This is a genomic window from Streptococcus pantholopis (genome assembly GCF_001642085.1).
GTDB lineage: Bacteria > Bacillota > Bacilli > Lactobacillales > Streptococcaceae > Streptococcus > Streptococcus pantholopis.
Window position 1 is genome coordinate 922,499 of the sequence record NZ_CP014699.1, and the last position, 57,671, is coordinate 980,169.

The 57,671-nt window shown below is 41.1% G+C and carries 50 protein-coding genes and 2 pseudogenes (2 of these 52 running past the window's edge); 40 read left to right on the top strand and 12 right to left on the bottom strand.

The window, feature by feature from the left end; translation table 11 throughout:
* The 4 genes from A0O21_RS04300 to A0O21_RS04315 form a co-directional block, all read left to right on the top strand.
* On the top strand, window positions 1-182 hold the 3' portion of the coding sequence (locus tag A0O21_RS04300; protein WP_067061851.1) for an NAD kinase. It extends 661 nt beyond the left edge of the window; only the last 182 of its 843 coding nucleotides appear in the window; its start codon lies off the left edge, out of view; the stop codon is at window positions 180-182.
* Window positions 179-1,072: an RluA family pseudouridine synthase gene (locus A0O21_RS04305; protein ID WP_067061854.1), complete on the top strand. Its 894-nt coding sequence runs from the start codon at window positions 179-181 to the stop codon at window positions 1,070-1,072. Before A0O21_RS04300 ends, A0O21_RS04305 begins: the two co-directional genes overlap by 4 nt.
* A 14-nt stretch (window positions 1,073-1,086) precedes the next feature.
* Window positions 1,087-2,076, top strand: a complete 990-nt coding sequence (pta, locus tag A0O21_RS04310; protein WP_067061857.1) for a phosphate acetyltransferase — start codon at window positions 1,087-1,089, stop codon at window positions 2,074-2,076.
* 564 nt (window positions 2,077-2,640) lie between these two features.
* Complete coding sequence (locus A0O21_RS04315) at window positions 2,641-3,396, top strand: SDR family oxidoreductase (protein WP_067061861.1); 756 nt, start codon at window positions 2,641-2,643, stop codon at window positions 3,394-3,396.
* 144 nt (window positions 3,397-3,540) lie between these two features.
* Here the strand turns inward: A0O21_RS04315 and A0O21_RS04320 are convergent, their stop codons facing one another.
* On the bottom strand, window positions 3,541-4,257 hold the full coding sequence (locus tag A0O21_RS04320) for a hypothetical protein (protein WP_067065124.1): 717 nt from the start codon (window positions 4,255-4,257) through the stop codon (window positions 3,541-3,543).
* A 232-nt stretch (window positions 4,258-4,489) separates the two neighbouring features.
* On the opposite strand from A0O21_RS04320, the gene A0O21_RS04325 reads away from it, so the two are divergent.
* Together A0O21_RS04325 and A0O21_RS04330 are read left to right on the top strand one after the other, a co-directional pair.
* A complete protein-coding gene (locus tag A0O21_RS04325) occupies window positions 4,490-5,332 on the top strand; it encodes a Cof-type HAD-IIB family hydrolase (protein ID WP_067061865.1) in 843 nt (280 codons plus the stop codon).
* 37 nt (window positions 5,333-5,369) lie between these two features.
* Window positions 5,370-6,788: a glycoside hydrolase family 1 protein gene (locus A0O21_RS04330; RefSeq protein WP_067061869.1), complete on the top strand. Its 1,419-nt coding sequence runs from the start codon at window positions 5,370-5,372 to the stop codon at window positions 6,786-6,788.
* 164 nt (window positions 6,789-6,952) lie between these two features.
* Here the strand turns inward: A0O21_RS04330 and A0O21_RS04335 are convergent, their stop codons facing one another.
* Window positions 6,953-7,891 carry an FAD:protein FMN transferase gene (locus tag A0O21_RS04335; protein ID WP_067061871.1) on the bottom strand — a complete coding sequence of 313 codons (939 nt, stop codon included), beginning with the start codon at window positions 7,889-7,891 and terminating at the stop codon, window positions 6,953-6,955.
* A 396-nt stretch (window positions 7,892-8,287) separates the two neighbouring features.
* Window positions 8,288-8,470: a 4-oxalocrotonate tautomerase gene (locus A0O21_RS04340; RefSeq protein ID WP_067061874.1), complete on the bottom strand. Its 183-nt coding sequence runs from the start codon at window positions 8,468-8,470 to the stop codon at window positions 8,288-8,290.
* A gap of 484 nt (window positions 8,471-8,954) precedes the next feature.
* On the opposite strand from A0O21_RS04340, the gene A0O21_RS04345 reads away from it, so the two are divergent.
* The 13 genes from A0O21_RS04345 to mgtE all read left to right on the top strand — a co-directional run bounded on the left by A0O21_RS04345 (window position 8,955) and on the right by mgtE (window position 22,931).
* Window positions 8,955-9,542, top strand: coding sequence for a thymidine kinase (locus A0O21_RS04345; protein WP_067061877.1), 588 nt, complete (start codon window positions 8,955-8,957; stop codon window positions 9,540-9,542).
* 70 nt (window positions 9,543-9,612) lie between these two features.
* A complete protein-coding gene (prfA, locus tag A0O21_RS04350) occupies window positions 9,613-10,695 on the top strand; it encodes a peptide chain release factor 1 (RefSeq protein ID WP_067061879.1) in 1,083 nt (360 codons plus the stop codon).
* The gene (prmC, locus tag A0O21_RS04355) at window positions 10,692-11,522 is read left to right on the top strand and encodes a peptide chain release factor N(5)-glutamine methyltransferase (RefSeq protein ID WP_067061882.1); all 831 of its coding nucleotides are present in this window, start codon (window positions 10,692-10,694) and stop codon (window positions 11,520-11,522) included. Before prfA ends, prmC begins: the two co-directional genes overlap by 4 nt.
* The gene (locus A0O21_RS04360) at window positions 11,512-12,108 is read left to right on the top strand and encodes an L-threonylcarbamoyladenylate synthase (protein WP_173644628.1); all 597 of its coding nucleotides are present in this window, start codon (window positions 11,512-11,514) and stop codon (window positions 12,106-12,108) included. Before prmC ends, A0O21_RS04360 begins: the two co-directional genes overlap by 11 nt.
* Window positions 12,109-12,141: 33 nt before the next feature.
* On the top strand, window positions 12,142-13,767 hold the full coding sequence (locus tag A0O21_RS10625; protein ID WP_082854408.1) for a T7SS effector LXG polymorphic toxin: 1,626 nt from the start codon (window positions 12,142-12,144) through the stop codon (window positions 13,765-13,767).
* A 7-nt stretch (window positions 13,768-13,774) separates the two neighbouring features.
* Entirely contained in the window at window positions 13,775-14,155 is a 381-nt protein-coding gene (locus A0O21_RS04370) for a hypothetical protein (RefSeq protein WP_067061885.1), read from the top strand.
* A 135-nt stretch (window positions 14,156-14,290) separates the two neighbouring features.
* The gene (locus A0O21_RS04375; RefSeq protein ID WP_067061887.1) at window positions 14,291-14,842 is read left to right on the top strand and encodes a hypothetical protein; all 552 of its coding nucleotides are present in this window, start codon (window positions 14,291-14,293) and stop codon (window positions 14,840-14,842) included.
* A gap of 65 nt (window positions 14,843-14,907) precedes the next feature.
* Window positions 14,908-16,179, top strand: a complete 1,272-nt coding sequence (glyA, locus tag A0O21_RS04380; protein WP_067061890.1) for a serine hydroxymethyltransferase — start codon at window positions 14,908-14,910, stop codon at window positions 16,177-16,179.
* A gap of 4 nt (window positions 16,180-16,183) precedes the next feature.
* Window positions 16,184-17,158: a nucleoid-associated protein gene (locus A0O21_RS04385; RefSeq protein ID WP_067061893.1), complete on the top strand. Its 975-nt coding sequence runs from the start codon at window positions 16,184-16,186 to the stop codon at window positions 17,156-17,158.
* A gap of 5 nt (window positions 17,159-17,163) precedes the next feature.
* Window positions 17,164-17,766, top strand: coding sequence for a lysozyme family protein (locus tag A0O21_RS04390; RefSeq protein WP_067061896.1), 603 nt, complete (start codon window positions 17,164-17,166; stop codon window positions 17,764-17,766).
* A gap of 11 nt (window positions 17,767-17,777) precedes the next feature.
* Window positions 17,778-19,496: an ABC transporter ATP-binding protein gene (locus tag A0O21_RS04395; protein WP_067061899.1), complete on the top strand. Its 1,719-nt coding sequence runs from the start codon at window positions 17,778-17,780 to the stop codon at window positions 19,494-19,496.
* A 212-nt stretch (window positions 19,497-19,708) separates the two neighbouring features.
* The gene (locus tag A0O21_RS04400) at window positions 19,709-21,445 is read left to right on the top strand and encodes an ABC transporter ATP-binding protein (protein WP_067061902.1); all 1,737 of its coding nucleotides are present in this window, start codon (window positions 19,709-19,711) and stop codon (window positions 21,443-21,445) included.
* Window positions 21,446-21,611: 166 nt separating this feature from the next.
* Complete coding sequence (gene mgtE / locus A0O21_RS04405; protein ID WP_067061905.1) at window positions 21,612-22,931, top strand: magnesium transporter; 1,320 nt, start codon at window positions 21,612-21,614, stop codon at window positions 22,929-22,931.
* Between the two features lie 79 nt (window positions 22,932-23,010).
* Here mgtE and A0O21_RS04410 read toward each other — a convergent pair.
* The 5 genes and pseudogenes from A0O21_RS04410 to A0O21_RS04430 form a co-directional block, all read right to left on the bottom strand.
* A pseudogene (locus tag A0O21_RS04410) lies at window positions 23,011-23,225 on the bottom strand (LLM class flavin-dependent oxidoreductase); the annotation flags it as partial.
* A gap of 33 nt (window positions 23,226-23,258) precedes the next feature.
* The gene (locus A0O21_RS04415) at window positions 23,259-24,974 is read right to left on the bottom strand and encodes a phospho-sugar mutase (protein ID WP_067061911.1); all 1,716 of its coding nucleotides are present in this window, start codon (window positions 24,972-24,974) and stop codon (window positions 23,259-23,261) included.
* Between the two features lie 168 nt (window positions 24,975-25,142).
* Window positions 25,143-25,712: an ECF transporter S component gene (locus A0O21_RS04420; protein WP_067061914.1), complete on the bottom strand. Its 570-nt coding sequence runs from the start codon at window positions 25,710-25,712 to the stop codon at window positions 25,143-25,145.
* Entirely contained in the window at window positions 25,705-26,250 is a 546-nt protein-coding gene (gene coaC / locus A0O21_RS04425; RefSeq protein ID WP_067061916.1) for a phosphopantothenoylcysteine decarboxylase, read from the bottom strand. Before coaC ends, A0O21_RS04420 begins: the two co-directional genes overlap by 8 nt.
* Window positions 26,243-26,929, bottom strand: coding sequence for a phosphopantothenate--cysteine ligase (locus A0O21_RS04430; protein ID WP_067065131.1), 687 nt, complete (start codon window positions 26,927-26,929; stop codon window positions 26,243-26,245). Before A0O21_RS04430 ends, coaC begins: the two co-directional genes overlap by 8 nt.
* Window positions 26,930-27,128: 199 nt before the next feature.
* Here A0O21_RS04430 and A0O21_RS04435 point away from each other — a divergent pair, with 199 nt between their 5' ends.
* The 7 genes from A0O21_RS04435 (at window position 27,129) to A0O21_RS04470 (ending at window position 36,677) form a co-directional block, all read left to right on the top strand.
* The gene (locus A0O21_RS04435; RefSeq protein WP_067065134.1) at window positions 27,129-28,574 is read left to right on the top strand and encodes a carbohydrate-binding domain-containing protein; all 1,446 of its coding nucleotides are present in this window, start codon (window positions 27,129-27,131) and stop codon (window positions 28,572-28,574) included.
* 227 nt (window positions 28,575-28,801) lie between these two features.
* A complete protein-coding gene (locus tag A0O21_RS04440) occupies window positions 28,802-29,290 on the top strand; it encodes a hypothetical protein (protein WP_067061919.1) in 489 nt (162 codons plus the stop codon).
* Between the two features lie 231 nt (window positions 29,291-29,521).
* A complete protein-coding gene (locus A0O21_RS04445) occupies window positions 29,522-31,192 on the top strand; it encodes a formate--tetrahydrofolate ligase (protein WP_067061922.1) in 1,671 nt (556 codons plus the stop codon).
* A 551-nt stretch (window positions 31,193-31,743) separates the two neighbouring features.
* Window positions 31,744-33,294 carry a cardiolipin synthase gene (gene cls / locus A0O21_RS04455; protein ID WP_067061927.1) on the top strand — a complete coding sequence of 517 codons (1,551 nt, stop codon included), beginning with the start codon at window positions 31,744-31,746 and terminating at the stop codon, window positions 33,292-33,294.
* Window positions 33,295-33,656: 362 nt separating this feature from the next.
* Complete coding sequence (locus A0O21_RS04460) at window positions 33,657-34,733, top strand: aspartate-semialdehyde dehydrogenase (RefSeq protein WP_067061930.1); 1,077 nt, start codon at window positions 33,657-33,659, stop codon at window positions 34,731-34,733.
* Window positions 34,734-35,067: 334 nt separating this feature from the next.
* Window positions 35,068-35,994: a 4-hydroxy-tetrahydrodipicolinate synthase gene (gene dapA / locus A0O21_RS04465; protein WP_067061932.1), complete on the top strand. Its 927-nt coding sequence runs from the start codon at window positions 35,068-35,070 to the stop codon at window positions 35,992-35,994.
* Between the two features lie 344 nt (window positions 35,995-36,338).
* The gene (locus A0O21_RS04470; protein ID WP_067061935.1) at window positions 36,339-36,677 is read left to right on the top strand and encodes an ATP cone domain-containing protein; all 339 of its coding nucleotides are present in this window, start codon (window positions 36,339-36,341) and stop codon (window positions 36,675-36,677) included.
* An 87-nt stretch (window positions 36,678-36,764) separates the two neighbouring features.
* Here the strand turns inward: A0O21_RS04470 and A0O21_RS04475 are convergent, their stop codons facing one another.
* The gene (locus A0O21_RS04475) at window positions 36,765-38,045 is read right to left on the bottom strand and encodes an aminotransferase-like domain-containing protein (protein WP_082854410.1); all 1,281 of its coding nucleotides are present in this window, start codon (window positions 38,043-38,045) and stop codon (window positions 36,765-36,767) included.
* A gap of 368 nt (window positions 38,046-38,413) precedes the next feature.
* Between A0O21_RS04475 and ylqF the strand changes: the two genes are divergently transcribed.
* From ylqF to trmFO, 8 genes and pseudogenes are all read left to right on the top strand, one after another.
* Window positions 38,414-39,268, top strand: a complete 855-nt coding sequence (ylqF, locus tag A0O21_RS04480) for a ribosome biogenesis GTPase YlqF (protein ID WP_067061944.1) — start codon at window positions 38,414-38,416, stop codon at window positions 39,266-39,268.
* Window positions 39,255-40,034 (top strand): ribonuclease HII, encoded by a 780-nt coding sequence (locus tag A0O21_RS04485; RefSeq protein ID WP_067061947.1) that lies wholly within the window; start codon window positions 39,255-39,257, stop codon window positions 40,032-40,034. Before ylqF ends, A0O21_RS04485 begins: the two co-directional genes overlap by 14 nt.
* Window positions 40,031-41,017: a YdcF family protein gene (locus tag A0O21_RS04490; RefSeq protein WP_067061950.1), complete on the top strand. Its 987-nt coding sequence runs from the start codon at window positions 40,031-40,033 to the stop codon at window positions 41,015-41,017. The genes A0O21_RS04485 and A0O21_RS04490 overlap by 4 nt, the downstream gene beginning before the upstream one ends.
* 120 nt (window positions 41,018-41,137) lie before the next feature.
* On the top strand, window positions 41,138-42,130 hold the full coding sequence (locus A0O21_RS04495; RefSeq protein WP_067061952.1) for an ROK family protein: 993 nt from the start codon (window positions 41,138-41,140) through the stop codon (window positions 42,128-42,130).
* A gap of 184 nt (window positions 42,131-42,314) precedes the next feature.
* Window positions 42,315-42,533 (top strand): annotated as a pseudogene (locus tag A0O21_RS04500) (iron chelate uptake ABC transporter family permease subunit); the annotation flags it as partial.
* A gap of 470 nt (window positions 42,534-43,003) precedes the next feature.
* Window positions 43,004-43,846: a DNA-processing protein DprA gene (gene dprA, locus A0O21_RS04505; RefSeq protein ID WP_067061958.1), complete on the top strand. Its 843-nt coding sequence runs from the start codon at window positions 43,004-43,006 to the stop codon at window positions 43,844-43,846.
* Between the two features lie 92 nt (window positions 43,847-43,938).
* On the top strand, window positions 43,939-46,062 hold the full coding sequence (topA, locus tag A0O21_RS04510) for a type I DNA topoisomerase (protein WP_067061962.1): 2,124 nt from the start codon (window positions 43,939-43,941) through the stop codon (window positions 46,060-46,062).
* A 262-nt stretch (window positions 46,063-46,324) separates the two neighbouring features.
* The gene (gene trmFO / locus A0O21_RS04515; protein ID WP_067061965.1) at window positions 46,325-47,659 is read left to right on the top strand and encodes a methylenetetrahydrofolate--tRNA-(uracil(54)-C(5))-methyltransferase (FADH(2)-oxidizing) TrmFO; all 1,335 of its coding nucleotides are present in this window, start codon (window positions 46,325-46,327) and stop codon (window positions 47,657-47,659) included.
* Between the two features lie 493 nt (window positions 47,660-48,152).
* Here trmFO and A0O21_RS04520 read toward each other — a convergent pair whose 3' ends face one another.
* The gene (locus A0O21_RS04520) at window positions 48,153-48,638 is read right to left on the bottom strand and encodes a PASTA domain-containing protein (protein ID WP_067061968.1); all 486 of its coding nucleotides are present in this window, start codon (window positions 48,636-48,638) and stop codon (window positions 48,153-48,155) included.
* Window positions 48,639-49,061: 423 nt separating this feature from the next.
* Between A0O21_RS04520 and A0O21_RS04525 the strand changes: the two genes are divergently transcribed.
* The 6 genes from A0O21_RS04525 to A0O21_RS04550 all read left to right on the top strand — a co-directional run bounded on the left by A0O21_RS04525 (window position 49,062) and on the right by A0O21_RS04550 (window position 55,705).
* On the top strand, window positions 49,062-49,814 hold the full coding sequence (locus tag A0O21_RS04525; RefSeq protein WP_067061970.1) for an ABC transporter ATP-binding protein: 753 nt from the start codon (window positions 49,062-49,064) through the stop codon (window positions 49,812-49,814).
* A gap of 2 nt (window positions 49,815-49,816) precedes the next feature.
* Complete coding sequence (locus A0O21_RS04530) at window positions 49,817-51,844, top strand: ABC transporter permease (RefSeq protein ID WP_067061972.1); 2,028 nt, start codon at window positions 49,817-49,819, stop codon at window positions 51,842-51,844.
* A 176-nt stretch (window positions 51,845-52,020) separates the two neighbouring features.
* Window positions 52,021-52,689, top strand: coding sequence for a response regulator transcription factor (locus A0O21_RS04535; RefSeq protein WP_067061976.1), 669 nt, complete (start codon window positions 52,021-52,023; stop codon window positions 52,687-52,689).
* Window positions 52,686-53,651, top strand: coding sequence for a sensor histidine kinase (locus tag A0O21_RS04540; protein WP_067061979.1), 966 nt, complete (start codon window positions 52,686-52,688; stop codon window positions 53,649-53,651). Before A0O21_RS04535 ends, A0O21_RS04540 begins: the two co-directional genes overlap by 4 nt.
* A gap of 288 nt (window positions 53,652-53,939) precedes the next feature.
* Window positions 53,940-55,355, top strand: coding sequence for a Y-family DNA polymerase (locus A0O21_RS04545; RefSeq protein WP_067061982.1), 1,416 nt, complete (start codon window positions 53,940-53,942; stop codon window positions 55,353-55,355).
* Window positions 55,352-55,705, top strand: coding sequence for a hypothetical protein (locus A0O21_RS04550; protein ID WP_067061985.1), 354 nt, complete (start codon window positions 55,352-55,354; stop codon window positions 55,703-55,705). Before A0O21_RS04545 ends, A0O21_RS04550 begins: the two co-directional genes overlap by 4 nt.
* 83 nt (window positions 55,706-55,788) lie before the next feature.
* On the opposite strand, the gene xerS is transcribed toward A0O21_RS04550, so the two are convergent.
* Window positions 55,789-56,859, bottom strand: a complete 1,071-nt coding sequence (xerS, locus tag A0O21_RS04555) for a tyrosine recombinase XerS (RefSeq protein WP_067061987.1) — start codon at window positions 56,857-56,859, stop codon at window positions 55,789-55,791.
* 496 nt (window positions 56,860-57,355) lie between these two features.
* Window positions 57,356-57,671, bottom strand: the 3' end of a protein-coding gene (locus A0O21_RS04560; RefSeq protein ID WP_067061990.1) for a bifunctional 4-hydroxy-2-oxoglutarate aldolase/2-dehydro-3-deoxy-phosphogluconate aldolase. 362 nt of this gene lie beyond the right edge of the window; only the last 316 of its 678 coding nucleotides appear in the window; its start codon lies off the right edge, out of view; the stop codon is at window positions 57,356-57,358.

The window sequence follows — 57,671 nt, forward strand, 5'->3', positions numbered from 1 at the left end:
TTATCCCTAAGCGCCTGGGCAGCTATACCATATCTGTTGACAATAGTACACTGCATTGTAAAAATGTAGCTAAAATTGAATACTGCATTAATTCTGAAAAAATCAGTTTTGTAGCGACGCCGAGCCATACCAGTTTCTGGGAACGGGTCAAAGATGCCTTTATAGGAGATTTGGATTCATGAGATTCGAATTCATCGCAGACAGAGACTGTCAGGTGAAAGCTTTTTTAAAAGGACAGGGGATTTCGAAAAGCCTGCTGGCCAAGGTGAAATTTAAAGGAGGCCGGATTCGGGTAAACGGTCATGAACAAAATGCGGTTTATTTACTGAAAACTGGCGATAGGGTAATGGTTGATATTCCTGATGAAAAACCGTCTGACAGTCTAATACCTGTCAAACATGACCTGACTATCGTTTATGAGGATGATCATTTTTTAATTATCAATAAGCCCTATGCTTATCCCAGTATTCCCAGCGTTCTGCACTCCAATACAATAGCAAATTTTGTTAAATATTATTATATGGCACAGGACTATCCTAACAAACAGGTTCATATTGTAACGCGCCTTGATAAGGATACAAGCGGTTTAATGCTGCTGGCTAAACATGGCTATGCTCATGCCAGAATGGATAAAGAACTGCAAAATAAAGCAGTTGAAAAGCGTTATTATGCCTTGGTTTCTGGTTCAGGCAATCTGCCGTCAGAAGGTGATATCATAGCTCCTATTGCCAGAAGAGACGATAGTATGATTACCCGGCATGTCCATCAATCGGGCAAGTATGCCCACACAAGCTATAAAGTGTTAAAAAAATATGGGGATGTCTATCTTATCGATATTCGTCTGCACACAGGGCGGACCCACCAGATTCGAGTGCATCTTGCCCATATCGGATTTCCGCTTTTGGGAGATGATTTATATGGCGGGCGGATGGACTGCGGAATAGGCCGTCAGGCGCTTCACTGCTATTATCTGTCTTTTAGGGATCCTTTCACCGGCAGGCTGAACTCTCAGCAGGCAGACTTGACAGATGATTTTGATAGCGTTATCATAGATTTACAAGAAAATAAATAGAGGTTTATAACAATATGAGTATCCGATCATTATTTGGCAGTTTACGTGAGAAAGTTGTTGGCAAAAATATCAAAATTGTTTTCCCTGAAGGCGATGATGAGCGTGTTGTCCGTGCGGCAGCCCGCTTAAAATTTGAAGGTCTGGTTGAACCGATTATTTTAGGGGATGCCGACAAGGTTCACAATCTGCTGGCGCAGCTTGGCTTTGCTGATCCGCATTATACTATCATCAATCCCGAAGATTATGAAGGTTTTGAAGAAATGAAGCAGGAATTTTTAGCGATTCGTAAGGGAAAAGTAGGGGCTGAAGAAGCTGATAAGCTGCTGAGAGATGTTAATTACTTTGGCGTTATGCTGGTTAAGATGGGGCTGGCAGACGGCATGGTTTCAGGGGCGATTCATTCTACAGCAGACACAGTGCGTCCGGCTTTGCAGATTATAAAAACAAAACCCGGTGTTTCCCGGACGTCAGGCGTTTTCCTGATGAACCGTGACAATACGGATCAGCGTCTAATTTTTGCAGACTGTGCTATTAATATTGATCCTAATGCTCAGGAATTAGCAGAGATTGCTGTTAATACAGCAGATACAGCTAAGATTTTCGATATCGATCCAAAGATTGCGATGCTCAGTTTTTCAAGCAAGGGCAGCGCTAGAGGACCGCAAGTAGAGAAAGTTCAGGAAGCTGTACGCCTCTCAAAAGACCTTCAGCCTGATATTTGTATAGATGGCGATTTGCAGTTTGATGCAGCTTTTGTTCCTGCAACAGCTGAAATTAAAGCTCCCGGTAGTCCAGTTGCGGGACATGCTAATGTCTTTATTTTCCCTGATTTGCAGTCCGGCAATATTGGTTATAAAATTGCCCAGCGTTTAGGTATGTTTGAAGCCATCGGACCGATTCTTCAAGGATTGAATAAGCCGGTCAATGACCTTTCTCGCGGGTCAAGTGCTGAAGATATTTATAAGCTTGCAATTATTACAGCAGCTCAAACCTTGGAGGATTAAGACAATTTGCCCGAGACAGTGAATTTGATCAAGCGTAATAGGTCAAAGAAAGAGGGCACGATTAAAAAAACGAGAAGGTGCTCCCTTACTCGTTTTTTGTGTATTAGACCAAGAACTGCTGATCTCTAAAAGCACATGCTGACCAGAGAACAGGCGGGCTTTGTATCTTATGAATTGAACACGCCCTAAGAGCTGTGCAGTGAAATTATCCAGTGGATGATTTCAGCCCGAACCTAGAAAAGGGAAAGTGAGGGGACTGGAAATCTGTATCGTTACCCAGTTACCGCTAGGCCGTAAACGTCTGAAAGCTTTGTCGCCTTAACAGTCGACTGCCCCCTTCTAGTCGTTCTGGCAGAGGTGCGCCTACGAAATCAAAGATTTCTGGCTTACCGTCATTTTTGCTTTGCTCTTTTAACGGGCTTTGTATCTTATTGAATTGAACACGCCCTAAGAGCTGTGCAAAAAAGATAGCCTTCCCTTGAGTCTTTAGTGACTCGGCGGTCAGGCTCCTATTTTTGCTTTGCTCTTTTAACGGGCTTTGTATCTTGTAAGATGGAGGAGCTTATGGTAAAAACAGCTTTAGTGACAGGAGCATCTGCTGGTTTTGGCAAGGCTATTGCTGAAAAACTGACAGCAGATGGCTATAAGGTTATCGGCGCAGCCAGAAGATGGGACAGGCTGCAGGTTTTGAGAGATGAGCTGGGGAAAGACTGCTTTTTTCCTTTGCAGATGGACGTCAGCAAAACGCAAGAGATTGACCAGGCTCTGGCCAGCTTGCCTCAGGACTGGCAAGCTGTCGATTTACTCGTTAATAATGCCGGTCTGGCTCTAGGCTTAGACAAGGCCTATGAAGCAGATTTTAAGGACTGGCAGACTATGATTCAAACGAATATCATTGGTTTGACCTATTTGACTCATCAGATCCTTCCGCAGATGGTAGAAAGAAATGCTGGTTTAATTATCAATTTAGGTTCAACAGCCGGGACTGTCCCCTACCCGGGCGGAAATATTTATGGGGCGAGCAAGGCCTTTGTCAAACAATTTTCCTTAAATCTTAGAGCTGACCTTTTTGGAACACAGGTTCGCGTAACAAATATTGAGCCAGGCCTATGTGAAGGAACTGAATTTTCCAATGTCCGTTTCAAAGGCGACAACCAGCGTGTTGAACAGCTTTATCAAGGCGCACACGCTATTCGTCCGCAAGATATTGCTGAGACCGTAGCTTGGATTAGCCGGCAGCCAGAGCATCTCAATATTAATCGCATCGAGATAATGCCTGTATCTCAGTCTTTTGGCCCTCAGCCGGTTCATCGGGACTGATATTGGTCATTGATAAAGCCAAACTGCTGATACGGGCAGTGTTCTTAGCAGTTTTGGACACCATTTTTGATGATCTGAATCGAAGCAGTCAGTAGCTGCATATATTAAGCAGTTAAAGCTGAGCGGCAGACTGTCTCAGCTTTTTTAGCTATCAGGCCAGACTTCAGTGACGGAAGGTCCTGAAGTCGTATCAGACCATCCGACCAGCGCCTGACCGGTCTCTTTGAGGTAAGCTGAGAGAACCGGTTTAAAATTGTGAACGCTCTCCAAGGTTCCTATGAGCTGATTTTGACGGTCATATAATTTTTGGTAGGACTGGATTAGAATCTGGTCAAAAACACTTTCTGCAACAGGGAAATGGAGACTGCTTATTTCTTCATCATTTAGTTCTTGGATAAGTGCCTCATCCAGTTTTTTTGGACTGTCAACATCTGAAAGAGGCAGAGAGCTCTCGGGCTTATGGTTAGAATAGACCAGACGGTGGCTTTGGTCAAAGAAACTAATCCGATAAGGCAGATAGCTTAGAATGTCTGGCTGAATTTTCTGGTAAAACTCAGTCAGATAGCGAGTCAGCGATAAGACTGTCTTAGGATTGGTGAAACAGGTCCTATCCACAAAAAAGGTCTGCTGGTTTTCTGCTGCCTTTGTGGTAAATTTGAGTGTTGGCAGTGGGCAGTCGATTTCAGAAAAGGTAAAGACCCCATCATACTGACTGTTTTTATGTGAAACGTGTGCGGAAGCATTATCTAATTCTAAACGAAATAAATAACTAAAGCCCTCAGCCAGTTCAGTGAAAAAAGTTTCAGCGGTTTGTCTGTTGTTTTCTGGGATAAGTGCAAGAATTTTCTTAATATTAGCCATTGTTTTATCATAGCGGTTTCTGTACAAAAAAGCAAGACAGAATACTTGGGAGAGATACTGCTCAAACCATTCCAGCTTAACTTTTGTACCTCTTTTGCTTACTCGGCTGGGGCATTGGAAATTTAGCGATAGTGCTAAAACCGTAGGATTGTATTATTTTGCAAGAGGATAGGCCTATCATTGAGCCTTGCAAAGAAGTATAATAGAAGTATCACATAGTTGGGAGACTGGTATGGCCAAAAAAGTTATTTTTCTGGATGTCGATGGAACATTAGTTGATTACCATAATCGTATTCCCGAATCTGCCGTCACTGCTATCCGTAAAGCGCGTGAAAAAGGGCATCATGTCTATGTTTGTACAGGCAGAAGCCGTGCGGAAATGCAGCCTGAGATTTGGGAGATAGGCATTGATGGAATGATAGGCGGTAATGGTTCTTACGTTGAACACCATGGTCAAGTCATTATGCATCAGCTGATTTCAAAAGAAGAGGCCAAAGCCATTGTTGACTGGTTACATGGACGCGGTCTGGAGTTCTACTTGGAATCAAATAATGGTCTCTTTGCTTCTGAAAACTTCAAAGAAGCTGCCCGTCCGGTCATGCGGCAATATGCGCTTCGTAAAGGGAAAGCAGAAGCAGAAGTTGAACATATGGAAGCAGAGGACGCGCTTCACGGTTTAATCTATGGCGGTGAACTCTACCGTGATGATTTGAATAAAGTGAGTTTTATTCTTAACACTTATCAAGACTATTTGGATTCAGCAGAAGCCTTTCCTCATCTCAAAGCTGGAACATGGGGCGGCCGAGGTGAAACAGCTCTATTTGGCGACCTTGGCGTTAAGGATATTACCAAAGCGCATGCTATCGATGTTCTTTTGGGGCACCTGCATGCTGATAAAAAGAACACCATTGCTTTTGGCGATGCCAAGGTTGACATTCCAATGCTGGAATACTGTGAAATCGGTGTTTCTATGGGAAATGGCGGGCCAGAAATCCTTGCTATGGCAGACATGGTAACAGACGATGTTGAAGAAAACGGACTCTACAATGCTTTTGCTTCTTTAGATTTATTATAAATCATAAAAATTATTAATATCAATAGAAGGAGATATTATGCTTCATAAAACATTAAAACCCTTTCCCAAAGACTTTTTGTGGGGCGCTTCCACATCAGCATATCAAGTTGAAGGCGCTGCTTTAGAGGATGGCAAAGGTCCGTCCTGCCAAGATGTGAAAGAGATTCCTGAAGGAACAGCCGATTTGTCGGTTTCAGTTGACCATTATCACCATTATAAAGAAGACATCGCTCTAATGGCAGAAATGGGCTTCAAATCTTATCGTTTTTCGATTTCCTGGACACGGGTTTTGCCAAATGGAACAGGTGAGGTCAATCCAAAAGGGATTGAATTCTACAATAATTTGATTGATGAATGCTTGAAATACGATATTGAGCCAATTGTGACCATGTTCCACTTCGATATGCCGGCGGCGCTTGATGAACGCGGGTCTTGGTCAAGGCATGATTCTGTTGATTGGTTTGCAGAATATGCGTGTGTTTTATTTGAAAACTTTGGTGACCGCGTCAAATACTGGTTGACAATCAATGAGCAAAATATGCTAACATTGGTTGGCCCAGTCATTGGGACCCTTCATGTACCGGAAGGGACAGCCAATCTCACTAAGGAAATTTACCAACAAAATCACCACCAATTAGTTGCTCAGGCCAAAGCTATGCAGCTCTGTCATGAAATGCTTCCTGATGCTAAAATTGGTCCAGCTCCAAATATTTCTTTGGTTTATCCAGCTTCTTCAAAACCAGAAGATGTTATTGCCGCTCAGAACTTCAATGCTCTGCGTAATTGGCTTTATCTAGATGCTTATGTTTTTGGTGAATATAACAATTTAGCTTGGGCATATTTGGAAGAAAATGATGCTCTGCCAACAGTTACTGACGAAGATCGTACTATCATGAAAGCAGCTAAACCTGACTTTATCGGCTTCAACTATTACAATACGGCGACCGTTGAAGCTTCTGACGGCAGCGAAGCAGCGGGTGTCAATGGTGACCAGCAATCTCATCAAACTTTCCCAGGTTTTGCTAAAAGTGTTGATAATCCCAATCTTGTTAAAACTGAATTTGGCTGGGAAATTGACCCTGTCGGTTTCCGTGCGACCGTTCGTGAAATGTACAGCCGTTATCGTTTACCGCTTTTAGTCACTGAAAACGGTCTTGGTGCTTATGACACTTTAACTGAAGACGGCAAGATTCACGATAATTACCGCATTGAATATCTTCGCCAGCATATTGCGCAAATTCAACTGGCTATTTCTGACGGTGTTGATATGCTTGGCTATAATCCATGGTCAGCAGTTGACCTTATTTCAACACACGAAGGTATCCGTAAACGTTATGGTTTTATCTATGTTGACCGTACAGATGAAGAAGTGGGCAGTCTTAAGCGTTACCGCAAAGATTCTTTTTTCTGGTACCAAAAAGTTATTGCTACTAACGGTCAGGATCTAAAGGACTGACAGGACAGAAAAAATTTAGATTCTTAAAGTAACAATTCAAAAAATCATGGCAGATTTCTGCCATGATTTTTTGAATGATACAAAGCCGATTCATGCTGTCAGCTTTGTTTCTGCTTGAAGCCGCATCAGCTGCCGCCTTTTACTGCAGGATTGACTGAGATACTTTATCTGTACAAAGGCTGAAATCGATTTTTTAGCCCAGATGACAGAAAAATCCGATTATCTTTAGTGACGGCAAGTCCTTCAATATGAGATGTTTCATTAATCGTTTGAAGAACCTCAATTAACGGCAGTCCAAATAAGCGTGTTGTCCAGATTTCACAGTCCACAGACTGTCTGGCAATAATGGTCAGACTGGCCATGTCTGTTTCAATAGGGTAACCGGTTCGGCGGTCAAAAATATGATGATAATCATTTTCACCAATTTTCAAATGCCGTTCATAAATCCCTGAAGTGACAACAGACTTATTTTTGATCGTTACAATTCCAAGATTGCTGCCGCGAGGCTGTTTGGGATTTTGGATGCCGATGTGCCAAGAACCATCGGAACGCCTGCTGTTTTGGCCGTGAACCAGTACATTGCCGCCGAGGTTAATAAGAGCTGAGACGATACCATCTTCAGCCAGATAGGTGATTATTTTATCTGCTATATAACCTTTGGCTAATGCACCTAAATCTATTTTCATTCCTTTTTCGGTTAAAAAAACGCTTTGCTTTTCTCTGTTAAGCAAAATTTTCTTAGGGGACGTTAAAGGCAGACAGGCTTGAATCTCTGCTGCTGAGGGTTTTCGGGCATCAGAAAAACCGATATGCCATAAGTCAACAAGCGGGCCTAAAGCAATATTTAGATTAGACGGGTTTGCTGTACTATGCTTTTTGCCCAGAGCAATCAGTTCAAAAAGTTCAGGATGCACAATCAATGGTTTGATTCCGGCATTTCGGTTCACAGCCATTAATTCTGAACGCTCGTCATTGGCACTAAAACGCTGATTATAGATGTCCAGCAGCTGACAGACTTTTATAATTTGTTCTCGAGCTCTAGGAGAGTCAATCTGGATATCGATCTGTGTCCCCATCATTTTTAAACTATGACTGACTTGCATTATCCCTCCCAACCAAGATACAAAGCCCGTTAAAAACGCAAAAGGAAAATAGGGGACTGACTGACGAATCGTCAGATTCTAAGTCAGAACATCTTTTTCCCGCAGCGTTTAGGGCGTGTTCAGTTCAATAAGATACAAAGCCCGTAAAAAGAGCAAAGCAAAAATGACGGTAAGCCAGAAATCTTTGATTTCGTAGGCGCCCCCCTGCCAGAACGACTAGAAAGGCGTAACAAAACTTAAAGTCATCTCACATCTACGCCAGTCGCTTAGCAGCACTTTGTTCTCTTTTTCAAAGCTTTAACCTGCCTTGCGGAGGTGGAACGGCGAACCCCATAATTAGGGTTACATCCCACTTCCAAACATCTCAATCTTTGGCATGAATCTATTAAGATGCTTTTATTTCCTTTTTATTTCTCCGTGCGGATAATAGCTACCTTCCGGAAGATCATTGATAAAGACATGAATAGCCTCTTTGGGCGCTTTGGCAACACGGGCAACAACTTCAGTGACTTCACGAGCAAGTTCAATTTTCTGAGCCTCAGTTCGGCCTTCAAACAAATCGATTTTTACAAACGGCATAAATAGACCTCCAATTAAGATACAAAGCCCGTAAAAAGAGCAAAGCAAAAATGACGGTAAGTCCGAAATCTATGATTTCGCAGACGCCCCTCTGCCAGAACGACTAGAAAGGTGCGGTCGACTGTTAAGGCGACAAAGCTTTCAGACGTTTACGGCTGACGGTAAGTCCGAAATCTATGATTTCGCAGACGCATCCCTGTCAGGACGATAAAGTTTTTTGGGGTTCAGGCTGGCATCATCCACTGGATGATGCCGCTCTACAGCTCTTAGGGCGTGTTTAGTTTAACTCACTTTAATTAAAACGACACAACAGTTTTTGATTGACTGTTTTCTTCTTGTTTTCTACTTTATTATAGCACAAAAACGCTGGGACTGTCTTTAGAGCGTTAGGTCAGAGATAGGAAAACTGATAAATCTGATGCTAAATCCTCTCTTTTATGTTAAAATAAATAGGATATTAAATAGAAGGCAGGAAAAGTTAGGCTTGGCGCAGTTATATTATAAATACGGGACTATGAATTCGGGTAAAACGATTGAAATTTTAAAAGTTGCTCATAATTACGAGGAGCAGGGCAAACCTGTTGTTATTATGACATCAGCACTTGATACCCGAGATGGTTTCGGCTTTGTTTCCAGCCGTATCGGTATGCGAAGAAAAGCTATGCCTATTACTGCGGATACAGATATTTTTGCTTATATAGCCAATCTTGCCCAGCCTCCTTACTGTGTTCTGATTGATGAATGCCAGTTTTTAAGCAAAAACAATGTCTATGATCTGGCCCGCGTAGTAGATGAGCTGGATATACCTGTTATGGCTTTCGGTTTGAAAAATGATTTTCAGAACGAATTATTTGAAGGATCCAAATATTTGCTCCTTCTGGCTGATAAAATTGAGGAAATCAAGACAATCTGTCAGTTCTGCTCGAAAAAAGCCACTATGGTTCTGAGGATTGAAAACGGCCGGCCGGTCTATGACGGAGAACAGATTCAGATAGGCGGGAGTGAAAGTTATATACCTGTCTGCCGCAAGCACTATTTTCATCCGGAAATTGCGGCTGACATTAAAGAGTGAGCGGGCAGATCTTGCTGTAAAGCATCTTTTTATAAAATTATTAGGCTAAATAAAGTGAGGATAAATAAGAATGACCATTTATGAACAGTTGCAGGCTGTTGAAGATCGTTATGAGGAATTAGGCGAGCTGCTCAGCGATCCTGATGTGGTTGCCGATACTAAGCGTTTCATGGCTCTGTCCCGGGAAGAAGCGGACAGCAGAGATACTGTAGCGGTCTACCGTGATTATAAGCGAACTTTAAAGGATATCGCTGATGCTCAGGAAATGATAAAAGAAGCGGCCGGGGATCCTGATTTGCTGGATATGGCCAAGGAAGAACTGACCGAAGCTAAAGCAGCAAAAGAAGATTATGAGGAAAAGCTGAAATTTTTGCTTTTGCCTAAAGATCCAAATGATAATAAAAATATCATTCTTGAAATTCGGGGAGCCGCCGGCGGTGATGAAGCAGCTCTTTTTGCCGGCGACTTACTTAATATGTACCAGAAATACGCCGAGAGCCAAGGCTGGAAATTTGAAGTAATGGAACTGTCAGTCAATGGTGTAGGCGGAATTAAGGAAGTTATTGCGATGATTTCCGGCCAAGCAGTTTATTCCAAATTGAAATATGAATCAGGGGCTCACCGTGTTCAAAGGGTACCGGTAACAGAAAGCCAAGGGCGTGTTCACACCTCAACAGCTACTGTACTGGTCATGCCTGAAGTAGAAGAAGTCGAGTATGACATCGATCCTAAAGATCTTCGCATTGATATCTACCATGCTTCCGGCGCAGGCGGTCAAAATGTTAATAAGGTGGCTACGGCGGTGCGGATAGTCCATCTTCCCACTAATATTAAAGTTGAAATGCAGGAAGAACGAACACAGCAAAAAAACCGGGATAAAGCAATGAAAATTATCAGAGCTAGGGTGGCTGACCACTTTGCGCAGATTGCTCAAAATGAACAGGATGCAGAGAGAAAGTCAACTATCGGTACCGGCGACCGTTCAGAGCGCATTCGGACTTATAATTTTCCGCAAAACCGTGTAACCGACCATCGTATCGGCCTGACCCTGCAAAAGCTGGACAGCATCTTATCCGGCAAACTGGACGAGGTCATTGATGCCTTGGTTCTCTTTGATCAGACGCAAAAATTAGAGGCCGTCCAGCAAAAATGAATTATGCACAGCTTTTCAGACATTATCAGAAACGATTGGCAGCCCTTGGCGAAGAAGAAGAAGCCTTGCTCTATGTGTTTAAGGAATTAAAAGATTGGTCCAATTTAGATATAGCCCTTAACCAAAATCAAGCTGTTTCTCCTGAGGATGCTGCACTTCTCAAGGATATATACCAGAAGCTGTCGGCTCATATACCGCCCCAGTACATTACAGGAAGAGCTTATTTTGGCAACCTCTGCTTAGCTGTAGATAAGCGCGTGCTGATTCCCAGACCGGAAACAGAGGAATTAACGGCCTTGATTTTATCAGAAAATACTCAGCAGCCGCTTTCTGTTTTAGATATCGGAACCGGAAGCGGGGCTATCGCATTGAGTTTAAAATCAGCCCGGCCGGCTTGGAAGGTCATGGCATCGGATATTTCGCCTGATGCTTTAGCTCTAGCAAAAAGGAATGCTGACTTTTATCATTTGGCCTTAGATTTTGCTGAGTCTGATGTTTTTAGCGCCATTTCAGCTTCTTTTGATATCATTGTTTCGAACCCCCCTTATATTGCTGAATCGGACCGAAAGGAAGTGGCGGCCAATGTTTTGCTGTCTGAGCCGCACAGCGCTTTATTTGCAGAAGAAGACGGTTTGGCACTTTACCGCCGTATCATACGCGGTGCAGGCAGCCACTTAAGTGAAGCTGGGAAGCTCTATCTGGAGATTGGCTGCAAGCAAGGGGAAAAAGTCAGAGAGCTTCTGACAGGCGCTTTTCCGCAAAAGCGCGTGAGAATTTTACAGGATAGTTTTGGAAAAGATAGGATGGCTGCGTTGGATGATGGATGACATAAAAAAAGTACTGAAAGAGGGTGGCGCTGTTATTTTGCCGACAGAAACGGTCTATGGTCTCTTTGCTCAGGCTTTGAATCAAGAAGCTGTACGCTGGGTCTATCAGCTAAAAAAAAGGCCGCTGTCTAAAGCGATGAATTTGAATGTTGCAAGTTTAAAAGAGATTTTGGCTTATTCCCAAAATCAGCCTCCCTATCTGGAAAAACTCTATCGGGCTTTTTTACCTGGTCCTCTGACTATTATCCTAGAAGCTAATGCCAAGGTACCGCCTTGGATTAATTCTGGCGGCAGGTCTGTCGGTTTCCGTGTTCCCAGACATGCTGAGACGCTGGAGATTATTCGCGAGACAGGTCCCCTGATTGGCCCGTCAGCTAATTTGTCAGGAGATGAAAGCGGCAAAGCTTTTAGCCAGATTAGCCATAATTTTAATCAGCAGCTCATCGGCCTAGCAGATGATAGTGCTATCAGCGGTCTTGATTCGACTGTTCTTGATTTATCAGACGGTCCCGCTAAGATCCTGCGTCAGGGCGCCCTTACCCAGGCTGACCTCCTGGCTGCTGTACCGGAAATACCGTTTAAATGACTAAAAATTCATATGATAATAAGGAGACACTAGATGGGGATTAAAATGAGTTTGGGGAGTTCAGACACCCAAGCGAGTTCGACCAGCAGCGCTTCGGCCAGCCGTATAGACGCCTACCAAACCGCGATAGGGAGTTTGGAGAGTTTTATGGGTGCCGGTAATTTACAGGGAGAGGCCTACAGCAGTGCCAAAGCTTATGCCAGCAATGTTTTAATCCCCTTATTTCGCGGGGCGATTCTGCTGTCAGAAGGGGTCAGTACCGCCGTTAATCGCCTGCCCTCGGATTATCGAAATGAGGTGGCAGATGAGAGTCTGGATTCAGAAGTTCTGGAACAAGAGATAGCGATCTATCAGGCAGCCTATAATCGCTCCAGTGAGTGGCTTTCCAATGAGATGGCCAAAGAGGTTCTGAGTGAAAGCAGTATACTGCAGGCTCAGCAGTCGATGGCGCGCAACCTGTCAAAGGTTCAGGAGCTTCAGGAGAAGCTGGAGAAACTGATTGCCTTTGATGGGAAGTCGCCCAGTCTTTTCAGTGAGGTCGATGGCTTATACGCTGCAGTCTCTCAAGGGTTAACTCAGGTTAAGGAAGGTTTTTCGTCTTTTTCAGGGAGCTTTAGTCTGCCGCCTAAGTCAGAGATGGCTTGGGCAGCCACGATTAACAGTGCTTGGGAGCAGCGAGAAGTGACCGATGTCAAGGCGCTCTTTAAAGACATTGAAGCTCAGTTTAAGGAGACGAAAGGCTATGCCCCGTCTGAGATGGTTTCCAAAGCATTTAAGAAAAAAGTGAATGCCTTGTCTTTAGAGGAGTTAGAGGCAGCCTACGGGGGAATGTTAAAGTCCAGACAGTCAGCATCCCAGACTGGTTACGGTTATTCAGTTAAGAGCCGGAAGCAGATGCTTGAAAATGATTATGTTTATCTGCGCTACCAAAGTCTGCTGTCAGCAGCGGCTATTGAGCGGGCCCAATCACAGGCCTCGCAGTCTTATGATGTGGTCAGTCTTTATGAGCATATTAAGGAAACGGGAAAACATTTTGACGGGAGTCCGGCGAGCGCTTTAGAAATCAAGATAGCCAACTCGGGAGTCGTGCCTTATATTTCCAAAAGTGTTCATGCCTTGCAATGGGGAGCATCCATCGCCACAGCTTACGCTGGCTATCAGTCCTATTACGGCAAGCCTATTTATGGGGTGGATACGAACTTAGATGCTTCATTCAAATATAAAGTAAGCGAGGTTGGACAAAAAGTAGTTTTCCCTATAGATAATTCTCCAACTAAGGAAGCACAAAGTTTTCAGGGAAAAGGTAAATACCCTGGTATAGATAGTTACACTGATATAAAACTAAAAAAAGGGATAGTTTTATTTAGAGGTGAGCCAAATGGGACAGAATACTTTACCACGGAGCAAGCGATTGCTAAATCAGATTTTAACGCAACAAAATTATTTGAAGGCTTACAGGTAGAAGAACATCCTATCTTTGGATATAGAAACAAAATGGGAGCCTATATAGTTAATGAAGAAATTGATGCTGCTTATGGTATTGTAAGGGCGAATTCACAATTTGGTGATGGTAAACTTCCTCAAGTATATATACCCAATGTAAATCAATTAATTGAGAAAGGGATTTTAGATGAAGTAGGGTCGATAAAATTGAAATGAGGTTAAAATGATTAATACAGAGAATGGGACAGTAATATTTGATGATAATTTTCAATTGAAAAAAGGAATGACATTTGATGATTTTAAAAATAGTCGATATTATAATAATCAGAATTATAAACGGCTGTTTTATATTTATGATTTAAAATTATCTCGTCAAAGTTTCATTGTCGGCTTATTTTTCCGGGAAAATAAACTTTATTCCATTTCACTTATTTTAGATGATAGGACAATTAATCAAAATGAAGAGGAATATAGGAAGCAATTACACGACAGGTTCTTGAAGGAAAATAAAATTAATTCTATAAAAAATTATAGATGGGGAACCCTATCGTCAAACTATGACAGGAGGAGTAACATTAGTAGTATTGATATTGTATATACCTAAAATGAGATATATATTCTCCTGAGAACTTATGATAGATTTTCGATTTCCTAATCCCCTTGGTTGAGGGGGCTAAGGTCCTCTCCCAAGCCTTAGCTGATGATGTGGTCAAGTTTCCCACCAACTATAGGAGTATGGTTGGGAATCAAGATTAATGCCTTGTCTTTAGAGGAGTTAGAGGCAGCCCACGGGGGAATGCTAAAGTCCAGACAGTCAGCGTCCCAGACTGGTTACGGTTATTCAGTTAAGAGCCGGAAGCAGATGCTTGAAAATGATTATGTTTATCTGCGCTACCAAAGTCTGCTAGCAGCAGCGGCTATTGAGCGGACCCAATCACAGGCCTCGCAGTCTTATGATGTAGTCAGTCTTTATGAGCATATTAAGGAAACGGGAAAACATTTTGACGGGAGTCCGGCGAGCGCTTTAGAAATCAAGATAGCCAACTCGGGAGTCGTGCCCTATATTTCCAAAGGTGTTCATGCCTTGCAATGGGGAGCATCCATCGCCACAGCTTACGCTGGCTATCAGTCCTATTACGGCAAGCCTATTTATGGGGTGGATACGGATTTGTTTGGCCAATCGAAAACGATTGGGAGCTTTAGAGTGCTTAATGGCAAGGTTGATGGTAAGATACCGGTTAAAGTTTGTAGTAGTGATAGGTTTTCTCACTTTAATTATAGTCCAAAATAAAGAGCACTGCACCTTTTTCATTCAGTGTTGTGCCTTGAGTGAAACGAAAGGAATGAATTATAAACATGAATTTTGATAAGGAAAATAACCAAGCATATGATAAGGAACTGTGGGAAGCTGTTCAGGCAGAAGAAGTGCGTCAGCAAAATAATATTGAGCTGATTGCTTCAGAAAATATTGTCTCACAGGCTGTTATGGCAGCGCAAGGATCTGTTTTAACCAATAAATATGCTGAAGGTTATCCAGGAAGACGTTATTATGGCGGAACGGACTGTGTTGATATTGTGGAGAATTTGGCTATAGAACGTGCTAAGGCGCTGTTTGGGGCCGGATTTGCCAATGTCCAGCCGCACTCAGGCAGTCAGGCAAATGCGGCAGCCTATATGGCTTTATTGCAGCCTGGTGATACGGTTCTTGGAATGGACTTAGCTGCCGGCGGGCATTTGACCCACGGTTCACCTGTCAGTTTTTCCGGAAAAACTTATCATTTTGTAGCTTATACTGTTAATCCGGAGACGGAAGAAATTGATTATGAAGAACTGCTGGCTATTGCAGAAAAAACGCAGCCCAAGATGATTGTAGCAGGGGCTTCGGCTTACTCTCGTATTATAGATTTTCAAAAATTTAGGGAGGTGGCAGACCGTGTCGGCGCATATTTAATGGTTGATATGGCCCATATTGCCGGTTTGGTCGCTTCAGGACACCATCCCAGTCCTATTCCTTATGCTCATGTGACAACCAGCACGACCCACAAAACCTTGCGCGGCCCGCGCGGCGGATTGATTTTAACCGATGATCCGGAGATTGCTAAGAAAATCAATTCTGCTGTTTTTCCGGGGCTTCAGGGCGGTCCGTTAATGCACATTATTGCTGCTAAGGCGGTGGCTTTTAAAGAAGCTTTGGATCCTGCTTTTAAGCGCTATGGTGAATCTGTCATCGAAAATGCTCAGGCTATGGCTGCTGTTTTTCAGGCACATGATGATTTTCATGTCATTTCAGGGGGGACAGACAACCATGTTTTCTTAGTCGATGTGACAAAAGTTGTTGAAAATGGCAAAGCAGCACAGAATATTCTTGAACGTGTTAATATTACCTTGAATAAGAACTCCATTCCATTTGAAAAGCTGTCTCCTTTTAAAACATCTGGAATCCGTATCGGTTCTCCGGCTATTACCAGCCGCGGTATGGGTGTCAGCGAGTCACGCCGCATTGCTGAGCTTATGATTGAAACACTGGAAAATCATGAGAATGAGGCTGTTTTGAAGGCTGTGCGCCAAGAAATCAAGGGCATAACTGATGCCTTCCCTTTGTATGGAATAAGCAAATGTATGGAATAAGCAAATGATGGACCTTTATATTAAAGAGCTTGTTATTCACCAGTTCACACCTGACGATACAGACCTTCTTTTAGCTGATAAGCCGCTGGATATCAGCCCTTTGCTTGATACTTATTTCAGCAAAAAATTGGCCAAAGTTTTTTCCGATGAGGCTAAGCGCGGCCGCTTGACAGAGGACAATCCCTTCTTTAAACTGCTGACTGATGATTTTTTAGAGTCATCTGTTAAGATTGCACAATCCTGGCGCCAAGCTTTTCTTATTTCAGAAAATCAAAAAACCTGTGATTTGGTTTTCATTCGTTTTGAAAAAGAGGGGACTGAGCACTTTGCTTTTCTGCGTCTGACTTTAAAAGAAAGCCTGACACATCTGACTGGCCAGTCAGACTCACCTATTGCCTTGACGCAAAATACACTGCCCGGGGCCGGTCAGACTCCTGATGAGGCCTTAGTGCTCAACCAGAAGACAGGACGTTATTATTTGATTGAGAAACGTATCAAGCACGATGGCAGTTTTGTTCATTACTTTTCAGAACAGCTCCTGCAGGTTCAGCCGGAAGCCTCAGTTAAAAAATCTCTTAAAGTAGTTGAGCAAACAGCTAAAAAAGTGGCTGATGATTTTCGGCAGGATGACTTTGCTTTTCAGTCTAAAATGAAGACAGCTATTTATAATCATTTGGAAGAGCAGGAGCTAGAGCCGGAAAAATTAGCTAATCAGCTTTTCGAAGATAACCTGACTGCCCGGCTGACCTTTGTTGATAATCTAAAGGAGCAAATTCCTGAGCCCATCAAACTGGCTGATATTGATTATTCCAAACAAAGTAAAAAACTTTCCAGTCAGAAATTATCTCTGTCTAACGGCATTGAGCTGATTGTTCCAAATCAAATCTACCAAGATGCTGACAGTGTTGAATTTATACAAAATCAGGACGGAACTTACTCTATACTGATTAAGAACATAGAAGATATCCAAAACAAATAAATATTATGTTTAAAACGATACGACGTCTTATTCTCCTTCTCTTTCTTATTTTTTGTGCCTATCACTTTTATGTGATTCACCGCAATGTACACCGGGTTTTAGGCTATCAGGAAATGGTAGAAACGACATTGGCAGAAAATGATACCGATGCTAATGTAGAGTTGGTTTTGGCTATGATTTATACAGAAACCAAGGGAGGAGAAGATGATGTTATGCAGTCCAGTGAAAGCTCTGACGGCATAACCAATTCTATTAAAGACAGCAAAACCAGTATACAGCAAGGTGTCACTTTGCTTTCTGAGAACATTGAACTGGCTAAGGAAGCAAAAGTTGATTCCTGGACAGCAGTGCAGGCCTATAATTTTGGCACAGCTTATATTGATTATATCGCTAAACATGGCGGAAAAAATACTATTGAGCTGGCAAAGGCTTATTCACGCGATGTTGTTGCTCCGAGTTTAGGCAATACAAGCGGCGAAACTTATTTTTATCACCACCCTTTAGCCTTAATCTCCGGAGGTCAGCTGTATAAAAATGGGGGCAATATCTATTATTCCCGTGAAGTCCGTTTCAATCTTTATCTTATCAGAATAATGAGCTGGTTCTAGAAAAGGGTTTTATGAAAATGCTGCGTATTTATTTCAAGGGCTACCTTAAGGAAACAATCTTAGGGCCCCTTTTTAAATTATTAGAAGCTGCTTTTGAACTGTCTGTTCCACTGATTATAGCTGAAATTGTTGATCATATTATCCCTGCTGAGGATAAAAAACAGCTCTATATTATGCTTTTTGTCTTATTTCTTTTTGCCTGTGTCGGTATCATTGTCTCTATCACCGCACAGTATTTTTCTGCGAAAGCAGCAGTCGGTTTTACCAAACAGATGACCGATGATCTCTTTGATAAGGTCATGAGCCTAAGTCAGAAAGAAAGGGACGAGATTGGAACAGACAGTCTGATTACTCGTTTGACCAGTGATAGTTTTCAAATTCAAACGGGCATCAATCAATTCCTTCGTTTATTTTTGCGGGCACCGATTATTGTATGCGGAGCAGTCATCATGTCCTTTATTATCAGCCCCAGAATAGCTCCTTATTTTGCCGGAATGGTTGTTCTGCTGACTATTCTTGTTTCTCTGCTATCTGGTTTGCTGGGGCCTGTTTATGCTAAAATCAGACAGACTACTGACAAATTGGTCAGTCTGACACGTCAGCAAATGCAGGGGGTCCGTGTCATCAGAGCGTTTAATCAAACAGAAAATGAAGAAAAAGCCTTCGCAGCACTTAATGGTGACTACACGAAACTGCAGCTTCGAGCCGGCCGTTTATCCAGCATGGTGACACCACTCACTTTCTTGACTGTCAATATTGCCTTGCTTTTAGTCATTTACCAAGGCGGCTGGTCTATTCAAAATGGACTTCTGTCCCAAGGACAGCTGATTGCTCTGATTAATTATCTTTTGCAGATTTTAGCCGAACTGCTGAAAACAACCTTGCTGGTTGCTTCTTTAAATCAGGGATTTATCAGCGCCGGCCGTATTAGGAATGTATTAAATGCGGTTTCTGAAACTGTCAATGCACCGCTGGAGCAGAAATCAAGTGATGGTAATCTGGCTTTGGCCGTGCACAACCTTTCTTTTACTTATCCTCGAGCGTCCTCGCCGGCTTTAGAGGATATTAACTTTGAAGTAAAGTCCGGCGATTTTTTGGGAATAATCGGCGGAACCGGTTCTGGGAAAACAAGTTTGATCCAGCTTCTCATCCCTCTCTACCTTCCCCAAAGCGGCAGTCTGACGCTTTTCCATCAAAAAAAATCTCCTGAAAACTTATCAGAATGGCGGCAGTGGGTGGGACTTGTACCGCAAAAAGCTGAACTGTTTCAGGGAACGGTCCGTTCTAATCTGCTCTTAGGACAAAGTCGACAAATAAGTGACAGAGAGCTTTGGCAAGCCCTATCTATAGCTCAGGCCAGCGATTTTATCAAGGCATTGGATCTGCAGCTGGATAGTCCAGTTGCTGCTTTCGGCCGTAATTTTTCAGGCGGCCAGCGTCAGCGTTTAACAATAGCGCGAGCAATCCTTGGCCGCCCGCCTTTTCTTATTTTAGATGATGCGACCTCAGCGCTCGATTACCTGACTGAAAGCCGCCTTCTGTCTGCTCTTAAAGAAAATCTGGTCCACACCACATTTATCATGGTCTCTCAGCGCACAGGCAGTTTAAAATCAGCAGACAGTATTTTACTTCTAGATAAGGGCAGGCAAGTTGCTTTTGGCAGCCACAGGGATTTACTCAATCAAAGTCAGTTATATCGTGCTATTCATCATTCACAGCATCTGGCGTAATAGTGAAGTAATTTTATTTTGAAACGTACTGGGACATAAGTTAAAACAGTCCGGTGAGTGGATTACAACTTGGAAATCGGCAAAAGGAGGGATCTTATAGTCCGGTCTCTGTGAGCATAAATCATCTAGGACCAAGTGGTTTAGAGCTGGTTCCTTATTTTTCCTTTTGGGCTTCTTCACGCCCTTTGTATCTCTTAGGTTAGGAGGTGGAGATGAAAGCTAGAGACAGCAGGAAAACACGTCAGCGTTTAGCGGCGGAGTTTGGAAAGCAAAAATCTTTACTTGTTTTTGCACTTTTGGGGACTGTTGTGCAGGTTGTTCTGACCGTTTATTTGCCGCTTTTAATTGGGAGAGCAGTTGATTTGGTTGTACAGCTCCAGACTGTCAGCGAACTTATCCCGCTTTTAATAAAAATGGCTCTTGTTATTGGGCTGAATACCCTGATCCAATGGCTGAATCCGCTTCTTTATAACCGACTGGTCTTCAACTATACTTACAGTCTACGTCAACGTGTTATGCAAAAACTGAATCAGATGCCGATTGCTTTCTTGGATAAGAGAAGCATAGGTGATTTGGTCAGCCGGGTGACAACAGACACTGAACAGCTCAGCAACGGTTTGCTGATGGTTTTTAATCAGCTTTTTCTGGGAGTCTTAACCATTATCGTTACTATTATCACCATGGCAGATATTGATGGGCTGATGCTTGTTTTGGTCTTGATTTTGACTCCTTTATCTCTCTTTCTGGCTCGTTTTATTGCTGCTAAGTCCTATCATTTTTTTCAAACGCAGACTGCAGCACGGGGAGAACAAACACAATTTATTGAGGAAATGCTTACTCAGGAAAGTCTTTTGCAGGCTTTCAATGCTCAAGAAGAGACCCTGTCACGTTTTAAAGAAATGAACAATCGGTATGCGAACTATTCTCAGGCGGCTATTTTTTACTCTTCCACCGTTAATCCTGCCACTCGCTTTGTTAACAGCCTGATCTATGCCCTCCTGACGGGAGTAGGAGCGTTTCGCATCATGGCAGGTGTATTTACTGTGGGGGAATTGGTAACTTTTCTGAACTATGTTAACCAATACACTAAGCCTTTTAATGATATTTCGTCAGTTCTGTCTGAAATGCAGAGTGCCCTTGCCTGTGCTGAGCGTTTATACAGCATTATTGACCAAGAAGCCTCTCCTATGCTTGGAATAAAAAATCTGGCTGCAGAGAAAATCAAAGGGGAAATTGTTTTTTCTGATCTTTCTTTTGGCTACCATTCCAGTCAAACACTGATTAAAAAGCTTAACTTGACGATTCCGGCTCAGTCCAAAATTGCTGTTGTTGGTCCGACAGGATCCGGTAAATCAACGCTGATTAATCTTTTAATGCGTTTTTACGATGCAGACAGCGGCAGCATTTATTTAGACGGTGTCTCTATTCAAGATTATGCTGTTTCTGATTTGCGCCAGCAAATTGGAATGGTTTTGCAGGAGAGCTGGTTGAAAACAGCGACTATCCATGATAATATTGCTTACGGCCAGCCCAATGCGAGCAGAGAAGAAGTGATAGCAGCTGCTAAAGCAGCCAAAGCAGACTTTTTTATTGAACAGCTCCCGCAAAAATATGATACGTTTTTGGAAGACGGGGGTTCATCGCTCTCACAGGGACAGCGTCAGCTTCTGACTATTGCCAGAGTATTTATCAAGCAGCCTAAAATTCTAATTTTAGATGAGGCGACGTCGGCGATCGATACTCGAACTGAATTGTTAATCGAAGAAGCATTATCCCAGCTGATGGAAGGACGGACAAGTTTTATTATTGCTCATCGGCTGTCAACCATTCGCTCTGCTGACTTCATCTTGGTTATGTCGAAAGGCGATATTGTTGAAATGGGAAAACATGGCGATTTAATGCGGCAAAAAGGACTGTATTATCAAATGTATTCAGCTCAGCAAGTCTAATCTAAGTCAAGCTGTTTTTAGGAATCTTTCAGCTGAGGTATTGACAGGGCATTTTTTGATTATAGCAGCAGCTCATAACGCTGTATGTCACTATTTGTTTTATTGACTGCCGCACTCCAAATTAGTATAATAAATAAGGATTTTGAAAAAAGGAGGACAGCCAATTATGCCGCTATCTATTTCTAAAGCAGAAATGGAAGAAATGCAAGCGTTTGTCAAGCACAGCCACCGTGTCGATTTATCGGCTTATATGCTGGAGTTAGAACCTGAAAAGCGTGCGCTGATGCTTAGATTCTTCTCAAAAGAGCAGTTGGCAGAACTTTTTGCTGAGCTGCCTGCTGAGGACAAAATCAACCTTATTGAAAGCTTAGCACAGGTTGATCTTCCGGATATTTTGGCGGAATTAGACTCAGATGAACTGGTAGACAGTTTGCAGGAGCTGCCTTCAAATTTAGTGACGAAGCTCCTTTTGCATATTCCAGAAAACCGCCGTCAGGTGATTAATCGTCTTTTGAATTATCCTGAAGGCAGTGTAGGAAGTCTGATGAGTGCTGATTATATTGCTGTCCGAAAGAGAGCTAAAGTATCTGAGGTTTTAGAAAAATTAAAAACGTCAACTGCTGGACACGAGCACCTCAATACAATTTTTGTGATTGATGATGAGCGGCGTTTAAATGGCTATTTGTACTTAGCTGACTTGCTGAGGCTGGATACAGAAGATCTTTCATCAATTATTCATTGGCGGCCCTTAACTATCACGACCGGTGCGGATCAGGAAGAAGCAGCAAAGCTCTTCCATAAGTACTCGCTTTTAGTCTTGCCGGTCTGTGACAGCGAGCAGCGATTAGTAGGTATTATCACTGCTGATGACATTTTTGAGGTTATTTCGGAAGAAATCTATGAAGATTATGCTTTGATGCAGGGGATGGCACCAAGTGAGAGCTCTTATTTAGAAACTTCTGTCATCACTTTAGCCAAAAAAAGGATTGTATGGCTGCTTTTTCTAATGCTGTCAGCAACGGTGACCGGAGGTATTATTGATCATTATGAAGCTGTTTTGTCTACAGCAGTTGCCTTAACAGCTTTTATTCCCATGCTTATGGACAGCGGCGGAAACTCTGGCTCACAGTCCTCAACTTTAATTATTCAGTCGCTGGCCTTAGATGAATTAGACTTTTCAGACAGCGTGCATGTTGTTTGGAAGGAATTTCGTGTCGGTTTTCTTGTGGGGACTGTCTTAGCCTTAGTAAATATTTTGCGAATGCTTCTGTTTACTGATACTGATTTTCTGGTGATGCTGACCGTAAGTGTGACGCTTTTGCTGACTATTATTTTAGCCAAACTGGTCGGAGGGTTTCTGCCTCTTTTGGCTAAAAAATTAAAGCAGGACCCGGCAGTCATGGCAGGACCTCTTGTGACGACAATCGTAGATGCCTGTGCCTTGCTTATTTATTTTAAGGTTGCACAGATTCTAATTGGTCTGTAAAATAAAATGTGAAACAGTCAAAAAGGAGCGGAATAGGAATCGGCAGATGTTAAAGTCGATTCCTATCCCGCTTTTTTGCTTACTTACTTTTTGAGACAGACTCAAAATGTTGACGAACAATTGGAGCAGTCTCTTTACCAAACAAACGAATAGCTTCCAAGGTCTTTTTATGTGGCATTGAACCGATTGGCAGATGGAGCATAAATCGGTTCAGTTGCAAATGATTAACCAGACCAATGATTTTGTCAGCAAGCTCTTGAGGACTGCCCACAAACATGCCCCTTCAGGTCCGATACCCACTATAGTTGGCAAAGAGCCATTTATACACTAGCTAATAAAGTCATTGATTTCACTTTCGATAGCTGCAATTTTAGTTTCAGCGTCAGCTAAGCTGTCACCCACTGTTGCGATGTAGAATTTGATTTTAGGCTCTGTTCCGGACGGACGGACAGCAATCCAGGAATCATCGGCAAGAGTATACTTAAGAACATTGCTTGGCGGTGTTGTCAAAGTTTCAACACCTGCCTCTGTTGTGGACGTCTGAGCTTGAAAATCTTCTGTTTTCACAATAGCAGTAGCATTAAATTGGGCTGGTGCACTGTCGCGGAATTTATCCATAATCTTTTTAATCTCTGCTGCCCCATCAACTCCTGACAGGGTAACTGAAATGGTCTTTTCAGCAAAATAACCGTATTCTTTGTAGATTTCTTCAATACCGTCAGCCAGAGTCAGGCCGCGTGAGCGGTAATAAGCTGCGATTTCAGCAACGAGAAGGACAGCCTGAATAGCATCTTTGTCACGTACGAAGGGTTTAATCAAATAACCGAAGCTCTCTTCAAAACCAAACATATAGGTATAATTTTGCTGTTCTTCAAATTCCTGAATCTTTTCAGCGATGAATTTAAAGCCGGTCAGCACATTAAACATGGTTGCACCGTAACTTTCAGCAATTTTAGTTACCAATTCGGTTGATACGATTGATTTAGCTAAAGCAGCATTTTCTGGCAGTGTTCCGGCAGTTTTATGCGCCTCTAAAATATATTTGGCAATAATGGCACCGATTTGGTTGCCGGACAGATTCTTATAGGATCCGTCAGCTTGGCGGATTTCAACGCCTAGCCGGTCTGCGTCCGGATCGGTCGCCACTAAAACATCTGCATCAGCCTCACGTCCTAACTTTTCGGCTAAAGCAAAGGCTTCCTGATTTTCAGGGTTAGGTGATTTGACTGTTGCAAAGTCTGAGTCAGGCACAGCTTGTTCCTCGACAACTTGAACAGAAGCAAAACCAGCCTGTGCTAAAGCACGGCGCGCCAGCATTTCGCCGGTACCATGCAGCGGCGTATAGACAATTTTCATATCTTTGCCGTATTCATCAATCAGCTGCTGGTTGATATTAACCTCTCTGACTTCTTTTAGGTATTCAGCATCGACAGCTTCACCGATGACTTCAATAAGACCGGAAGCTTTAGCTTCTTCGAGATCAGCCAGCTGGACAGCAAATGGATTGTCAATAGCCCGAATAAAATCAGTCAAGGCATCAGCATCTTGAGGAGGCATCTGTCCGCCGTCCTCTCCGTAAACTTTATAACCATTAAAAGGAGCTGGATTATGACTGGCTGTTATCATGATTCCGGCGAAAGCACCTAAATGGCGGACAGCAAATGACAGTTCCGGAGTCGGGCGCAGGCTTTCAAAAACATAAGCCTTAATCCCGTGCTTTGCTAAGACCTGTGCTGATTCAAAAGCAAATTCCGGTGAAAAGTGGCGGGAATCATAAGCAATAGCCACACCGCGCTTTTTAACCTCGTCGCCTTTTGTTTCAAACAGTTTAGCTAAACCCTCAGTCGCCTGTCGGACAACATAGATATTAATCCGATTTGTTCCTGCACCGATATAGCCGCGCATGCCGGCTGTTCCAAACTCGAGGTTGGTATAAAATGCATCTTCCTTAGTTTTTTCATCCATTGTGCCCAGTTCGTCACGCAGATAGTCAGGAAGTTCAGCAAAATCAAGCCAATTTTGATAATTTTCTGTATAAGTCATAGTGCAACTCCTTTTAATTAAGTTATTGAGGCCTAAAAAAGGATTAAATAGCGAACAAAAAGCTCTTAGCCAATGCCTGACGCTGAGATTTAAGCCTAATACTTTTTAATATTTTAACCGCTTTCATTATATCATTTTCAAAAAGAAAAATCACGGGTTTTCCGCGATTTATTTTTTAAGCTTAAGAAGGACGGGGGCAATTGCAGCGGTCAGCAATGCTGATATGATCATCTCAGCAATTGAGTTGGCTGAAATAACGGCAGCTAGCAGTGCTTTAACATCATTGCCGTAAACTGAGGAGAAGAAAATAAAGATTCCAGAAAGGACAAAAAGTGTATTAGTCAGTGCACCAGAAAAACCTGCCGCAAACAACCCTGCTTTGCTGGGCCACCATTTATAAATAAAATAGGGAACGATGCCGATTAGGACTCGCGGCAAAATGGCAATAAGGGCTGAAGCGAGATTGCCATTTTCAACAAAAGGTGAAAAAAGATAACTGGTTGGCAGAAGTACAAGGGTATTGGTTAGCAGACTGACAATCCCCATTAAACCTCCTAAAATACTCCCTATTTTAGGGCCGTAAACGATAGATGCAATAATAACAGGGATATGCATAAGAGTCGGTTTAATAGGGACCAGCCAAACATTAAAGATAAGAGAACTCAATAGGTGAATGAGCAGCATGGCCGCAAAAAAGATAGAGATAATTGCAACATCTGATGATTTTCGTTTATTCATAAACCTTTTCCTCAATTTTTTTGACAATAATATCCAGTTCGGCAAGTGCGCCGCGTCCAGTATCGCCGCAGGCTAAGACACTGGAACGCGGTTCAATTTCATCATAGCCATTCTCTTTTAAAATCTGCAGATTAGCCTGAGTAATAGGATTGTCGTACATTTTTGTGTTCATGGCAGGAGCCAGCAATTTGGGCCTGTCCTCAGCTAAGGCCAAAGCCACAGCGGTGACCATATTGTCAGCAAAACCATGAGCTAAATGGGCAATTGTATTAGCAGAAGCAGGAGCAAGGATAAAAAGATCGGTCTGTTTGGCCAGTTCAATATGGTTGATACGCTTAGCATCTTCTTCCTGCATGAGATCGACATGAACAGGATTTTTAGACAGAACCTGTAAAGTCAGCGGTGTAATAAAAGCTGTTGCTGCCTGAGTCATCAGAACATGGACATCATATCCCAATTTGGTTAGACGGTTGCTCAAATCTGCAGCTTTATAGGCAGAAATACTGCCGGATACGGCAAGTGTGATCGTTTTAGTCATTTTGTATCCCCTTTTCGTATATGAGCTGAGCAATTTCGGACTTGGTAAATGCTTCATGTATTTCAGTATGACCGATTAGAAAAGCGTGGTGGCTGTCTGCCTTTATTTCAAACAGATCATTAGCCAGAATATAGGAAGCCTGATTATTGATAAGACTTTTTCTGGCCGCAGCAAAAAGCGTATCTTTAGAAACACCGGCCAGCAGTTTAAATCCAATGAGTTTTATTTGAGGATTCCATTGTTTAACAAGACTGATCACTTTTGCTGTCTTTTTTAGAAAAAGTACTTGATAGTCAGCTGCTGATGAAATTTTTTGCTGACTGTTTTTTCTACTTAAAAGCTCTGTTACATTTTCTGCTTGCTGAACTTCGTCTAAGTCTGTCATATAAACTGGTGTATAATCAGAGACAGCCATGCTGTGAATCAGCAGGTCATGCGTTTTGACCAGAGGTTCTAAAGTCTGAATTAAACTGCTGACATCTGTAATTTCAGCCAGACAAAGGTTAGGCTGTCTGGCCGGTTTGACAGCCGTTTTAGTTGTCACTAAAGTCACTTGATGGCCTTGTGCAAGAAATTTTTCAGCTATTTGTTTCCCTAAGCTGCCGCTGGCATGGTTGGCAATGCTTCTTACAGCATCAATTTTTTCTCTTGTTCCGCCTGATGTGATTAAAATTTTCATAGCCATATTTTATCAAAAAAACTGAGTTTCTTAAACTTTTTGCTATCAAGAAAAAACACTGTCTTCAATCATGCTTCTCACTCTCATTGCTCTTAAGACTTTCAGCACAATTTTAGAAAAGATTCAGGTATTTTTCAGTATTTTTTTAGTTTACTGGCTTACCATAGTGCATAAAATGATTGTAAAAGGATGGAAGACAATGTTAAAAACAAAAACGAAAAATGCATTATTTGCCTTATGCAGTGCCTCACTTTTAGTAACAGCTGCCTGCTCGGCTGGCAGCCAGACAGCAAACACATCAGGGACTGGAGCATCAGTTTCTGCTGCAAGCCAATCGACAGCTGTTAATGAAAGTTATTTTACTGATGAAGACTCTAAGACAGACTACGATGACACTAAAGCCACAAAAATTCAATTAACCGACAGCAGCGCTGATATCTCCGGCGATGGGGCCAGTCTTTCCGATTCAGTAGTCACGATTTCGAAAGCCGGCACCTATCTTATTTCAGGCAGCTCTGAAAATGTGCAGATTAAAATTGCTGCTGCAGATTCAGATGATATTCATCTTGTCTTTGATAATATCAAAATGACCGGCAACAAAGCAGCCATCTATGCAGAATCTGCTCAACGCGTCTATATAACGCTTGCTCAAGGAACAGATAACAGTATCTCAGATTCAAGCAGCAGTGAAGCAAATCTTGATGCAGCCATCTACGGCAAAACCGCTCTAACCTTTAACGGTACTGGCGCCTTAACAGTTAACAGCAGCAATAATAATGCGGTTAAGTCTGAGGCCGATATTCATGTTACCGGCGGATCTTATGAGCTAACAGCAGCCGGTGACGCGATCAAGGCTGATAATGAGCTTAATATTGCCAACACAACTATGGTTATTAAAGCTGACGATGACGCGATTAAAAGTGACAACGATGATGATTTGACTTTGGGCAATCTTTATCTGGCTAACAATCATTTAGCGATTTCAGCAGGAGATGATGCGGTTCATGCTTCCGGTGACTTGGTGATTGACAGCGGAGATATTGACATTACAGAAGCCAAGGAAGGGCTAGAAGGAAAAACGATTACCATTAACGATGGGAACTTTACACTTAATACGGATGACGATGCGATTAATGCAGCTAACTCTAACGCGGACCAAGAAGATATCAGCTTAGTGATTAATGGCGGCAATTTTAATATAACAACATCAGGTGATGGTATTGATTCTAATCATACTCTTGAAATTAACGGCGGAACGATATACATAAATGCAGCTACAAATACAACAAATAATGCCCTGGACTATGAAACAGAAGGCATTATTACCGGAGGACAGCTTATTTTTCTGGGAGACAGTCAGATGGCCCAAGGATTTGGCGACCGTTCAACACAAGCTTCGATTATGGAAAACATTCAAGGCAGTGCTGGCTCAAAGATAAGAATTACCGATTCTGATGGCAATGAATTGCTGGCCTACACAGCCACTCAGGAATTTCAAAACGTTCTGGCCAGCAGTCCTGAAATGGCAGCCGGTGAAACCTATACCATTACTGTTGACGATCAGACAGTGACTGCGACTGCAGCACTATCCACAGCTCAGGAAGGAATGATGGAAGGTGGTGCACCAAATGGGTTTATGCCTTAATAGTCAGATAGAGTGAGAAACCTATATATTTACTACCTATCTATGAATCTGTCAAACCAAGAAAAGAAGCCATTTGATATATTCAAAAGACTTGTCTCTTTCTTATTGCCCACCAAGTGCAGACAAATCTCACATTTGCCTAATTTTACAAACTGCTTTCCGGCAGTTTGTTTTTTTTAGAAAAATAGACTACAATAGATAGTAAAAATTCAAGTAAGAGGATTATAATGTTTTATCTGTTATTTGCGCTATCAGTGATCATTTTAACACTTGCAGCTTATTTTGCTGCCAGATCAGGATTAAAAAAAAGCCTGCTTTTACCACTCTTTAGCCTCCTTTTTCTTTTGATTGCTTTTGGTCTTTATAAAGGCTTTGATCGAACTCACCGAAGCGGAAGTGAGAATACTAAAGAAACAACACCGTCAACGCTTAAGTATTCTGAAGATAAAACATTTTCTTGGGACAGAGAAGCTTTTGACAATTTGACAGTAGGTGACCCAAACAGCGGCAGCGGCGGAATGACTTATGATGACATTGTTGCGGCTTATGGTGAACCTTCGACAGCTTTTGAGTCGACTACAGACAATACCACAACGCGCTTTATCAGCTACCAGACAGCAATTGATAATGAGAATGTCTCTGTTTCACTGCGCTTTGTTAACCAGTCTGATGGCTCATGGCTTCTATCCTATAAGTTTGCTGAAAATTTAAAATAAGGTCTTTTAAAGATTATGTGATTCAGCCATCAAGGTATTCAAGTGTCAGCAGTGAAATAATTGGGAGGTTAAAAAATATGGTTATTTTGCTGTTCCTAAAACAGCTGCTTTAGTTCTTCGCAGTTTTCCAGTAACAACAAAAAACCGAACATTTGTATGGTTTTGAGTATGCAACATGCGTAATTGGCTTTTTTAAGCTATAATAAAAGTATCAAAATTGAGGAGAATCCAATGAAATCTGATATCGAAATTGCCCAAAATACTGAACTCAGTCCTATTACGGAGATTGCCGAAAAAGTTGGTTTAAAGTTTGATGACTTGGATTTATACGGCCCTTATAAGGCAAAGCTGTCTTTTGATAAAATAAAGGCTGTTAAATCTCAAAAAACAGGGAAACTTGTCTTAGTCACTGCTATTAATCCAACTCCTGCTGGTGAAGGGAAGTCCACAGTCAGTATCGGTCTGGCGGATGCGCTCAGCAAATTAGGGAAAAAAACGATGTTAGCGCTTCGAGAACCTTCGCTCGGTCCCGTTATGGGAATCAAAGGAGGTGCTGCCGGCGGAGGATATGCCCAAGTTTTGCCTATGGAAGATATCAATCTGCATTTCACTGGTGATATGCATGCTATTACAACAGCCAACAATGCTCTTTCAGCCTTGATTGACAACCATCTGCAGCAGGGCAATGAATTAGGAATTGATCAGAGGCGGATTATTTGGAAACGGGTTGTCGATCTCAATGACCGTGCTCTGCGTCAGGTTATTGTCGGTCTGGGCAGCCCGGTTAATGGGATACCGCGTGAGGATGGTTTTGATATTACAGTTGCCTCAGAGATTATGGCCGTTCTTTGCTTAGCGACTGATCTTAAAGATCTTAAAAAACGTTTGGCAAATATTGTTATTGGCTATCGCCATGACCGTTCCCCTGTTTATGTCAGAGATCTTAAGGTAGAAGGGGCTCTAGCATTGATTTTGAAAGATGCAGTTAAACCTAATCTTGTACAAACAATCTATGGGACACCAGCTTTGGTTCATGGGGGCCCTTTTGCCAATATTGCACATGGCTGTAATTCTGTACTTGCTACTGAAACGGCTATGCATCTGGCAGATTATACAGTAACCGAAGCAGGGTTTGGAGCCGATTTAGGAGCAGAAAAATTTTTAGATATTAAGACACCTAATCTGCCAGCAGCGCCTGATGCAGTTGTTATTGTAGCAACCTTGCGGGCTTTAAAGATGCATGGCGGACTTGCTAAAGACGAATTAGACAAAGAAGATACTGATGCAGTTAAAGCTGGTTTTGCTAATTTAAAACGGCATATTGAAAATATGCGTCAGTACGGTCTGCCGGTTGTGGTGGCTATCAACGAATTTATAAACGATACAGCAGCAGAAGTGGCTGTTTTGGAAAAACTTTGTGCTGAAATCAATGTACCTGCTGCAGCAGTGAGTGTTTGGGCTGATGGCGCTGCTGGCGGGCTTGCTCTTGCAAAAGCAGTGATTTCCGCCATCGAAGAACAACCGGCAGAATATAAGCGTCTTTATAGTGATGATGACAGTTTAGAAGACAAAATTACTAAGATTGTGACAAAAATTTACGGAGGTAAATCAGTAGTCTTTAGTTCTAAAGCACAGTCGCAGCTTAAACAGTTTGCGCGATTCGGATGGGATAAACTGCCGGTTTGTATGGCCAAAACACAGTACAGTTTTTCAGATAATCCATCCTCACTTGGAGTACCAAAGGATTTTGAAATCACCATTCGGGAGTTAGTTCCTAAAACAGGTGCTGGATTTATTGTTGCCCTTACTGGTGACGTGATGACCATGCCTGGTCTTCCTAAGCAGCCGGCAGCTCTTAATATGGATGTGACAGAAGATGGTAAGGCCTTAGGTCTCTTTTAAGAGCTATTACTTTTTATGCTGTATTTTGCCAGTTAGAATTTAAAACGGCAGAGTATGTAAACTGCAAGAATAATTTAGGTATTTTTAGTAATAACTTGATGAATGTTACCTCTTATCTATGGTATAATGCTAGTTAACTAAAACGAACAGTTGCTGCGGAGCTAAATCACGTCTGCCTAAAAGCTGCTTTCTGAATCGCCCAGAAGTGATTCAGCCCGACTATCATAGATTTCGGACTTACCGTCTTTTTGCTTTGCTCTTTTAATGGACTTTGTATCTTATGAATTGAACACGGGCTAAGCTCTTTGCAAAAAAGACAGCCTTCCCTAGAGTTTTTAGTGACTCAGCGGTCAGTCCCCTATTTTCCTTTTGCGTTTTTAACGGCCTTTGTATCTTGATGAATTGAACACGGCCTAAAATCCTAGTGAAAAAGATGGCTGTCAACGTGATGCCAGCACCACTTGCCATCCCCTATTTTCATACGGATTTTTAAAGGCCTTTGTATCTTATTGTTAGGGGGAGGGATTGTTATCGATAATAAAAATAAGGTGATGCATTTGTTGGACAAGAGCCGGCGCGGTTTTTTGCGCGGTATTTTCAGCCGGACAACTGTCATTGCTATTTTGCTGATGATTCAAATTCTTTTCTTGATTGCCTCCTTTGTGTGGCTCGATCAGTATCGGTTCTGGCTAGAATTGCTGGAGCGCGCTTTAGCTCTTTTAGTTGTTCTCTATCTGGTTAATAGTGAGATGGATGCCTTGTCACGTGTCACCTGGCTTATTCTGGTTATGATTTTTCCCTTATTAGGGTCGCTTTTTCTTTTCTATACAAAATTTGACTGGGGCTACCGTGAATTAAAGCAAAGAATTAACCATCTTATTAACAGCAGCAAGCCTTATTTACAGGATGATGAGGCTATTTTGGCTGATTTAAAAGGGATTACATCAACTACCTATCATCTGGTTCAGTATTTCAATAGAAGCAGCGGCAATTTTCCAGTTTACCAGAAGACAGCAGTGACCTACTTTCCGCTGGGTGAAGATTTTTTTGCAGAATTAAAGCAGCAGCTCCTCAAGGCAGAAAAATATATTTTTATGGAATTCTTTATTATCGCTGAAGGGCTGATGTGGGGAGAGATTTTGTCTATCTTGGAGAAAAAAGTAGAAGAGGGAGTAGAAGTCCGTGTTCTGTATGATGGAATGATTGAATTTTCAACTTTATCTTTTGATTATACTGAAAGACTGGCAAAAATCGGCATTAAAGCCAAGGCTTTTTCACCTATTTCGCCTTTTATTTCAACTTATTATAATTACCGTGATCATCGGAAAATAGTTGTTATTGACGGAGAAGTTGCTTTTACCGGCGGTGTCAATCTGGCTGATGAGTATATCAATCATATCGATCGCTTCGGGCACTGGAAGGATACGGGGCTTATGCTGGAAGGACAGGCAGTAGACAGTTTTTTGGTGATGTTTTTGCAAATGTGGTCTATCACTGAAAAAGAAATAGATATTGCACCTTATTTGGGGAGTCATGACCATCTGCCTGAAGCAGAAGGCTATGTTATACCCTATGGCGACTCTCCTATGGACACCGATAAAGTCGGTGAAAATGTTTATATCGACATCCTTAATCATGCTAAAGAATACGTTTATATTATGACGCCCTATCTTATTTTAGACAGTGAGATGGAACATGCCATTCGCTTTGCTGCCGAACGGGGGGTTGATGTCAAAATCATTATGCCGGGAATTCCGGACAAAACGATTCCATATGCTCTAGCTAAGACCTACTATGGTGCACTGATGAAATCGGGTGTTAAAATTTATGAATACACTCCTGGTTTTATACATGCCAAAGTTTTTATCAGTGATTCTTCCAAAGCAGTTGTTGGTACAATCAATCTGGATTACCGCAGTCTTTATCATCATTTTGAATGCGCCGCTTACCTTTACAGGGTGGAAGCTATTGCTGATATTTATAAGGATTATTTGCTGACTCTGGAACAATGCCTGGAAGTGACTGAAGAAAAACTGGAGGCAAGACCCACCAGCCAAAAGATTATCGGTATGGTTACCCGGGCTATTGCCCCCTTATTGTAATTGACAAACTGGTCTATTTTTGGTATAGTGTTCTTATGCGATGAGCCGTCTGTGGCTTGGCCACATATGCGCTAGGGAGGTCAATAACGCAAGGAGCGGACCTTGGTAAGTTGTGTGAACCTGCTTATCACATACGACAGTATGCCCTTTCCCTATCTGATGATAGGGATTTTTTTATTTGTGCCAGCTTGATGTCTAAAGTTTTGTTTGAAGTATTAATAATCAGCGGTCTCAGCCTATTTCGGCAAAAATCAGAGCCGCTCTTTTCATTTTCTGGAAAAAATAGTATAATTGATTTATTATAAATTTTTGGAAAATTTTGAAGATAACTGAAAGATTGGTTTTAAGTAGGAGGTATTTAAATGGGCTACACTGTTGCTGTTGTTGGTGCTACTGGGGCTGTTGGAACGCGAATGATTCGAATGCTTGAGTCGTCTTCCCTCCCTATTGATAGGGTCAGATTTTTGTCCTCAAAACGCTCGGCTGGAAAAATGCTGAGCTATAAAGGCCGGCCAGTGGAAGTTGAACTAACAACAGAAGACTCATTTGCAGGTGTTGACCTCGCTCTTTTTTCCGCTGGCGGTTCCACCTCTGCAAAGTTTGCGCCTTATGCTGTTCGGGAGGGAGCTGTAGTTGTTGACAATACATCTTATTTTCGTCAGCACCCTGATGTTCCTTTAGTTGTTCCGGAAGTTAATGCGCATACCCTCAAAGACCACCATGGTATTATTGCCTGTCCGAATTGTTCTACCATCCAAATGATGGTTGCGCTTGAACCTGTCCGCCGCAAATGGGGTCTCGAACGTATCATTGTTTCAACCTATCAGGCGGTTTCAGGAGCCGGTCAGTCTGCGATTAATGAAACAGAACGGGAATTGAAAGAAGTATTAAATGATGGTGCAGATCCTCGGTCAGTCCAGGCAAATATTTTACCTGCCGGAGGCGATAAAAAACATTATCCTATTGCGTTTAATGCTCTCGCACAGATTGATGTGTTTACAGATAACGATTATACCTATGAAGAAATGAAGATGACCAAGGAAACGAAAAAAATTATGGAAGAACCTGATTTAGCTGTTTCTGCAACCTGTGTCCGGATTCCAGTCCTTTATTCTCATTCTGAGTCTGTTTATATTGAAACAAAAGAAAAAGCAGCCATTGCAGATGTCAAAGCAGCTATTGCTGCCTTTCCTGGAGCAGTGCTTGAAGATGATGTCAGCAATCAGCTTTATCCTCAGGCCATTAACGCGGTAGGAAGCTGCGATACTTTTGTCGGCCGTATCCGTAAGGATTTAGATGCCGAAAACGGGATTCATATGTGGGTTGTCTCAGATAATCTTCTCAAAGGAGCTGCCTGGAATTCTGTTCAGATCGCTGAAGAACTTCATCGCCAAAATCTGGTTCGTCCAACCGAAGAGCTGAAATTTAAGCTGCAGTGAGACTATTAAAAAACAAACAGTTAAACTTGCGGAAAAATACAATCCAAAAGCAAGGTGCAGCTTTACAAGGCATTGGTCAAGTTCCTGTTTTTCAATCACTTTCTTTACGGCTGCAGCCTGCTGCCTTTGTATCTTATTGGAACGGAACACGCCCTAAGCTCTTAGTTTAGCAAAAAAGAAGCGCAGTCATAGGAAGCGCAGCTTGACATGCGGTTGTGGCTGTTCTGTGAGGGAGCCTCCCCTTGAGTCCTGAATTTTTTGGGGATTCGGCGGTCAGCTCTTATTTTGCTGTGAGCTTTAAACGGGACTTGTGACTTGATGAAAGGAGATGTTTATGCCTAATACTGATTTTAAGGATGTCAAAATAATTACAGCACTTGTAACCCCTTTTAGGGAAGATGGATCTATTAATTTTGAAGCGCTGCCTAAGCTGATTGAACATTTGCTGGCTCATCACACAGAGGGACTGCTGTTAGCTGGAACAACGGCTGAAAGTCCGACCCTGACACATGATGAAGAATTGGAATTGTTCGCCGCTGTGCAAAAGATTGTTGCAGGCCGGGTTCCCCTTATTGCAGGAGTTGGGACCAACGACACAAGAGATTCCGTTGATTTCGCCAAAGAGGTCGCAGAATTTGGCGGATTTGCTGCAGGACTTGCCATTGTGCCCTATTATAACAAACCGACCCAAGAAGGACTCTATCAGCATTTTAAAGCGATTGCGGAAGCCAGCGATTTACCGATTATTATTTATAATATTCCGGGCCGTGTCGTTGTGGAATTGGCTCCCGAAACCCTGCTTAAATTGGCCAAGCATCCAAATATTATTGGCGTTAAAGAATGCACCAATCTTGATAATATGGCTTACCTTATTGAAAATAAACCGGATGACTTTCTCATTTATACTGGAGAAGATGGGGAAGTCTTCCATGCCATGAATCTGGGGGCTGACGGTGTCATCAGTGTGGCATCTCACACTAATGGTGATGAATTGTATGAAATGATTCAAGCTATTGCAGATAGCGATATTAAAAAAGCTGCCCAGATTCAGCGGCGTTTTCTGCCCAAAGTCAATGCGCTCTTTTCTGTAGCCAGCCCAGCACCAGTTAAGGCAGTGCTGAATCATCAAGGCTTTAATGTCGGTCCTTTGCGGCTGCCGCTGGTTGCCTGCACTTCTGAAGAGGCCAGTCGAATTGTAGATGTTGTTCTCGATCGGGCACCTAAACAATATGTCACTGGTGTTTTACGGCCGGATTATTAAGAAACGATTGCTATCTAGGATGAAAAAGAGACTTGATTTTTAGAGCAATTCTAGCTTATCGTGCTTTTTAAAGACTTTTAGACAATTTTTGTTTGGTTTTCGGATAAATTTCTTGACATTTTTTGAAAACATTTGCATAATAAACCTTAGCTGGTAACAGCGGAAAAAGGCAGTCAAAAAAGCAGCAGCTAAATGCTATTGAAAAATGGGTTTGACTGGATGTTAAAAAGAGATTTAGCGCAGCCTGAAGGCTCGGAAAAAGGAAAAGCAATCCTGTGAAGTACACAATACAAGCCCTAGGGACTGCTTTCTTTAAGGTCTTTGTATTTTAGTAAGGAGTGACTATGCAGATTATCAAACGTGACGGGAAAATAGCAGAATTTGACCCGGATAAAATCTATCAAGCTATCATTAAAGCAGCTCAAACGGTTTATGTGATTGATGAGAAATGGCGTCAAGATTTAGCTCAGGTTACTAAAAAAGTGGTTTTAGACTTGGAAGAAGCACAGATAGAACGTCCGACTATCAATATGATTCAATCATTAGTTGAAAATCGTTTATTGGATGCCGGATACATTTCTATTGCTGAGCACTATATTTCTTACCGTTTGCAGCGTGACTTAGAGCGCAATGGCTATGGCGACCATATTAATGTGCATTTGCGTTTTGAACAGGTAAAATAAAGAACTCTGTTATACTATAAAAACTGGGGAAAGCCATCTTCCCCCAGTTTTTATTTCCGGCAAACTCAGCACTTTGTTTATTTGCAGTCAGTCGGTTTGTAGGCTGCTGAACAGTTTTTTGAGATTATCACTTAATCGTTCGTTAATGGCTAATCTTAAATAGTTACTGTTTGAATTTTCAAGGTAATACTCTTCTAAAAAATGCCAGTCTTTACTTTCTTTTAACCGCTGAGGATTGTTAATATCAGCTGCTAGCTTAAGAACTACAGACTGCGGAGCAATTCTGTAGTCTGAATAATCTGAGACTGCTTTTAAGTTTTCTTCAGCTTGCTGCATTTGTTTTTGAAAGACATTTTTCAAAAACCTGAGATTTTTGGCGAACATGCCGTTGTCAAGATATAAAGAGAGAGCTTTTTGCATGATTAAGTTCGTGTCATAATCAATTAATTTTTTGTAGTCTAAAAAGCGCTGCAGCAAGGGCTGAGGAAGTACTAAGCCAGCTAAGCGAAGAGCTGGGAAAAGAGAAGCAGAAAATGATTTGAGATAAATCACTTTATCAGCTGTATCATAATAGTGAAGCGGGAGATCCCCTGTGTGGGCAAAATCGCCTAAATAGTCATCTTCGATGATGTAGACATCGTACTGAGCAGCCAGCTCAACTAATTTTTCTTTTTCTTGTTTACTATAGCTTAGTCCCAATGGATTCGAATAGCGGGAAATAGTATAGAAACATTTAATCTGACGGGTTTTAAAAAGCTCTTCAAGTTTTGCCCAATTAATCCCTTTAAAATCACGTTCAATAGTTAGAAAAGGCAGATTTTGGCGGTGAACCAGCTCATTCATCCGATGATAGGTGGGCTGTTCCAGTAAAAAAAAACTTTTCTTGTTGGGAAAGGTTAGCTGCGTTAAAATATAGAGGGCTTGTTGAACACCTGAAGTGACAATGATATTGTCAATCTTGCTATAAACAGCATTGTCTTCTAACTGGTGCTGCAGTGATTCAAGGAGTTCGGTTAACCCCTGTTGATTAGGATAGGTGTTAAAAAGGTCTTTCTCGCGTCCGATCAGAGTCTCGTTAATGCATCTGCGGAAATCTTCATAGGCTATATTATGATAACCGGATAAACTGAAGTCCAGCGGCTTTTCCTTCTGCACTCTTCCTTCAAAAACATAGTAACCGCTTTTTGCAACCGGATAAATCAAGTTATGATAAGTCAATTCCCAAAGCGCATGCTGAACGGTATCCTTGCTGCAGCGGTAAGTTTGACTGAGTGTGCGGATCGATGGAAGCCGGTCTCCTTTTTTGAGCTGGCCGTTTTCGATTTTCCTTTTTATATCGTGATAGATTTGCTGATATTTTTTCATGATGCCTTTTGTCTCCAGAGAGTTTATTCTACAACTATTGTAACTCAGCTCATTTTTTTAGGCAAGATGAGATTAGTTTTTTTAAAGTATATTAATACTAAAAAATGAGATTCTATTCTCGCTTATTTAAAAGACAGTAAAAAACCTTTAGATAGCGAGCTATTTCTTTAAAGTATTTTAGTATTTAAAAACCATAAATACTTTTTTACTTTTGCTCTACGTTTTCGGCTGATATAATCTCAAAAAAAGATAGGTAGGCGGTATGCTGAAAAAGACCAGTAAAATAAGATGAAACATGATATAATAAAGCATAATTGATTTGTATTGATATGGTAGGAAAGTTCTATTGGTTGGAAAGGAAAGATTACTTTATGGCGACTATTCAATGGTTTCCCGGACACATGTCGAAAGCCAGACGGAAGGTGCAGGAAAATTTAAAATTTGTGGATTTTGTGACAGTCTTGGTTGATGCCAGACTGCCTCTGTCCAGTCAAAATCCAATGTTGACAAAAATCATAGGGGATAAGCCAAAACTTCTTATTTTGAATAAAGCTGATTTGGCAGACAGCACGTCTACTAAAGAATGGCTGGCTTACTTTCAGTCTAAAGGTATCCATGCTTTAGCTGTTAATTCTAAAGACCAATCAACGGCTCAAAAAATAACGGCAGCTGCTAAAAAACTTATGGCTGCTAAACTGGCTAAGCAGCGCGAACGCGGCCTTGAAAAGACTATCATGCGAACCATGATTATCGGTATTCCTAATGTTGGGAAGTCAACATTAATGAATCGGCTGGCCGGAAAAAAAGTAGGGACTGTCGGGAATAAACCTGGAGTAACAAAAGGAGAGCAGTGGCTGAGAACTCACAAAGATTTAGCTATCTTAGATACTCCCGGTATTCTTTGGCCAAAATTCGAGGATAGGACGACAGCGCTGAAGCTGGCTTTAACCGGAGCTATTAAGGATAGCTTGCTGCCGCTGGATGATGTGACAGTTTTTGGAATAAATTATTTTAAGACCTATTATCCGGACCGTCTGCTGGCACGTTTTAAAAATCTTGATCTGGAAACAGAAGCTCCGGAAATGATTATGGATCTGACTCAGCAGTTAGGCTTTAGGGAAGACTATGACCGCTTCTATGAGCTTTTTATCAGAGAGGTGCGTAAGGGCAAGTTAGGGACCTATACTTTAGATCGTATTGGAGAAGAAGTCGATGGCAACTATTAAAGAGATTAAAGCCATGTTGGCAGATATCAGCAGTCTGACTGATCCGCTATGGCAGGAGCTGTCAGGCGATCACCGTTTGGGTGTTCAAAAAGCGATTAAGCAGCGTCAGAAAGCACTTCAATCAGAGGCAGCAGAAGAACAGCGGCTGGAAAAAATGCTTTCCTATGAAAAAGCACTTTATGCTCAAAATTATAAAGCTATTGCAGGTATTGATGAAGTAGGGCGTGGACCTTTGGCCGGACCGCTTGTAGCAGCCTGTGTTATTCTGCCTGAAAATGAGAAAATTAAAGGACTCAATGACTCTAAGAAAATTCCCAAAAAAAAGCATGAAGCCCTCTACCATCAAATAATGGCAAAAGCTTTAGCGGTTGGTGTTGGTATCATTGATAATAAAATGATTGATCAAATTAATATTTATGAGGCTGCAAAATTAGGGATGCTGCAGGCAGTCAATACTATGGAAGGCCGTATTCAAAAGCCGGATTATCTATTGATCGATGCAATGACGTTAAAGACAGAAATTCCACAGCAGGCTGTCATCAAAGGTGATGCGCACTCACTCTCTATTGCCGCAGCCTCTATTGTGGCTAAGGTGACACGCGATCGCATAATGACCGATTATGACACCCTTTATCCGGGCTATGGTTTTGCTGAAAATGCCGGCTATGGAACTAAGAGACATCTAGAAGGGCTGTACAAATATGGAGTGACTCCTATTCACCGAAAAAGTTTTGAGCCGGTGAAATCTTTGGTGGGGGAAATATGATTTATCTATTTCTATCTTGTTTTGTCCTATTTATCAGTGTATCTGTTTGGGAACGGCGGACGATTTGGCTGGGGATTTTATTTTGTTTAATGCTGGTCAGTGCCTTTGCCTCTTTATTACCCTTTATTCAGTATCCAAGTCTCTGGTTTTATTGGATTTTTCTTCCAGTTATTCTTTTGCTGTCTGTTGGTCCTTTAGGTTTTGCCTTATTATGTCTTTATAAAAGTTTTCAATTACTGTATAAGGAAGGCCGGCGCTGGTCTAACTTTTTATCCTTCGCTTTAGGTTTGGGTGGACTGTTGATTATTTTTTCTTATTCCCATACAGAAACCGCTGACTATATCCAGCACAGGAGCTGGCTTTTAGCTGTTTATACGGCCTTTATGCTTTTGGTCCTTTACTTTACTGTGCAGCTTATCTTTTTTACAACTGCCAGTGTGCTTAACTTTTCATTTACTTTTGTGCAAAGAGCCGATTATGTGCTTGTTTTAGGTGCCGGACTGCTGGGAGATAGGGTTACACCTCTCTTGGCTTCTCGGATTGATAAGGGAATCAGTGTTTACCAAAAAAATCCCGGAAGCAAACTGATTATGTCAGGTGGACAAGGAAGTGATGAGTCTGTCAGCGAAGCAGAAGCTATGCGCAGCTATGCTTTGAAGCAGGGAGTTCCTCCGCAGGACATTATAGTAGAAAAACAGTCCCGTAATACACGTGAGAATATCCGTTTCTCAAAAGCACTGATTAAAGACGGTGCCCCTGTCGCTATAGTGACCAGTTACTATCATCTATTCAGGGCACTGACCTTAGCCAGACAGGAAAAACTGAAAAGTTTCGGGTACGGTGCAAAAACAAGGTTTTATTTTGCCCTCAATGCCTTTATAAGAGAATTCATCGGTTATCTTATGCAAACAAAGAAATGGCAGCTCCTAACTTTTTTAATTTTAGCCTGTTGTTATTGTATCTTTCGCTACTTGTTTAACTGAGAACTAGCCGAGCACAAACAAGCTGTCCTAAGGTTTTTTAAACTTTTATATGTTAGAAAAGCATCATTAATCTGGAGAAGCAGTGAAGGCTTTATTCAAAAACTTAAGAAGGAGAAGGGCATGAAAAAATTTTTAACCATTGACATCGGAGGAAGCTTTATTAAACATGCTTTAATCGATGACAAAGAAGTGCTGACACAGTCCGGTGAAAGTCCGACTCCAAATACGATGGAAGATTTTCTGGCTGTTTTAGAAAAACTGATTGCTTCTTATCAAGAACAGATTTCTGGGGTTTGTATTGCCTGTCCCGGTCAGATTAATGCGCGGACAGGTTTTATCCATAAAGGCGGGCTTTTATCCTATCTGAAATCTTTTCCCCTCAAGCAGTTTTTAACAGATCGATTCAGTCTCCCAGTCAGTGTTATTAATGATGCAAATGCTGCGGGACTTGCGGAAGCGCAGCATGGAGAACTTGCTGACTGCCGATGCGGAGCTGTCCTTGTATTGGGGACAGGAGTTGGATTGGCCTTGGTTTCCCACGGTGATCTCTTGTCTGCTAAAAATTTTGCTGCTGCTGATATTCTGATAAAAGAAGATAAAAAAGAGGAGGGCGGCTTCAAAGAGAAATTCAGCACGGATATAATCAGCAGTTTATTCAATCTCCATTTAAAGGGATTAGAAAGTCTGTGGGATAATAAAGGATCAGCAGTTCAGTTTATCAAGGAGAGCAGTGCTTACCTCGGATTAGCTGACGAGGATGGACGGGCTGTTTTTCAGGCTTTGAACGACAATAAGGACGCAGAATTACACAAACGCTTTGAAACTTACTGCCGTGAAATTGCCTACTTGATTCTTAATTTGCAAAGTATTTTCAGGCTGGAACTTGTAGCTATTGGAGGTGGTATCAGCAGTCAGCCTCTCTTAATTAAGGAAATTGACAGGCAATACCGAGACCTTCTTTCTAAGGAAGCAGCTTTATCCCTATCAGCAGCCCTGCCTATTAGGGCTTGCCGCTATCATAATGAAGCTAATCTTATCGGAGCTTTCTGCCATTTCAAAAAGCAGGATACAAAAGAAAGGGGATTCAAGTCTTTTCTCTTTGGGCCAGATTGACAGAGAGCTGTTAAAACAGTATTAAACAAAGTTTTATCCTTAAAATCTTGCTGCGGGAATTTCTTGCCTGCAGCATTTTATTTTTAAAAATATTGTACAAATTTTCTGAATTTTATGTTATCATAAAGGGGTATCTGCCCATTAGGGACAGATACAAAAAATAATCTATTTCAAAGGGGATAGTATGAAAAAACTATTAACTGTTCCAGTGCTGGGGACAATTCTAGTCATCCTTTCTCTTTGTTCAATATATATCGGTGTTAAATCCCTTTCTATTTCAGATGGCTGGGATTTAACAAAATCACAATTCAATATTCTTTTTTCAAGCCGTCTCCCTCGGACAATCAGTATCATTATTGCTGGTGCCGGTTTTTCTGTTTGCAAGCTGGTTATACAGCAGCTGTACTAGCTGTATTTGGTTCGCTGCTGTTTGTTTGGCTCCTGCATGCTGTTAGATTTAAGCATGAAATTTTTAATCTCTCTGATTGGCCTAGTGCTGTACTTGGTTTATGCATCGACCGATTCTGAAAAGGATTTTACTGAATCGGTTGAAGAGTGCATCACTATGTTTGTTAACCTTTGTAATCAAACTAAAAAAGCTAAAGGTTATGTTATAATAAGAAGATTGCTGAGGCGACGAGAAAATAGGAAAAGACTGTTAAAGACAAAGATATTCCTTCAGTCCCTTTTGTTATGATTAAGAGCGATGAGGTTCTGTCTCAATCTCCTGCGGCCAATCTGGCTGGTTTTCCCTAAAGCAGGTCTCTCTGCAGTGAACAGCACAGATTTCTGATTGACGAAAAAGATTTAGATTTTTAAACTTAACTAAAAAATCTAAGTCTTTTTTTGCGAATAATAGAGGTGAGGTGTTTTATGAATAATTTTGAACTTTTCAAACTGAAACAGGCAGGACTCAGCAATCTCAATGTTATTAACATTTTGACTTACCAGAAACAGAAGCAGAAATCATTGTCCTTACGTGATATGGCTGTAGTATCTCAGTGTAAAGATCCTCTTTTATTTATTGAAGCCTACAAAAATTTAAACAGTAAGGAACTAAGACCTGTTTTTAATCGTTTCCCGTCGGTTTCCATATTGGATAAGGCTTACCCTTTAGAACTGAAATCTGTGTATAATCCGCCGGTTTTGCTATATTATTCTGGAAATCTGGATTTGCTGACTAAGCCTAAATTAGCAGTAGTTGGAGGACGTTTGGCGTCTGATATCGGTACAAAGTCTATTCAAAAAATTATCAAAGAGCTTAATAATCATTTTGTTATTATCAGCGGTTTAGCGCGTGGTATTGATACAAGTGCACATCTGGCCTGCTTAAAAAACGGAGGCAGTACAATTGCTGTTATCGGAACAGGATTAAATGTTACATACCCAAAAGAAAATGCACAGCTTCAGCAGTATATCAGCAAAAATCATTTGGCTTTGACAGAGTATGATCCCGATTCTCCACCTTTAAGATTTCATTTTCCTGAGAGAAACCGGATTATTGCAGGTTTAGCACAAGGGGTTATCGTAGCAGAAGCTAAAAGGCGTTCAGGCAGCCTGATTACTTGTGAAAGAGCGTTGGAAGAAGGGAGAGATGTCTTTGCTGTTCCCGGCAATATTTTAGATGGAAAATCAGATGGCTGTCTTCATTTAATTCAAGAGGGAGCAAAGTGTATTACAAGTGGGTTTGATGTTGTTTCCGAGTACCAATTATAAAAGAGTTCTTCCTATAGAGAAATGTTTTTTATTGACAGTTATTAAAAAATGGGATATTATGCTATAAGTTTATCTAGTTAGAAAGTGATCTTATGGCAACAATACAAACAAAAACAAGTAAAAAATCATCTTCTAAAAAGAAGCGGAAAGCTGCTTCAAAAAATTTAGTCATTGTGGAATCCCCTGCTAAGGCCAAGACTATTGAAAAATACCTCGGGCGCAACTATAAGGTTGTGGCTTCGGTCGGCCATATCCGCGATTTGAAAAAATCAAGCATGTCCATCGATTTTGAAAATAACTATGAGCCTCAGTATATCAATATCCGCGGCAAAGGAGAGCTTATCAACTCTCTGAGAAAAGAAGCTAAAAACGCTAAAAAAGTTTTTTTGGCTAGTGACCCGGATCGAGAAGGAGAAGCGATTTCTTGGCATTTGGCTCATATTTTAAATCTGGATGCTAACGATAAAAACCGTGTGGTTTTTAATGAGATAACTAAAGATGCTGTTAAAAATGCCTTTGTGGAACCTAGGGAAATCGATATGGATTTAGTGGATTCACAGCAGGCACGCCGGGTTCTCGACCGCATTGTGGGTTACTCTATTTCCCCTCTTTTGTGGAAAAAAGTGAAAAAAGGGCTGTCGGCAGGCCGGGTGCAATCCGTAGCTTTAAAACTTATTATTGATCGTGAGAATGAAATTAAAGCTTTTAAACCAGAGGAATATTGGACAATTGATGGTGCTTTTAAAAAAGGTACACGCAAGTTTCAAGCCTCTTTTTATGGCTTAGACGGCAAAAAAATCAAGCTTCGCAATAATGAACAAGTCAAAGAAGTTTTAGCGAGGCTTCAGAGCGATGATTTTCAAGTAGATACTGTGGAGAAAAAGGAGCGCCGCCGAAAAGCCCCTCTTCCTTATACAACATCTTCTCTTCAGCAAGATGCGGCTAATAAGATTAATTTCCGAACACGCAAAACAATGATGGTTGCCCAGCAGTTATATGAGGGCCTTAGTATTGGTCCAGGCGGACAGCAGGGGCTGATTACTTATATGCGTACAGACTCAACCCGCATCAGCCCCGTTGCACAAAACGATGCTGCTCTTTTTATTACCGAGCGTTTCGGTCAGAAGTATTCCCGTCACGGAAGCCGTATCAGAAATGCCTCAGGTGCTCAGGACGCTCACGAAGCAATCAGACCATCAAATGTTAATCATACTCCAGAGATGATTGCCAAATACCTTGATAAAGATCAGCTGAAACTTTACACCTTGATTTGGAACCGTTTTGTAGCCAGTCAGATGACCGGAGCAGTCTTCGATACGATGAAAGTCAACCTGTCACAAAACGGTGTGACTTTTGTTGCTAATGGCAGCCAAGTAAAGTTTGATGGCTACCTGGCTGTTTATAATGACTCTGATAAGAACAAGATGCTTCCTGAAATGGCAGAAGGCGATCTTGTAAAAAAAGTCACAACTCAGCCTGAGCAGCATTTCACTCAGCCGCCTGCCCGCTATTCAGAAGCCAGCCTGATTAAAACGCTGGAAGAAAACGGTGTCGGCCGTCCTTCTACCTATGCTCCGACTTTGGAAACTATTCAGAAACGTTACTATGTCAGGCTGTCTGCCAAACGTTTTGAACCAACTGAATTGGGAGAAATCGTCAACCGTCTGATTGTAGAATTTTTTCCTGACATTGTTGACGTCAAGTTTACCGCTGAAATGGAAGATAAGCTGGATCAGGTCGAGATTGGTAAGGAAGAGTGGCAAAAGGTCATTGATGATTTTTATAAACCTTTTGAAAAAGAATTAAAAGAAGCAGAAGAAGGCATTGAAAAAATTCAGATTAAAGATGAGCCTGCCGGCTTTGACTGCGATGTCTGCGGGCATCCGATGGTAATCAAACTGGGCCGCTATGGTAAGTTTTATGCTTGCAGTAATTTCCCAGAGTGCCATAATACTAAAGCGATTACTAAAGAAATCGGCGTCACCTGTCCGCTTTGCGGTCAGGGGCAGGTTATTGAACGGAAAACAAAGAAAAACCGGATCTTTTACGGCTGCGACCGTTATCCTGACTGTGAGTTTACGTCATGGGATCGGCCGATTAACAGGAAATGTCCGAAATCCGGTGATTTTCTTGTCGAAAAAAAGGTCCGAGGCGGCGGAAAACAAGTTGTCTGCAGCAATGAAAACTGCGATTATAAAGAAGAGAAAATCAAATAATTGCCGCAAAAATTATTTTTCTGATAGGGTACTGTCTCAAGTTCAGACAATGTCCTGTCAGCTTTTTTAGTTTACTGTCCAATGAAATCAAAATTAACAGGTGTGAGAATGTTGGGGATAGAAGTAACCGAAGCTTCCTATTATTGTAAGTATTTTTGGAAAGTCTTAGCTTTAAGAAACCGCATAATTAAGGTATAATAATCATAGGTAAAATTAGGAAACTCAGATAGACTTTATCTAAATATTGCAAGAGGTACAACTATTGTCTCAGAATTATATTAATGTTATTGGTGCCGGTCTGGCTGGCAGCGAAGCAGCCTATCAAATTGCTAAACGCGGTGTTTCTGTTAAACTTTATGAAATGCGCGGCAGAAAACCAACACCGCAGCACAAAACTGACAATTTTGCTGAGTTAGTTTGTTCAAATTCTTTTCGGGGAGACAGCCTAACCAATGCTGTTGGTTTGCTGAAAGAGGAAATGAGGAGACTGGACTCACTGATTATGCGTATTGGTGAAGCTCACCGTCTTCCTGCTGGCGGTGCAATGGCAGTTGACCGTGAAGCTTACGCAAAAGCGGTGACAGCTGAAATTGAAAACCACCCCTTAGTTGAAGTTATTCGAGAAGAAGTGGCTGAAATTCCCAAAGATACTGTTACAATTATTGCGACAGGCCCCTTAACCAGTGATGCACTGGCTGAAAAAATTCACGCTCTTAATGGTGGAGAAGGTTTTTATTTTTATGATGCTGCAGCCCCCATTGTTGATAAAAGTTCTATCAACATGGATACAGTTTATTTGAAATCACGTTACGATAAAGGAGAAGCGGCTTATCTTAACTGTCCTATGACTAAAGAAGAATTTTTGCTTTTCTATGATGCTTTGATTCATGCAGAAGTAGCACCGCTTAACGCTTTTGAAAAAGAACAATATTTTGAAGGCTGCATGCCTATTGAGGTCTTGGCTAAGCGCGGCATTAAAACCTTGCTTTACGGGCCGATGAAACCTGTTGGTCTCGAATATCCTGAAGACTATAAAGGGGTCCGTGACGGCCAGTTCAAAACACCCTATGCAGTTGTACAACTCCGTCAGGATAACGCTGCCGGCAGTCTTTATAACATCGTAGGCTTCCAGACTCACCTCAAGTGGGGAGAACAAAAGCGTATTTTCCGTATGATTCCCGGTCTTGAGAATGCAGAATTTGTCCGTTACGGAGTGATGCACCGCAACTCATATATGGATTCGCCCAACCTACTCAGTCCAACCTTTGCGACACGTAACAATCCTTATCTGTTCTTTGCCGGTCAAATGACAGGAGTAGAGGGGTATGTAGAATCGGCTGCTTCCGGCTTGGTTGCAGGCATTAATGCTGTCCGTGTTTTTCAGCAGAAAGAACCGGTTGTTTTCCCGCAAACAACTGCTATAGGTGCACTTCCGCACTATATCACTCAGACAGAGAGCAAACACTTTCAGCCCATGAACATCAACTTTGGTATTATCAAAGAGCTTGACGGTCCTCGGATCCGAGACAAAAAAGAGCGCTATGAGAAAATTGCTGAACGTGCCTTAAATGATTTGCATTCCTTTTTAGATTGCTAAGCCCTTAACCTGCTATAATTCCAAAAAGTGACCAAGTCTGCAAGGAGAGACAGATATGCTGCTTTTAGCTAGAAGAAATTATGGTTTGTCTTGCTGTGCCCTCTGCCTTTGCTTATAAATTTTAGAAAGAGGTATTGTAGGAAGTTTATTTGGCATGCTCTTTCTGATTGGGGCGTTCGTTATGCTCTATCATCAAGAATTTTTCTACTCTGGCATTTTAGCTTTAGCTGGCAGTATCTACATTTATCGAGGAGTTTATCAGTGATTAAAGCATTGATGCAAATCAACAACTAAAAAATACAGCACGTATATTGGCGTTTAGCTAATAGAAAGCTTTTCTTAAAAAAGGTTAGAGGTTAAATATAATGAAACCATTTCCTGATTACAAGGGAGCAAAATTAAGGAATATAAAAAAGCACAAGGCCTGTGAACAAAGGTTTTGTGCTTTTTTAATAATCATTGCTGTCTATCTGTGCTTTTCGGTGTCACATCCTTAGGACGTTTCGGTTTTTTCGGAATTTTTTTTACCACGCTTAAGCGAGTTTGAAAAAGTCTGGCCGAATCTTTGAATTTTTGATTTTTGTTCCTTTAAAAGGATGATACTGGCATTGAGAGACGCTTGATCGAGATAATACAGTTTAATCAACGTTCCAAGTTTGGCTTTCTTCTTTTTAGGATACATACTGACGACTTGGTTGGGAAGGAATTTAGCATACTTTATCTGCGGTGTTGCCGGAATCAGACTGACAGTAAATCCCTGATTTTCCAAATGTTTTTTTGCTTCCTCTACATTTAAATGCAGCACATTGTCTATTTCTTTGTAAGCTTCCTGTTGCTCATGGCGCCTGTCCAATTCTTTCTCAATAATCGGCCTGGTGTTATCCACGGCTCTGTTGATAATTTCCGTTGTATCCGGCAGAACAGAAATGATTTTGCCGGCCCTGTTAAGTTTTTTAATCCAACTTTTCCTCTTTGCCATCTTTACTCCCCTGAAAGCAACCTTTCTTACATTATAACAAAAAGCCGGAGAAAAGACGGGATTAAACCTTACATTTTTGTAAGATTAGCAGACTCGATGTGTAAGATTTGAAGTTCTTTTTTTCGGTACAATAAGATTGTAAAAAAACAGAAAGCCTAAAAATTATAGTTGCTCTGTTAAACTTAAAGGTTTCATGTTTTTATCCGCATTTATCTTAGACGGTCAAACACGACCTAAAAAGCTGTGAGCGGTCTTGTATTTTAAAGGAGAGGTATCATGGGAGCTGAAATAGTACAACAAACAGTTGATTTTTACAGTGCACTTTCTATTGTGCTTATTGCTAGTGCTTTAGTTATAGCTCTAAGTCTGTGGTATAAATCTGGAAGGTAATAAGCTATACTATAAAGTGAGAGGAGAACAACTATGCTGCTAGAAATTAATCATTTAAAAAAAGTTTTTCGGACACGTTTTTCTAAAGAGGCGACTCATGCTTTACAAGATGTCGATTTTAAAGTTGAGCGTGGGGAATTTATTGCCATTATGGGAGAGTCCGGTTCAGGTAAAACAACTCTCCTCAATATTCTGGCTGCTCTTGAAAGACCGACAGATGGGACAGTTATTTTAAATGGCGAGAATATTACTAAAATCAAAGAAAATCGACTGGCTGACTTTCGCCTGAAAAATCTGGGCTTTGTTTTTCAGGAGTTTAATCTCTTAGATACCTTATCGGTAAAAGATAATATTTTCTTACCCTTAGTATTGGCCAGAAAAAATTATCAGGAAATGGAAGAGCGCTTAGCACAGATTGCGCCTAAACTACACATTCAAGATTTACTTAAAAAAAGGCCCTTTGAACTTTCAGGCGGGCAAAAGCAAAGAGTAGCTATCGCTCGGAGTTTAATTGCCAATCCCCAAATTCTATTGGCGGATGAGCCAACAGCAGCCTTGGACTATCGCAACTCTGAAGAACTTCTCAATCTTTTTGAAGCAATCAATGCAGATGACCAGACTATTCTTATGGTTACTCACTCTGCAAATGCTGCCAGCCATGCTAAGCGTGTTCTTTTTATCAAAGATGGCCGTATTTTCCACCAAGTCTACCGCGGAAATAAAAGTAACCAAGAATTTAATAAGGATATTTCGCTTGCAATGAGTGTGCTTTTGGGAGGTGAATAGAGATGTTTTATATCAAATTAGCTTTCAATAACCTTAAACAGTCATTCAGGCAGTTTGCTCCTTTCTTTTTAGTCAGCGTTACAACTTTTATTTTTAGCAATATCACACTTTTAATTATGATTAGCCCAACAGCTGAGTCAATGGGCACAGGTGCTTATGCCCTGGGACTTGCTTATATTGTCCTTACACTGTTTTCTGCAGTTTTATGCCTGTACAGCTATAACTTTCTGCTTAAGCAGCGCTATCAGGAATTTGGACTCTATAATATTCTAGGCATGAACAAAGGGCAGATTACTTGGCTGTCTACGTTGGAGCTGATTATTATTTATTTGGTAACAATTGTATTGGGATCACTGTTCAGCGCTGTTTTGTCAAACATTTCTTATTTGATATTTGCTAAGCTAGTCCAATATGATAAACTTAACTTCTCTATCAACCCTGTCGCTTTCATTGTTACTATTTTCCTATTTGCGGCTATTTTTCTCTTTTTAGAATTCGTTAATATCGTAAGGATTCGCAGGACCTCAGGGCTCAACCTGTTTGGCAACCAGAATCAGGGAGAACGTGAGCCAAGAGGCAACATTATTCTTGCTCTGGTCAGTCTTGCTGCAATCGGCTATGGCTATTATTTATCTGTTACTTCGGGTGACTTAAGTGCTTTGGTCGGCATCACACGTTTCTTTCAGGCCATCATAGCTGTTATTTTCGGGACCTATCTCTTTTATATCAGCTTTATCACTTGGTATCTCAAATTTCGGCGTAAGAATAAAAGATATTTTTATAAACCCGAACATTTTGTCAACACCTCCCAAATGATTTTCCGTATGAAACAAAATGCGGTCGGTCTCGCTAATATCACACTTTTAGCCATCATGGCCTTTGTGACAGTTTTTTCAACAGTCGCTCTTTATGGCAATAATGAAAATCTGGTTAGGATGCAGTACCCTAAAAATTCTCTGGTTGAAATCCGAGATGTCATTGATCGCCAAGATGCCCAAACTATTCTGGCAGAAGATGTCATCGCCCCCTTACAGGAAGGACAGGGGACTTTCAGCAAGCCGTTTCAGCAATACCTCATGACAAGCTTTGCAATTCCTTATGATAAAAGCCAGGATACAGTCAGTCTGAATCAGGAATTTGTTTCTCAAGCAATAACTGCAATGGCACTGAATAATGTAGGCAATCTGCTTGTTGTAACTCAGGATGATTTTAGGGCTTTAGGAAATGATCTGCCAGTTTTATCGCAAAATCAGGTTGCTTTTCACGATTATAATCAGCAGCAGCGAAGCCCTTATCATTTTAAAAATCTGGACTGGTTTGGAACCAATTATGATAATGTCTATCAGATTAAAAGTATAAAAAATATGCAGGAAATGAGCAGCGCTGTTCCGACAGGCCTCCTAGTGGTTGCTGATGATCATCAGCTTGAAGAAATGCGTTCAACTTACAATCAATTTACCGATTACCCCTCAACTTATGACTACGTAGCTTTAGCAGATTTAAATAAGGAAGAACAGCAAATTTTAGAAGAAAAATCCCAGCAAAATAATGGTGTTTTAACGGTTTATGAAGAAGGAGAAGCAGAGGGAGGAGTGGCCTTCTTTTCAACTGATTCGAATTTTCGAGATGAAGCTATGAAAATGACCGGCGGTTTTCTTTTTACAGGCTTTCTGCTCGGTATCGCCTTCTTGCTTGGAGCTGCCTTGATTATCTATTATAAACAGCTTTCTGAAGGTACACAGGATAAACAGGCATATAAAATCTTACAGGAAGTCGGTATGAGTTTAAAGCAGGTTAAGAAAACAATTAACTCGCAAATTCTTCTGGTCTTCTTCCTGCCTTTGTTCATCTCGGTTGTACATTTTATCTTTGCGCTGCCGATTCTAAAAAAACTGCTTTTGCTTTTTGGAGTGCAGGGAGATCAGTTTATGTACACTGTCAGCATTCTAACAGTCTTAGGTATCTTTATTATTTACTTTATTATTTACAGACTGACCAGCCGAACCTATTACAGAATTATTGAAAGATAAGCTATATACATCTCAAAAGCCGGCAGCAGTGCGTTTACGGAATATGTCTCATTCTTATTGGAAGGAGGTGATACCCTTTAATAACTGTTTCATAAAAAAGATAAGACGGTATGAAATAGGACATGGCCATCAAGCTTTGGCTTTTGTCCTGTTTCTTTTTTTGATACAATAAAATTATGGATACACAAGAGACAATCTATATTATCGAAGACGACCCAACCATTGTTCATCTGCTCAAAGCCCATCTTTCCAAAACTTACCGTGTTTTTAGCGTTACTAACTTCCGGGCTATAAAACAGGAAGCTGAGGAGATAAACCCCGATCTCATCCTGATGGACATTACTTTGCCCTATTTTAACGGTTTTTATTGGACCACAGAAATCCGCAAAAATATGACTATGCCCATTATTTTTATTTCATCAAGTGATGATGAAATGGACACGGTGATGGCTCTGGATATGGGAGGAGACGATTTTATCTCAAAACCTTTTTCTTTAACTGTTCTAGATGCTAAAATTGCTGCTTTTTTGCGCCGTGCACAACAATTTTCAAGAAATGATTATTATTCTCTAGGGGACTTCACACTAAGCCGCGACGGTATTTTGTCAAATGGCAAAGACCAGATTTCTTTGTCTCCGACTGAGAATAAAATCTTAACCATTCTCTTTGCTCATCATCAGCAGGTTGTTTCTAAAGATGAACTGCTTGAGAAACTTTGGGAAAATGAAAATTTTATTGATCAAAATACTTTAAGTGTCAATATAACACGGCTGCGAAAGAAGGTGCAGCCCCTAGGTTTCGATCATATTCATACTGTAAGAGGAGTAGGTTATTTACTTAAATGATATGGAAATTTTTTAAAGAATACCGTCTTTGGTACAGCCTTTATGCAATCATGTCGGCTCTCTATTTTTTGATGTTTTATTTGTACCGCCTTCCCTTATCTTATTTTATCAACAGTTTAATCTTAAATCTCACGTTACTGATTCTGGTTACGATTTGGCAGTATCATAAATTTAAACAGAAGCTCAATATTTTACATCATTTTATTTATGTAGAAGAATTAAAAGAACTGAGGAGCCCATCAGAAAGAAGCTATCAGGATCTGATTGCTAAGCTTAAGGATAAAGAAAGCGAAGAATCATTTGCTGCTAAAGCAGAAATGGAAGAATGGCAAAGCCTCATCAAGATGTGGTCCCATCAGATGAAAGTGCCCATTTCTGCTTTATCGCTTATGGCTCAAACGGATCACCTCGAAAGCAATGAAGTCCAGCAGCAGCTGATGAAACTGCAAAATTATCTGGACAGTCTCTTGACCTATATGAAATTCAGCCAAAATAAAGATGATTTTCGATTTGAAGAGGTTTCAGTATCATCTCTGATTAGAGAGATTATAAAAAAGTACCGAATCACATTTTTGGCTAAGAATTTATCTGTCACGATCCAAGGGGACTGGCTTTTAAAAACGGATAAAAAATGGCTGAGTTTTGCGCTTTCACAGGTATTAGACAATGCGATAAAATATTCAAAAAACAATGGCAGTATTGATATTCTTATCACAGATAGCAGTATCACAGTAGCAGACAAAGGCATCGGTATATTAGATGAGGATTTGCCACGTCTTTTTGAAGAAGGTTTTACCGGCTATAACGGTCATAAGCATCAAAAAGCAACAGGGTTGGGGCTTTATATGACTAAAAAAATCTTAGAAAATTTAAATTTGACGATTGAAATTAGCAGTCAAATTGACAAGGGGACAGATGTCATTATCTCTAAAACTACTAAAGACAATGATGATAAGCCATAACTTTCTTGTTTTATGAACTTGTGAAAACAAATATATTGTAAGAGCCTGGGATTTTATCCAAGGCTCTTTTTTTAATCCAAGAGATAAATTTAAAAATAGCTGCCAATTAATGGACTTTTGGGCGGAAAAAGTGTATAGTAATGTTAGTTAATAAACTAACAAAAAATCAATATAGCAGTTTGGAGTAGCCACAGCCGGACAGCTGTGCTAAATAGGGTGAAATGACATGTCAGCTAAATAAAGTTTAATGGCGATGAAGTAAAACCGACTTGGAAGGGGATTGATTACATGGGGTATTTTGATTACTCGCAAGAGCCAAAATCAGACATTGCCTTTGTCGATATGAAATCTTTCTATGCCAGTGTGGAATGTGTGGCACGGCATTTGCACCCCTTGAAAGCCTCTCTCTGTGTTATGAGCAGAGCTGAAAATGCCAGCGGCCTAATTTTATCTGCTTCGCCTATGTTTAAAAAGGTATTTGGCCGATCGAATGTCAGCAGAGCTTATGACCTGCCCTTTGACGTCCGCACACGTCAGTTTTCTTATTATAATGCTAAGCGGCAGGGTCTGCCGACAACACCCGAATTTATAAAATACATAGAAAATTGGGCTAAAGTGACCTTCATTGTTCCGCCGCGGATGGATAGCTATATCGAAAAAAATATTGAGATTCAGCATATTTTTCAAAATTATGCCAGCCCTGAGGATATCCTGCCTTATTCTATTGATGAAGGCTTTATTGATTTAACATCATCTTTGAATTATTTTGTTCCCGATAAGACTATCAGTAGAAAGGAAAAACTAGAGCTAATTTCGGCTGATATTCAAAAGGCTATTTGGCAGAAAACAGGTATTTATTCCGCAGTTGGTATGTCGAATGCCAATCCTTTGCTGGCTAAACTGGCTCTTGATAATGAAGCTAAGAAAACCAAAACCATGCGCGCAAATTGGTCATACAGCGATGTTGAGAGTAAGGTCTGGGCTATTCCCAAGATGAGCGATTTCTGGGGGATTGGCAGCCGTATGGAAAAACGTTTGAATAAGCTGGGTATTTTTTCAATCAGAGAACTGGCTAATTTTAATCCTGATATTTTGAAAAAAGAACTTGGCATTATAGGTGTGGATCTCTTCTTTCATGCCAATGGCATTGATGAAAGTAATGTCCACCAGCCCTATAAAGCGAAATCTAGAAGCTTGGGTAATTCACAGGTTTTGCCTAGGGATTATTGTAAGCAGGCCGATATCGAATTGGTTTTTAGAGAAATGGCTGAACAGGTAGCTGTTCGGCTGAGAAAGGCACATAAAAAAACGACTAATGTAGCGATTTTTATTGGCTTTTCAAAAGCAGAGCATCGAAAACACATTCAAGCACAGATGAAAATCGATCCGACTAATAATACTGAGCACCTAATCGCTCATGTCTTAACATTAGTCCGAAAAAAATACAAGGCGGGAGCCGTCAGACACATCAGTGTATCTTATGCCGGCTTAGTTGATGATTCTTACAGCTTGATTTCCCTTTTTGATGACCTTGAAACAATGGAAAAAGAAGAAAGGCTCCAGTCAGCGATTGATACCATCAGAGCTAAATTCGGCTTTACAATGATTCAGAAAGCCAATGTTTTGCTGGAAGCTTCACGCAGTTTGGAGTGCAGCCGTTTAGTTGGAGGACATTCTGCTGGAGGATTGGATGGATTAACATGATTGACCGCAGCTATCTGCCTTTTCAGTCTGCTCGCGATCATCAGGATCGCGGTATGGAAAAATGGATGGGCTTCTTCTTATCAGAACACCGCAGCTCATTAAAAAACGACACAAATAAAGAAATTCTTTCAAGCACTTTGGACAATGCTGAAAAATTGACCTTAATCGGACAGTTATACATCAGCAAACTGACAGGCACTTTTATTGTGAAGGAGAAGCAAAGACGTCAAACGCTGGCCGGTCATGTTACCGAAATCACTTCCAAGTTTATCACTGTCAAGGGTGCAGATCGCCATTATACGGTTAAACTTCAGGACATTTTAGCCATAAGCATTGAAGAAGAGCAGTAAGAGCAGACTATAAACCATCTAAAAAAGCCCCATTAGATGCATAACTAATTAAGGGCTTGGTCTGTGAGTATCTTAAACTTATACTATAACTTATCCAGAGCGTTTTTCTGTTCATCGTTGACAATGTGAGTATAAAGGTCCGTTACTTGTGTACTGGCATGCCCCAGCTGATGGCTGACTAAGACTTGAGATTTAGTTGCGTCGTATAGCCTAGTAGCGAGCGTGTGGCGTAGCTTATGGGGGGTCACACGAATTTTGAAAGCTTCTGAATATTTAGCAACCATCTTTTCAATACTGGAGGCATCTATTCGATTAGGGACACCGCGGTATTCTGTCAAAAAGAGGGCTGTGTCCTGCTTTTCGGCCTTATAACGCGACTGGCGGATCGCCAGATACTGTTCTATATACGGTTTAGCAAAAGCTGCGACATTGACAGAGTCACGTTTCCCGCCTTTGCGTGTGACTTCAATCATCATCATATTTGTGTTAAGATCTTTAAGGTCGAGCTGAACAGCTTCGGACAGCCGGACTCCGGAAGCAAGCAGCAGAGCTATGATGGCGAGATCACGTTCTTTATTTTTTCGGAAAGACGATTTGGCACGATTAGACAGCTTGCTTTCATATTCATGATCGATGTGATCAAGGAAGGCTGTCGTTTCATCTCCCAAAAAAAGCTTTTGCTTAATATTTTCTGCACGGGCAGCTAAGGTCTCTTTCTTCTTTTTAGTAGCTACTTTTTTCATAACATTTCGGTAGAAGTAGGGTTCACCGTTTTGGTCCTCGACTTCCTCCGTTAAATAGTTAAAAAGGCTGGAAAGAGCTGATAACGTACGGTTAACTGTTGTTTGTGACACCCCCTGCTTTGTAGAATAAGTGTTTAAGGATGGACGTTCGCGTAAATAAAGAATAAAGGCTTCCATATCTTTTTTTGATAAATGCTCTAAAACCTTTAAATCAATATTGGCGATTTTATCAGCATCAGAAATACCAGATTCAATCATCCAATCTAAAAATCTTTTATATTCTTTGAGGTATTCATATAAAGTTGTAAAGCTGTACGGAACAGAGAGTTTTGACTGGTAATAATCTAAAACATACCAAGGCATCACAGTCTTAAGTTCTTCAATTTTTTCTAAAAGTAATTCACGTTTCATAACCAAGCTTCCTCAATTTTTATCTATAGTAAGAGTATAGCATAAGTAAAGATGTATTTCAAGAAAATTACAGTTTTTCGGAAAGATGTTATAAGACAAGGTACTCCTAATTTTAAATGGCGCCCTTTCTGTCGCTGGTCAATAAAATATACAACTGACAAAGCCTATGATCTCCAATTTCCCCATAAGCCTTCCTGTCAGCTTTTTTGTTGCTCATAAAAAGAAAAGTCTTTGTTGCATCATAAATTTAAAAATACATAATTTTGATTATGTAAAATAATCTGTGTTATCCAATTTGCGGCTTGTAAACCTTGCACCTTTGACAATAATTCACGACTGACCATCGGTCTACGGTAGGTAAATTGGTTTTTTTGCCTTCATTCATATTCATATTGAGCACACCAGCAAAAAGTCACATAAGAAAAATTATGTGACTTTTTAAAATAACTAATTAATCTATCTATTTTTTTAACTGTGTAGATTTTTTCACTTTTCTTTACCCCTTTGTTAGCTTGCCTGCTGAGTGCTTAAATGCTAAATTTTTACTTGAAGATACCAATTTAATATAGTCAGCCGCTTTATCCTCTATCATTTTAAATTTTTTTTGATGAGCCAATTTATTAAATTCACCTCCAATACCTAAAACATCTGCACCTGCATTAAACCATTCTTCAATATTGCTCATATTGACCCCTCCAGTTACCATAACCATAACTTGCGGTAAAGGAGCCTTAATTGCTTTAATAAAAGACATACCAACAGTATCTCCAGGAAAGATTTTAACCATATCAACTCCCGATTCTAAAGATGTG

Bases quoted from the DNA above. Each gene is read 5' to 3' on its own strand.
- A0O21_RS04305 (WP_067061854.1), top strand. From the start codon at position 179: ATGAGATTCGAATTCATCGCAGACAGAGACTGTCAGGTGAAAGCTTTT.
- pta (WP_067061857.1), top strand. From the start codon at position 1,087: ATGAGTATCCGATCATTATTTGGCAGTTTACGTGAGAAAGTTGTTGGC.
- A0O21_RS04315 (WP_067061861.1), top strand. From the start codon at position 2,641: ATGGTAAAAACAGCTTTAGTGACAGGAGCATCTGCTGGTTTTGGCAAG.
- A0O21_RS04320 (WP_067065124.1), bottom strand. From the start codon at position 4,257: ATGGCTAATATTAAGAAAATTCTTGCACTTATCCCAGAAAACAACAGA.
- A0O21_RS04325 (WP_067061865.1), top strand. From the start codon at position 4,490: ATGGCCAAAAAAGTTATTTTTCTGGATGTCGATGGAACATTAGTTGAT.
- A0O21_RS04330 (WP_067061869.1), top strand. From the start codon at position 5,370: ATGCTTCATAAAACATTAAAACCCTTTCCCAAAGACTTTTTGTGGGGC.
- A0O21_RS04335 (WP_067061871.1), bottom strand. From the start codon at position 7,891: ATGCAAGTCAGTCATAGTTTAAAAATGATGGGGACACAGATCGATATC.
- A0O21_RS04340 (WP_067061874.1), bottom strand. From the start codon at position 8,470: ATGCCGTTTGTAAAAATCGATTTGTTTGAAGGCCGAACTGAGGCTCAG.
- prfA (WP_067061879.1), top strand. From the start codon at position 9,613: ATGACCATTTATGAACAGTTGCAGGCTGTTGAAGATCGTTATGAGGAA.
- prmC (WP_067061882.1), top strand. From the start codon at position 10,692: ATGAATTATGCACAGCTTTTCAGACATTATCAGAAACGATTGGCAGCC.
- A0O21_RS04360 (WP_173644628.1), top strand. From the start codon at position 11,512: ATGATGGATGACATAAAAAAAGTACTGAAAGAGGGTGGCGCTGTTATT.
- A0O21_RS10625 (WP_082854408.1), top strand. From the start codon at position 12,142: ATGGGGATTAAAATGAGTTTGGGGAGTTCAGACACCCAAGCGAGTTCG.
- A0O21_RS04370 (WP_067061885.1), top strand. From the start codon at position 13,775: ATGATTAATACAGAGAATGGGACAGTAATATTTGATGATAATTTTCAA.
- glyA (WP_067061890.1), top strand. From the start codon at position 14,908: ATGAATTTTGATAAGGAAAATAACCAAGCATATGATAAGGAACTGTGG.
- A0O21_RS04385 (WP_067061893.1), top strand. From the start codon at position 16,184: ATGATGGACCTTTATATTAAAGAGCTTGTTATTCACCAGTTCACACCT.
- A0O21_RS04390 (WP_067061896.1), top strand. From the start codon at position 17,164: ATGTTTAAAACGATACGACGTCTTATTCTCCTTCTCTTTCTTATTTTT.
- A0O21_RS04395 (WP_067061899.1), top strand. From the start codon at position 17,778: ATGAAAATGCTGCGTATTTATTTCAAGGGCTACCTTAAGGAAACAATC.
- A0O21_RS04400 (WP_067061902.1), top strand. From the start codon at position 19,709: ATGAAAGCTAGAGACAGCAGGAAAACACGTCAGCGTTTAGCGGCGGAG.
- mgtE (WP_067061905.1), top strand. From the start codon at position 21,612: ATGCCGCTATCTATTTCTAAAGCAGAAATGGAAGAAATGCAAGCGTTT.
- A0O21_RS04415 (WP_067061911.1), bottom strand. From the start codon at position 24,974: ATGACTTATACAGAAAATTATCAAAATTGGCTTGATTTTGCTGAACTT.
- A0O21_RS04420 (WP_067061914.1), bottom strand. From the start codon at position 25,712: ATGAATAAACGAAAATCATCAGATGTTGCAATTATCTCTATCTTTTTT.
- coaC (WP_067061916.1), bottom strand. From the start codon at position 26,250: ATGACTAAAACGATCACACTTGCCGTATCCGGCAGTATTTCTGCCTAT.
- A0O21_RS04430 (WP_067065131.1), bottom strand. From the start codon at position 26,929: ATGAAAATTTTAATCACATCAGGCGGAACAAGAGAAAAAATTGATGCT.
- A0O21_RS04435 (WP_067065134.1), top strand. From the start codon at position 27,129: ATGTTAAAAACAAAAACGAAAAATGCATTATTTGCCTTATGCAGTGCC.
- A0O21_RS04440 (WP_067061919.1), top strand. From the start codon at position 28,802: ATGTTTTATCTGTTATTTGCGCTATCAGTGATCATTTTAACACTTGCA.
- A0O21_RS04445 (WP_067061922.1), top strand. From the start codon at position 29,522: ATGAAATCTGATATCGAAATTGCCCAAAATACTGAACTCAGTCCTATT.
- cls (WP_067061927.1), top strand. From the start codon at position 31,744: ATGCATTTGTTGGACAAGAGCCGGCGCGGTTTTTTGCGCGGTATTTTC.
- A0O21_RS04460 (WP_067061930.1), top strand. From the start codon at position 33,657: ATGGGCTACACTGTTGCTGTTGTTGGTGCTACTGGGGCTGTTGGAACG.
- dapA (WP_067061932.1), top strand. From the start codon at position 35,068: ATGCCTAATACTGATTTTAAGGATGTCAAAATAATTACAGCACTTGTA.
- A0O21_RS04470 (WP_067061935.1), top strand. From the start codon at position 36,339: ATGCAGATTATCAAACGTGACGGGAAAATAGCAGAATTTGACCCGGAT.
- ylqF (WP_067061944.1), top strand. From the start codon at position 38,414: ATGGCGACTATTCAATGGTTTCCCGGACACATGTCGAAAGCCAGACGG.
- A0O21_RS04485 (WP_067061947.1), top strand. From the start codon at position 39,255: ATGGCAACTATTAAAGAGATTAAAGCCATGTTGGCAGATATCAGCAGT.
- A0O21_RS04490 (WP_067061950.1), top strand. From the start codon at position 40,031: ATGATTTATCTATTTCTATCTTGTTTTGTCCTATTTATCAGTGTATCT.
- A0O21_RS04495 (WP_067061952.1), top strand. From the start codon at position 41,138: ATGAAAAAATTTTTAACCATTGACATCGGAGGAAGCTTTATTAAACAT.
- dprA (WP_067061958.1), top strand. From the start codon at position 43,004: ATGAATAATTTTGAACTTTTCAAACTGAAACAGGCAGGACTCAGCAAT.
- topA (WP_067061962.1), top strand. From the start codon at position 43,939: ATGGCAACAATACAAACAAAAACAAGTAAAAAATCATCTTCTAAAAAG.
- A0O21_RS04520 (WP_067061968.1), bottom strand. From the start codon at position 48,638: ATGGCAAAGAGGAAAAGTTGGATTAAAAAACTTAACAGGGCCGGCAAA.
- A0O21_RS04525 (WP_067061970.1), top strand. From the start codon at position 49,062: ATGCTGCTAGAAATTAATCATTTAAAAAAAGTTTTTCGGACACGTTTT.
- A0O21_RS04530 (WP_067061972.1), top strand. From the start codon at position 49,817: ATGTTTTATATCAAATTAGCTTTCAATAACCTTAAACAGTCATTCAGG.
- A0O21_RS04535 (WP_067061976.1), top strand. From the start codon at position 52,021: ATGGATACACAAGAGACAATCTATATTATCGAAGACGACCCAACCATT.
- A0O21_RS04540 (WP_067061979.1), top strand. From the start codon at position 52,686: ATGATATGGAAATTTTTTAAAGAATACCGTCTTTGGTACAGCCTTTAT.
- A0O21_RS04545 (WP_067061982.1), top strand. From the start codon at position 53,940: ATGGGGTATTTTGATTACTCGCAAGAGCCAAAATCAGACATTGCCTTT.
- A0O21_RS04550 (WP_067061985.1), top strand. From the start codon at position 55,352: ATGATTGACCGCAGCTATCTGCCTTTTCAGTCTGCTCGCGATCATCAG.
- xerS (WP_067061987.1), bottom strand. From the start codon at position 56,859: ATGAAACGTGAATTACTTTTAGAAAAAATTGAAGAACTTAAGACTGTG.